The organism is Paramagnetospirillum sp. (assembly GCF_058402745.1).
Window position 1 is genome coordinate 228,756 of the sequence record NZ_JBZVFI010000019.1, and the last position, 57,671, is coordinate 286,426.

36 protein-coding genes and 1 pseudogene (2 of these 37 cut by a window edge) are annotated in these 57,671 nt (G+C 67.9%); 4 read left to right on the plus strand and 33 right to left on the minus strand.

Annotated elements, in window-relative coordinates:
- On the plus strand, positions 1-611 hold the 3' portion of the coding sequence (locus ACV4UZ_RS20455; RefSeq protein ID WP_491599533.1) for an ISL3 family transposase. 634 nt of this gene lie to the left of the window's left edge; only the last 611 of its 1,245 coding nucleotides appear in the window; its start codon lies beyond the left edge, outside the window; it ends in the stop codon at positions 609-611.
- Here the strand turns inward: ACV4UZ_RS20455 and ACV4UZ_RS20460 are convergent.
- The 26 genes and pseudogenes from ACV4UZ_RS20460 to ACV4UZ_RS20585 all read right to left on the minus strand — a co-directional run bounded on the left by ACV4UZ_RS20460 (position 566) and on the right by ACV4UZ_RS20585 (position 45,372).
- Complete coding sequence (locus ACV4UZ_RS20460; RefSeq protein ID WP_491602631.1) at positions 566-1,285, minus strand: Ig-like domain-containing protein; 720 nt, start codon at positions 1,283-1,285, stop codon at positions 566-568. The genes ACV4UZ_RS20455 and ACV4UZ_RS20460 overlap by 46 nt on opposite strands.
- Before the next feature lie 84 nt (positions 1,286-1,369).
- Positions 1,370-1,504, minus strand: a pseudogene (locus ACV4UZ_RS20465) (calcium-binding protein); the annotation flags it as partial.
- Positions 1,473-2,648, minus strand: a complete 1,176-nt coding sequence (locus ACV4UZ_RS20470; RefSeq protein WP_491602632.1) for a cadherin-like domain-containing protein — start codon at positions 2,646-2,648, stop codon at positions 1,473-1,475. The gene ACV4UZ_RS20470 and the pseudogene ACV4UZ_RS20465, both read right to left, overlap by 32 nt.
- Entirely contained in the window at positions 2,602-7,566 is a 4,965-nt protein-coding gene (locus ACV4UZ_RS20475; RefSeq protein WP_491602633.1) for an SPM autocatalytic domain-containing protein, read from the minus strand. Before ACV4UZ_RS20475 ends, ACV4UZ_RS20470 begins: the two co-directional genes overlap by 47 nt.
- 1 nt (position 7,567) lies before the next feature.
- Complete coding sequence (locus ACV4UZ_RS20480; RefSeq protein ID WP_491602634.1) at positions 7,568-7,978, minus strand: hypothetical protein; 411 nt, start codon at positions 7,976-7,978, stop codon at positions 7,568-7,570.
- A gap of 152 nt (positions 7,979-8,130) precedes the next feature.
- On the minus strand, positions 8,131-10,512 hold the full coding sequence (locus ACV4UZ_RS20485) for a transglycosylase domain-containing protein (protein WP_491602635.1): 2,382 nt from the start codon (positions 10,510-10,512) through the stop codon (positions 8,131-8,133).
- The gene (locus ACV4UZ_RS20490; protein WP_491602636.1) at positions 10,509-16,295 is read right to left on the minus strand and encodes an alpha-2-macroglobulin family protein; all 5,787 of its coding nucleotides are present in this window, start codon (positions 16,293-16,295) and stop codon (positions 10,509-10,511) included. The genes ACV4UZ_RS20485 and ACV4UZ_RS20490 overlap by 4 nt, the downstream gene beginning before the upstream one ends.
- Positions 16,292-21,553: a hypothetical protein gene (locus tag ACV4UZ_RS20495; protein WP_491602637.1), complete on the minus strand. Its 5,262-nt coding sequence runs from the start codon at positions 21,551-21,553 to the stop codon at positions 16,292-16,294. The genes ACV4UZ_RS20490 and ACV4UZ_RS20495 overlap by 4 nt, the downstream gene beginning before the upstream one ends.
- 167 nt (positions 21,554-21,720) lie before the next feature.
- Positions 21,721-22,830: a response regulator gene (locus tag ACV4UZ_RS20500; RefSeq protein WP_491602638.1), complete on the minus strand. Its 1,110-nt coding sequence runs from the start codon at positions 22,828-22,830 to the stop codon at positions 21,721-21,723.
- Between the two features lie 2 nt (positions 22,831-22,832).
- Positions 22,833-23,987, minus strand: a complete 1,155-nt coding sequence (locus ACV4UZ_RS20505; protein ID WP_491602639.1) for a response regulator — start codon at positions 23,985-23,987, stop codon at positions 22,833-22,835.
- The gene (locus tag ACV4UZ_RS20510) at positions 23,987-28,747 is read right to left on the minus strand and encodes a response regulator (protein WP_491602640.1); all 4,761 of its coding nucleotides are present in this window, start codon (positions 28,745-28,747) and stop codon (positions 23,987-23,989) included. Before ACV4UZ_RS20510 ends, ACV4UZ_RS20505 begins: the two co-directional genes overlap by 1 nt.
- A 353-nt stretch (positions 28,748-29,100) precedes the next feature.
- Positions 29,101-29,784, minus strand: a complete 684-nt coding sequence (locus tag ACV4UZ_RS20515) for a response regulator (protein WP_491602641.1) — start codon at positions 29,782-29,784, stop codon at positions 29,101-29,103.
- 2 nt (positions 29,785-29,786) lie between these two features.
- Entirely contained in the window at positions 29,787-32,477 is a 2,691-nt protein-coding gene (locus tag ACV4UZ_RS20520) for a DUF4118 domain-containing protein (protein ID WP_491602642.1), read from the minus strand.
- Positions 32,478-32,487: 10 nt separating this feature from the next.
- Positions 32,488-33,066 carry a potassium-transporting ATPase subunit KdpC gene (kdpC, locus tag ACV4UZ_RS20525; RefSeq protein ID WP_491602715.1) on the minus strand — a complete coding sequence of 193 codons (579 nt, stop codon included), beginning with the start codon at positions 33,064-33,066 and terminating at the stop codon, positions 32,488-32,490.
- A 12-nt stretch (positions 33,067-33,078) separates the two neighbouring features.
- A complete protein-coding gene (gene kdpB, locus ACV4UZ_RS20530) occupies positions 33,079-35,112 on the minus strand; it encodes a potassium-transporting ATPase subunit KdpB (protein ID WP_491602643.1) in 2,034 nt (677 codons plus the stop codon).
- 11 nt (positions 35,113-35,123) lie between these two features.
- The gene (gene kdpA / locus ACV4UZ_RS20535; RefSeq protein ID WP_491602644.1) at positions 35,124-36,794 is read right to left on the minus strand and encodes a potassium-transporting ATPase subunit KdpA; all 1,671 of its coding nucleotides are present in this window, start codon (positions 36,792-36,794) and stop codon (positions 35,124-35,126) included.
- A gap of 10 nt (positions 36,795-36,804) precedes the next feature.
- Positions 36,805-36,906, minus strand: a complete 102-nt coding sequence (kdpF, locus tag ACV4UZ_RS20540; protein WP_491602645.1) for a K(+)-transporting ATPase subunit F — start codon at positions 36,904-36,906, stop codon at positions 36,805-36,807.
- A gap of 235 nt (positions 36,907-37,141) precedes the next feature.
- Positions 37,142-37,825 (minus strand): TonB family protein, encoded by a 684-nt coding sequence (locus tag ACV4UZ_RS20545; RefSeq protein WP_491602646.1) that lies wholly within the window; start codon positions 37,823-37,825, stop codon positions 37,142-37,144.
- Between the two features lie 5 nt (positions 37,826-37,830).
- Positions 37,831-38,247: a TonB system transport protein ExbD gene (exbD, locus tag ACV4UZ_RS20550; RefSeq protein WP_491602647.1), complete on the minus strand. Its 417-nt coding sequence runs from the start codon at positions 38,245-38,247 to the stop codon at positions 37,831-37,833.
- Positions 38,238-39,425: a multidrug effflux MFS transporter gene (locus tag ACV4UZ_RS20555; protein WP_491602648.1), complete on the minus strand. Its 1,188-nt coding sequence runs from the start codon at positions 39,423-39,425 to the stop codon at positions 38,238-38,240. The genes exbD and ACV4UZ_RS20555 overlap by 10 nt, the downstream gene beginning before the upstream one ends.
- Positions 39,422-40,117, minus strand: a complete 696-nt coding sequence (exbB, locus tag ACV4UZ_RS20560; protein WP_491602649.1) for a tonB-system energizer ExbB — start codon at positions 40,115-40,117, stop codon at positions 39,422-39,424. The genes ACV4UZ_RS20555 and exbB overlap by 4 nt, the downstream gene beginning before the upstream one ends.
- On the minus strand, positions 40,114-40,401 hold the full coding sequence (locus ACV4UZ_RS20565; RefSeq protein ID WP_491602650.1) for a DUF2218 domain-containing protein: 288 nt from the start codon (positions 40,399-40,401) through the stop codon (positions 40,114-40,116). The genes exbB and ACV4UZ_RS20565 overlap by 4 nt, the downstream gene beginning before the upstream one ends.
- On the minus strand, positions 40,398-41,198 hold the full coding sequence (locus ACV4UZ_RS20570; protein WP_491602651.1) for an ABC transporter ATP-binding protein: 801 nt from the start codon (positions 41,196-41,198) through the stop codon (positions 40,398-40,400). Before ACV4UZ_RS20570 ends, ACV4UZ_RS20565 begins: the two co-directional genes overlap by 4 nt.
- Positions 41,195-42,250: a FecCD family ABC transporter permease gene (locus tag ACV4UZ_RS20575; RefSeq protein ID WP_491602652.1), complete on the minus strand. Its 1,056-nt coding sequence runs from the start codon at positions 42,248-42,250 to the stop codon at positions 41,195-41,197. The genes ACV4UZ_RS20570 and ACV4UZ_RS20575 overlap by 4 nt, the downstream gene beginning before the upstream one ends.
- Positions 42,247-43,323 (minus strand): TroA family protein, encoded by a 1,077-nt coding sequence (locus ACV4UZ_RS20580; RefSeq protein ID WP_491602653.1) that lies wholly within the window; start codon positions 43,321-43,323, stop codon positions 42,247-42,249. Before ACV4UZ_RS20580 ends, ACV4UZ_RS20575 begins: the two co-directional genes overlap by 4 nt.
- A gap of 54 nt (positions 43,324-43,377) precedes the next feature.
- Positions 43,378-45,372 carry a TonB-dependent receptor domain-containing protein gene (locus tag ACV4UZ_RS20585; RefSeq protein WP_491602654.1) on the minus strand — a complete coding sequence of 665 codons (1,995 nt, stop codon included), beginning with the start codon at positions 45,370-45,372 and terminating at the stop codon, positions 43,378-43,380.
- A 259-nt stretch (positions 45,373-45,631) separates the two neighbouring features.
- Here ACV4UZ_RS20585 and ACV4UZ_RS20590 point away from each other — a divergent pair, with 259 nt between their 5' ends.
- Positions 45,632-46,621, plus strand: a complete 990-nt coding sequence (locus tag ACV4UZ_RS20590; protein ID WP_491602655.1) for a helix-turn-helix transcriptional regulator — start codon at positions 45,632-45,634, stop codon at positions 46,619-46,621.
- A 35-nt stretch (positions 46,622-46,656) separates the two neighbouring features.
- Here the strand turns inward: ACV4UZ_RS20590 and ACV4UZ_RS20595 are convergent, their stop codons facing one another.
- Positions 46,657-46,968, minus strand: coding sequence for a DUF6156 family protein (locus tag ACV4UZ_RS20595; protein ID WP_491602656.1), 312 nt, complete (start codon positions 46,966-46,968; stop codon positions 46,657-46,659).
- A gap of 32 nt (positions 46,969-47,000) precedes the next feature.
- On the opposite strand from ACV4UZ_RS20595, the gene ACV4UZ_RS20600 reads away from it, so the two are divergent.
- Complete coding sequence (locus tag ACV4UZ_RS20600; RefSeq protein WP_491602657.1) at positions 47,001-48,236, plus strand: BaiN/RdsA family NAD(P)/FAD-dependent oxidoreductase; 1,236 nt, start codon at positions 47,001-47,003, stop codon at positions 48,234-48,236.
- 101 nt (positions 48,237-48,337) lie between these two features.
- Positions 48,338-49,912, plus strand: coding sequence for a glycosyltransferase family 39 protein (locus ACV4UZ_RS20605; protein WP_491602658.1), 1,575 nt, complete (start codon positions 48,338-48,340; stop codon positions 49,910-49,912).
- Between the two features lie 22 nt (positions 49,913-49,934).
- Here ACV4UZ_RS20605 and ACV4UZ_RS20610 read toward each other — a convergent pair whose 3' ends face one another.
- The 6 genes in view from ACV4UZ_RS20610 to ACV4UZ_RS20635 are tightly spaced (at most 59 nt apart) and all read right to left on the minus strand, a layout consistent with a single transcriptional unit that may run on beyond the window.
- Complete coding sequence (locus ACV4UZ_RS20610; RefSeq protein WP_491602659.1) at positions 49,935-51,785, minus strand: ATP-binding protein; 1,851 nt, start codon at positions 51,783-51,785, stop codon at positions 49,935-49,937.
- Positions 51,786-51,844: 59 nt separating this feature from the next.
- Positions 51,845-52,681, minus strand: coding sequence for a phosphate/phosphite/phosphonate ABC transporter substrate-binding protein (locus ACV4UZ_RS20615; RefSeq protein WP_491602660.1), 837 nt, complete (start codon positions 52,679-52,681; stop codon positions 51,845-51,847).
- 25 nt (positions 52,682-52,706) lie between these two features.
- Entirely contained in the window at positions 52,707-53,873 is a 1,167-nt protein-coding gene (locus tag ACV4UZ_RS20620) for an HD domain-containing phosphohydrolase (protein WP_491602661.1), read from the minus strand.
- Complete coding sequence (locus tag ACV4UZ_RS20625) at positions 53,870-55,102, minus strand: HDOD domain-containing protein (RefSeq protein ID WP_491602662.1); 1,233 nt, start codon at positions 55,100-55,102, stop codon at positions 53,870-53,872. The genes ACV4UZ_RS20620 and ACV4UZ_RS20625 overlap by 4 nt, the downstream gene beginning before the upstream one ends.
- A gap of 1 nt (position 55,103) precedes the next feature.
- Positions 55,104-57,353 carry a CHASE domain-containing protein gene (locus ACV4UZ_RS20630; RefSeq protein WP_491602663.1) on the minus strand — a complete coding sequence of 750 codons (2,250 nt, stop codon included), beginning with the start codon at positions 57,351-57,353 and terminating at the stop codon, positions 55,104-55,106.
- Between the two features lie 49 nt (positions 57,354-57,402).
- On the minus strand, positions 57,403-57,671 hold the final stretch of the coding sequence (locus ACV4UZ_RS20635; protein ID WP_491602664.1) for a DNA-binding response regulator. 721 nt of this gene lie beyond the right edge of the window; only the last 269 of its 990 coding nucleotides appear in the window; its start codon lies off the right edge, out of view — the gene reads right to left on this strand; the stop codon is at positions 57,403-57,405.

Below are 57,671 nucleotides of genomic sequence, written 5' to 3' on the forward strand. Positions count from 1 at the left end.
GCCGCGTCGTCGAGGTGGTCTGCGACATGAGCCCCGCCTTCATCGCCGCCATCGGGGAAACCTTCCCCAACGCCGCCGTCACCGTGGACTGGTTCCATGTGGTCCAGTTGTTCACCAAGGCCCTCGACGAGGTCCGACGCGCCGAAGCCAGGAGCAACAAGCTGCCCAAGGCGCTGCGCTGGGCCATCCTGAAGAAGGCCGACGGCAAGATGACCGAGGCACAGGCAGAGGCTCTGGCCGAACTGGAAGCCTCCGACCTGTTGACCGCCATCGCATGGCGGCTCAAGGAGAAACTCCGCTGGGTGCGCAAGGCCGACACCGTCCAGGCTGCCCGCTGGCGGATCACCAACTTTCTGCGCCATGCACTCGAGGTGATCGGCGACAACACCATCCTCGATCCCGTCCGCAAGGCGTTGGGAACCGTCGAGCACCACCGCCAACGCATCCTCGAACGCTGGACATCAACCCACAGCAACGCCCGACTGGAGGGCTTCAACGGCCTCTTCCAGGCGGCACGCGCTCGCGCCAGGGGCTACCGCAATACCACAACCTTCGCGACCATGATCTACCTGATCGCCGCCCCACTCGGGGATCTCTTCAAATCCATTTGAGGCGTCGAAGAACCAATAAGATTATCTCCATCTATATCAACATCGTTCCGAGTTAAATCACCGCTTGACAGCGAAATAGCAGTATCTTCATCTATGATGAACTGATCCGCATTCACCGTGGGAGCATCGTTGACGTCGGCCACCGCCACCGACACGGTTCCGACCCCTTGCTTGCCGTAGGTGTTGGTGACCGTGTAGGTGAAGCGATCGGTCCCCGAGAAATCCGTCACCGGGGTATAGGTGATGGTTCCACCCGACAGGCTCAGGCTGCCATGCCCTGCCTGACCGAGGGAGGAGAAGGAAATGGTCTGCCCGGCCAGATCGTAGTCGTTGCCCAGCAGATCGGCGACAGAGATCTCAACACTCTGCTCCTCGGTTGTCGCCGCAGAATCTCCGACGGCGATAACGCCGCCGGTCAGATCGACGGTGCCGTCATCGAAGGCCAGGGTCTCGATCCCAGAAACCTGATCGACCTCGCTCCCGTTCAGGCGCGAGACCAGATAGCCGTCGCCGATCGAGGAAATTCGCCAATCCCGGCTGTTGCCCGCCAAAACGGCGAGGTCCGTACCGGCGCCACCGGTAATCAGGTCGTTGCCGGTTCCTCCTTCGAAGGTATCGTTGCCGGTCGAGCCGGTGAGGGTGTCGTCGAACGCGGAGCCGATCAGCCGCTCCACATTGACCAGATTGTCTCCCCCGGCGCCCCCGCCCAGGCCGATGGTTACCCCAGCCGTGGAGGCGGCATAGGTGACCGTATCGATTCCCGCCCCACCGTCGATCGTGTCTCCCCCGCCATCAGCGATGATCAGATCGTCGCCGTCCCCCCCTCGCAGGATGTCGGCACCCGCACCACCGTTCAGCGCGTCATTGCCGGCTCCGCCGTCCAGGGTAGCTATCGCCCGAAGCGTAGCCGTTAACGCCGCTCACGTCGGTAATGATGCCGGACTGGCCGGGAGTGCTGACCAGGACGTTATCGCCCGGCGTCGTCCAATATTGGTCGCGTTCACTCCAGAAGGCAGCATCTCCATCCGGTGCCAATGCGGCGATGTTGGCGACGTAACGATTGGAGGTTTCCGCCGAGTAGTTGGTGTCGTAACCCTGTGCTCCCTCGTTTCCGCCAGTTTCGGCAACTGGCGTGCCGAGGCCGCCACGGCCATAAGTAACGGCATTAGCCAGCGCAGAGAGGATGGCGGACTTGTTCACTCGACTAGGAAACCCCTCCTGCACGGCATACGTGCCGATGAAGTTGATGACATCAGCCCCAGCCTGCCATGCATAATCCAAACTCCGAGGCGTTAGGTCAGGTCGGGACCAGCCATCTTTGCCGTTGGCCGACACGAACACCTTCGCCCCATATGCAACACCAACCGCTCCCCACCCATTTCTTGCCGCCACCATGAATGATGTCGTGCAGGTTGAGTGACCTGCAGACGTAGGCAGGCGAATATTGGGATCCGAATCCCCTTCCAAGAAGTCCCAGTCGCGTGTCGTGTCGTAATTGGGTGCGATGTCGGGGTTGGTATATTCGAGCTGCCCCTCGATATTGCTGATGATCACATGGCCACCGATGTAATCATCCCATACTGGCGTCACATTCAGATCCATGCCCGGCATGGCGCCCTGCTGGCCGGTGTTGAACAGATTGAATTGCGACGGAAACAACGGGTCCGTGGGCAGATCGTGGGGTTTGTAGGGATCGACCTCGATACGGGCGGTGGCGGTCGAGGCCTTGCCGCTGCTGTCGATGATTGTGTAATCGAACGACGCAATGCCGACGAAGCCCACATCGGGAGTGAAGGTGACTTTCTGGCCGTAATAGTCGAAAGCCACCTTGCCGCCGATGGCGCGGTCCACCGCCTTGACGAAGATGGATTGCCCGTCCAGATCCCAATCGTTGATCGTCAAGTTTTTGGCCGCGACCGTGAACGGCGTCTCGCGGTAGGCGCGCATGCGGTCATCGGTCGCCACCGGCTGCGTACTGCCGCTGGCGATATCAAGAAGCTGGTCGGAGAACTGGAGCTTCTCCACCTCGGTGGTCATGGTCACCCGACAGGGTGTCCGCCCCGATGCCGCCCGACAGCAGGTCATTGCCGGCCCCGCCATCCACGGCGACCGAGCCGACGCCGCTGGTGGTGATCTGATCGGCGCCAGAGCCGCCGACAGCGAACTCCACATGGGCGAGCCCAAGGTCCATGGAAACGCCCCGAGTATCGACGACCCGCACCGTGTCCGCCCCATCGCCGCCGTCGAGGGCGGCCAGGGCATCGTCGGCATCCACCACCAGTACGTCGTCGCCACTGCCACCCGACAGAGTATCGCGTCCCGCTCCGCCGATCAGTTGATCGTTGCCGGCGCCGCCCTTGAGCCAGTCGCCACCGGTTCCGCCGTCCAGCCGATCAGTCCCCGCACCGCCATCCACGGTGTCGTTGCCGTCACCCCCCAGGAGGGTATCTGCCCCGCCGCCGCCCAACAGGGTGTCGTTGCCGGCTCCGGCGTTGATGGTCACCGCGCCGCTGCCGGAGGTGGAGAAGCTATCGTCGCCAATGCCCCCCAGGGCCATCTCCACATGGGAGGCGCCGAGGTCGAGACGGATTCCGCCTGTCCCTTCCACGATGACAAGGTCGTTGCCGGCGCCGCCGTCCACATTCTCCTGACGGTCGGCGGCGTCGATACGCAGGGTGTCGTTACCCGCCCCCGCCTTCAGGGTGTCGCTGCCGGCCCCGCCGGACAGGTCATCATTGCCGGCTCCGCCCTCGATCAGGTCATTGCCGCCGCCGCCGCTGATGGTGACCGAGCCGGTCCTGCCGGTGAAAAGGTGGTCGGCACCGTCATTGCCCCGGGCCACCTCGATCCGGGCCGCACCCAGATCGAGACTCATGCCTTCGCCGGTGGCCACCACCAGGGTGTCGCGCCCCGTACCGCCGTCGATGCTGGTATCGGCGGCATCGGCAAAGAGGGTGTCATTCCCACCGCCGCCCAGGATACGATCCGCGCCCTGGCCGCCCTTCAGCACGTCATTGCCGCCGCCGCCGATCAGCAGATCGTTGCCGGCTCCGCCCGCCAGGGTCACCGCGCCGCTACCGGTGGTCAGCAGCAGATCGTCCTTGGACGTGCCGAAGCCCGCCGAGGCCCCCAGCTCCCCGGCATCGAGCAGGCGCATGGCGGTGCCTTCGACCAATGCGGCCCCGGTATGGCCCTGCTCGTCGCGCAGGAGGGAGATGTTGGGCCGGCGCTCAGTCTCCGCCCAGCCGGGCTCCGCCACCGCCAGATCCACATCACCCGCCAGCAGGGTGCCGCCGTCTGCCTTGGTGAGACGGGTGGTGGCGAGAATAGTGTTGCCGCTGCCGTCGGTGCCGCCGCCATTGTTTCCCAGAAGGCCGATGGACAGGATTCCCAGTTCGGCCAGGGTCTTGAATTCTCCCGCATCGGTACGGCCGTTCTGGTTGACGTCCTGCCACACCCCGAACAGGCCGAAGCCGCTATCCTGGGCATCGAGAACGCCATCATGATTGCCGTCGAAGCCGGCACGCAGGCCCTCCAGATCGGTAGCCCCGGCCTGTCCGGCATAGCGGGCGAAGACGATCTCGTCGGCCTGGGTGATCTTGCCGTCACCGCCCTGGTCGATGGCCAGCAGGTCGTCATTGGGTCCGGCCCAGGCGGTATTCTCCCTGAAGCCGTCGCCGTCCATGTCGAACAGCACGCCGGACTCATCCAGCCCCACCAACTCGATGCGATTGTCACCTGAAAGATCTACGACGATTGGCTTTGTATTATGAACGCGCAGCCCTGATGCGACATAAGTATGCAGTCCATCCACGGTAAGGTTGTGGACGCGGATACGCCGAAAGCCGCCCGTTCCCGACGCCAGACGCACCGGGCGGCCATCGGCTGCCAGCACCGCCTCGCCGGGGGCAAGCTGGGACAGCGATTTGAACCCACCCCCGGCGCTCAAGACCCGGTGTCCCGCACTGGCGGTGAAGGCCGTGCCGTCCTCGGTCAGGAAGTCTTCCACCTCCACGCCGTCATGGGTGAAGGTCCGGGTCACGGCACGCGGCTCCAGCGCCCCCGAGCCGTCGAAGGCCATCACCATATCGCCAATGACAACAGTGGCGATGGGCTTGTGCGAGCCATCGGCCATCAACACAGGCGTGGCGGCGGCGAAGCACTTGGGAGCATGGGCGGGAGCGGTATAGGTCTCCTCCTCGAAGGCCTTGAACAGGTCATTCACATCGATCTGGGGAATGTTCCCCGAACCGATGGTGATGGTGACGGGGTCGCCCTCGGCATTGGTCCAGCCCGGCCCGATATCGGGCGGATCGTATGAAGGGTCGCCACCCGGCTCCACCGGGGTTGGATCGGGATGGTCGCCGCCAAAGCCGAGGAAATCACCGCCGCTGCCGCCGCCGAACACGTCGCCGCCGGTTCCAGTCTCCCCGCCAGTCCCATTGCCGCCGCTGTCGTCCTCGTTATCCGGCTCATCCTCATCATCCGGGTCGGGATCCGGCAGAGGGGCCTGATCGCCGCCGAAAGGGGTGTCCTGGTTGATTGGCTGTGGCACTCCTCCCGGCGGGACGTAGACGGAACGCCCGTCCTTGTACTCCCGAACTTCGCCGCCGTTGATGCGGGTAAATGTAAACTCCCCATCGCCGTCACGCCTGGTGCCAGTCACCAACCCATTGGGATGATAGCTGGTCTTCTCGCCGGTACGCTTGCCATCGGCGCCGAGCCAAAAGCGGGTCTCGACGCCGTTGACGATCTCCACCTCCGACGCCTTGTTGCCCCTGGCGCTGTAGATCACCCCCGTACCGTCGCCGTTCATCACCTGGCGCTCACCCTCGGCGAAGACGATCACCGTGCCGCCGGTCGGCGCCCCGGTCGCCGGATTGAGCTGGGTATAGATGGTGCCCACCGAGCCATCGGCTGTGGTCCGGCCATAGGCGATGGTGGCGGTCTTGGTGCCCGAGGAATCATACGTTGCACCGGTGCGGTCGGCGTAGCTCACCTCGCGCGAGTTGTCGGGATTGACGAACTCCTTGGTCCCGGTCGGCGTCCCGTCGGTGTTGAGGTAGGTGTAGAGCGTGCCGACGTCGCTGTAGGCGATGGTCGCGGTCTGCTGGCCATCGGAATCGTAGGCTGCGCCGGTACCGTCCTCGAAATGAGTCTCGAGGGCATTGCGCGACAGATCAAAGGTGATGCTGTCGTTGCCCAGTTGTGCGGTCAGTTGGTTTCCGGTCCGGGTCGGAACGAGCAACTGCTGCCCCACCCGCAGTTTGGTGTCCATCTCCGGTGTCAGGCCATTGACCCGCCGCAGATCTTCCACCGTGATCGGATTGCCGTTGGCGTTCTCCATGGCGACGATGTCCGACAGCGTGCCGCCCGCCTTGAGGGAGACGGTGTGATCCGAACCGATTTCAAGGAAGGACGTGGACGGAGCCCGGAGCGGGTCGGAGGGACCAATCTCGGGAGGGGGCGTAATCGCCGCCATAGGCACACCTGCACCGCTTTCCGTTCCTTGCGACGTGGTGGTGGACCATTGAAAGCCGTCAGCCCGACAGGAATAAGTTCCCCCCGTAAGCTCTTGCCCGGTAAACTGGTTAAACAGCTTGTAGTCAACGCTACCTGCGCCGAAATTTCCCTCAACTCGTCCTTGTTCATCCGTGCAGTAGATCTTTCCGATTCCTGTCATCTCATTGAAATCGATGACGTACTTCCCACCACTCTGGGTCATCCCAAACAGGCGAAGCATGCCGGACGGAATATCCGTGGGCGCCTTGGTGGTGGCGACCGCGACGCCCAAACCATAGGCACTATCGAACAGGCCGCCCTGGCTTGGCCCCAGATAACGAGCGCCACTGGAAACGGCGACGCCAAGCTTACACAGACCCCATCCCCCTGGGGCAGCGAGAACCATGGAAATCGCCTCCACGGTCGTGGGGCTGAAATCGCCGCCCACCAGCTGGTTGAGGGCAACTCCGGGAGCCATGGTGTAACCACAGGCGAGTGCGGTGAAGAATCTGGCCCCTGCCTCGATGTCATTGACAGGTTCGTCCAGCCCCCTGGTGAACATGCTGCCGTACAAGGCCAGTTGGTCGATGTTCATGGTGACGCGTGGAGCAAGAGTCCGGGCGTTGAAATCGCCATTCAGGCTGGCCATCCCGTCCCAGCCGCTCTCGACCAGGCGATGCAGGTAGGTAAAGACATTGTCGGTTCTTCCCGTCGAATTGAAATCGACCGGGAGGTAGAAGATCGAACTGGCCCCGCCGAGATAACGACCGCCGGTCTGGCTCACCGCTTCGGTGGAACTGCCGTCAGTTGTTCTGGTCGCGGTGATGTCCACGGCGATCCCGGAATACAGCGGTGAACTGGGATCATAGGTGGGATCGTAGGTCTTGATGGCACTTTCGGCGCCCGGCGCCACCCGCAGCACCATGCCCATCTGGTTGGTAGCGAGGTTTTTCAGGTCCGCATATTTGTCTCCAAAATTGGTGCGATCCTGAATGATGTCGTGAACGATGAACTGCCCCTGGGCGCCACCCTTGCTGTCGCCCGCCACCACCAGAGACGCGCCGCCCGCCAACGCGTCGTTCAGTGCCTGATAGACCCGGTCCTTGATGGTCCGTCCCTGGTTATCCACCGCCGCCGAATGCCATTGCGACAGGCCGAAACTCTCCACATTGCTTTGCCAGCCCTTCACATCGGAAATGCCGTTGGTGCCCATAGCCACCAGCATCACCTGGTTAGTGGCAGCGTTCTTGTAGACCACGAACTTGCCACCGGCCGCAGCCTCCTCCAGCGACGCCGTGATGGCCCATCCCGGCGGGGTCGCCCAAGGCTGTGCCCGTCCCTGTCCACCGTTGTCGATGGGCTGCAGGGCATACCCCGGCTGGGTGTGGCCGTAGGTCTGGTCCATAGCGGTCCATGCCGCACGGATTGTTGCTTCGTTCAGGACCTCGGCCATGTCAGGCTCCCTTGCACAAATTGATGATGGTCACCGGCTTCTTGGTGTCGGGAAGCCAGTTGGCGTAGCGGCGAAAGGCGATCTTGCAGCCGTCCGGCGACAGGATCAGACCACCCACCTGCTCCTTGGTCCGCAGGAATTCGAATCGTTCCGGCCGTGGCCAGAACCGCTGGAGACGGTCGCCGTTCAGCAGAAACAGGCCGGTACGGCCCTTGCCCGGATCGGTCGCCTCTATGACGATGCCGACCCTTGTAGGGATCAGTTCATGGAATCCCTTGATCCCATACTCCCGGATCACATAGGGGTAGGGTACTTCCTCGATACTGCCGTCCCGCGACAGCAACCGATAAGGCGTCAGGTCGTAGGGACGTTTTCCCCAAATCTGTGGCCCTGCCAGACGGCGATGCGACATCACGCGGCCATTGCAAGCGGCCTCAGGCAAGGTGGAGCGATAAGAGGCGGGATCGCGGGCATGCGGGGCTCGGAGCCTCGCCGAAGCGCTCCCCCCCTCGCCCATTGCATGTCGTCGGACCGCACCTATTCAGGCCTTGCCTGCTCAAGTCCCTATTCCACCGAAATAGTCACTGGGGCCGAGGTCTGGGTGCCATCACGGGTTGCTACCTGAAAAACATGGGTGCCGGCGCTGAGCGGCCAGTGAACCGGATCATGAGCCCCCGCCTCCCGCCAAGGCTTGCCGTCCACTAGCCACACCACCGTGGTGACGCCGCGTCCGACCGTGGCGCGGAGATTGAGCATATCGGCCTCGGGTGGCGTTTCGGGATTACGCGCCATGCGCAAGCCGTCGCGTGGCGCGATGACCCGCAGGCTTGCACCGGCATGAGACGCCCCAGCAATTCCCGGCCGCGCGACCGTCGGTGTATGGATCCGGGGCCGGTCCAGGGGGCTGATCTCCGTTGGCGGGGAAGGCAGCGCATTGGCGTTGCCCCAGGCGGCGTGCTCGGGCGGGAAGGCGGCAAAGGTGCGTTCCGCCACGTACTCCCCGGGCGTCCATGGCGCCGCCAGCAGGCCGTTGCGTAAGTCCACCTTCAGGAGCTGGAAGACGTCATCCTCCTCGGGGGGATGGCCGTCGGCGAACCACTCCACCAGAGTCTGGGCACACCGCCCCGCCGAGCGCAGCCCGGTCCGGGCACACAACTCCACCGGACGGTAATTGGCTGGGGGCGGGAAAGCCCGCGCGGCCATGGTCTCGGGCCGCCCCTCCCTCATGCCGAGGAGAATATCCTGGGCCAGTCGCGCCGAGGACTGGGCGCCAGTCATGGCCTGCATCGTGGTGCCTCGCGCCCGCCCGGTCCATACGCCCACCATGGTTTCGGCGGTCCAGGCCACGGCCCAGGCATCGCGGTAGCCCTGGGATGTCCCCGTCTTGATGGCGATGGGAATTCCGGCCTCGCTGGCACCCAACCGGGGAAAGGTCGGTAGCCGTGCCGCCGGATCGGACAGGAACTGGGTAATCTGCCGCGCCGTCGCCGCCGCCAGCACCTGGCCCGGCGGAGAAATCTCCTGGCCGCGCCACCACGACAGATCCATCAGCCTTCCGTCATCGGCGATGGCGCCATAGGCTCGGACCAGACGTTCCAGGGTGGTGGGCATGGCACCGACCGCCAGCACCAGCCCGAACCGCGACGCAGCCTGGGCATTGTCGTGCAGCCCCAATGAGGAGAGAAACAGATAGGTCTCGTCCAGCCCCACCTGACGTAGCACCGATACCGCCGGCACGTTGCGCGAATTGGCCAGGGCCTGGCGGGGCAGCATGGGACCGAGATAATCGTGGTCGGAATTATCGATGCCCCACTGGGTCTCGGGCAGATCGGCCAAAATGGTGTTGGCGGCGATCCGCTTCCGATCAAGCGCCAGGGCGTAGAGGAACGGCTTCAACGTGCTGCCCGGCGAGCGGCTGACGGCGGTGAAATCGATGGCGCCGCCCTGAGGGGAAAAATACGCATCCGAGCCCAGCCAGGCGAGAACCTCGCGGCTGGCGCGATCGACCACCACCACCGCCACCTGCTCGGCCCCCCTGGCCCGCCAGTCGGGCATGACACGCTCGGCGGCCTCACGCACCCGGCGCTGGGTGGCCAGATCCAGGGTGGTGAACACCAGGGGCGGCACCGGGGCTTGGGCGGTGGCCAGGGCGCGCTGCAACCGCAGCACGGGATGAATCATCTCGGCCGGGCGACGGCCACGGCGGGGAATGACCAGATGCTCGATCTGGCTCTCGGCCAAGGCGAATTCCTCCGCCTCCATCAAGCCGGCCCGGTGCAGATGGGCCAGAATCCGGTGGCCGCGCCGCACCGCCCGTGACTTGCCCTCGGGAGTGAAGGGATTCATCCGCCCGGGGGCCTGGGGGATGGCCGACAGGAAGGCGATCTCGGCCCAGGACAGGTCGTCCACCGGCTTGTCCAGATACCAGCGGGCGGCATGGGCGATGCCGTGACTGCCGTTGCCGAAGGGCACCAGCCGCAAATATTGCCGCAAGACCTCGTCATGTCCGTGACGAGCCACCATGACCACGGCGGTGGCCGCCTCCAGCACCTTGCGCGGCAGGGTGCGCGGTCCCGGCGCCTGCATGCGCGCCACCTGCATGGCGATGGTCGACGCCCCCGATCGGCCCACCCCCCTCAGACGCTCGGCCGCGGCCCGGACCAGGGCGATGGGGTCCACCCCCGGGTGCGTAGCGAAACGATGGTCCTCGATGGCGATGATGGCCGCCGCCACCCTCTCTGGAATGCGCTCCACCGGCCAATAGCCATACCCGGTCCCGTCGCGGCCACCCGACTGAGCCAGAAAAGCGCCGTGACGATCCAGCAGGATACGGGTCATGGCCGGCGATTTGAGGTCGGCCCGCGGCCACAGAACCGCCAGGGCCAGGGCCAGGGCCAGAACCAGCCCGGTCGCGTGTCCCAGGACGAGGCGGCGGCCCCTGGTCATGGCCGGGCGATCACCACCAGCGCTCCGTTGCCATTGCCGTTGACCGTGTCGTCGTACATGGCGCGCGCCGCCGCCGCCGGCTGGATGAAGCGGCCGGGCACGGCAGCACGGCTGCGCAGGCGGAAGTGGTAGGTTCCCTTGGGCAACTCGTCATAGAAATAGCTGATCTTGTCGTCCAGGAAAGCCATGTAGGACGGCGGCCGGGTCACCGCCTCCGACGGCTTGGCCTCTGGCGGGGCGGTCGCCAGCGTGGGATTGAGAGGCTCCATGCCGGCGGCCAGGGGAAGCGCCACGGCGATATGGACCCGATCGGCGGAATTGACCACGGTGACGTGATCCTCGATCAACTCTCCCACCTCCAGGGAGAGGATGGTGGAGGGGCTGTCGAGGGAGATCCGTCGGGCCAGCCCGCCGTCGGGCGACACTTTCCACACTTCACGATCCACGGCGAAACCATGGGCGACGGCGGCCTGGGCGCTGCCGTCGGCCTCGGGGAGATAGCTGGTCCGCACCCAGACCGCCAGGGGGTCCGGGGATGGTGCCGCCAGGCTGATGGCCGCCTCGCCCGCCGGCAGGCTCTGGCGCACCGCCGGAACCGTATCGGACAGGGTCAGCTGCCGCCGTTCAGCTCCGATGGCGATAGTGGCTATCCGGTCGCCTCCTCTTTTTCCCTCCGCCTTGATCCAGTCGGCCAGGGCCAGCAGGGCTTCGGCATTGGCATTGGTGCTGCCCCAGCCGTCGCCCTTGCCCAGGGACAGCAGGGCATCGGCCAGCATGCGGTTGCGCGGCTCGGCGGGTTGCGCGGCGATGGACGCCCGCAATATCTGAGCCAGGGTCCGGGTTTCCGACGGCAAAATCAGCGGACTCAGGCCTCCCGCCTCCTGCAAGCCGCCATACATATCCCGGCCCTTGTCCAGCTTGATCACCACATTGGACCACAGGCGCTTTTGCATCTCGCCCAGGGTCGTGGCCGGAGTGGCGGGCGACTTGGCCAGGGCCCACGCCACCTGGGCCAGGGCCTCGGCGCGCAGATCGGGAGCCTTGCGGGCCAGTTCGGCGGCATAGGTGCTATCCCCCTGCCCCGCTCCGGTCAGGGCCGCCAGAGCCCAGGAGCGCTCCGACCAGGACTGTCCATCGACGAAATCGCGATAATCGGAGCGTAGCGACTGCTTCAGCGCCACCGTCAACTTGTCGAGCAAGGGTTGATCCACCGACAATCCCGCCGCCTTGGCCTCGGTCATGAACTGTACCGCCCAGGCGGTGACCGCCACATAACCGCGCCCGCCCGGCCAATAGGACACCAGGCCGTTCTCGGCCACGGATTGGGCAACCCATTCCTGGGTCGCTCGTACGGTGGCGGTGATCCGCTCCTCCGAGCCATCGGGCCCCAGCAGCGCGCCGCCGAACTGGCGTGACCCGATGCTGGCGCGGGCCAGACTGAGCCGCTGTTCGGTGCAGCCGAAGGGATAGAGGCGCAGATAGTCCAGACCACCGGCCAGCGCCACCATTTCCTTACCGGCCACCACCACGTCGCGTTCCAGCGTTCCCGGCCTCGCCGCCTCGGTCAGCGCCGGCACCACCACCGCCGCCTCGCCGCCAAGTACGGCGATGGTGCGTTCCGCCACTCTTTCACGGTCGGGCAAGACCGGCAGGCTGACCTGGAAAGCATCCTTGGCGCCATCGGAGGCGCGGTCCACGCCCATGGTCACGTCCACGCTGCCGCCGGCTCCCACCGGAACCGTCACCGGAAAGTCCAGGCGCTGGGATACATTGGGCTGCCACTCGAAGCCGCGTTCGTCCGAGCCGGACAGGTCAAGCCCCGCCAGCTTGACCTTGGCCCGCCCGGGGCCGCCGCCCCCGTCCACCACCCGGCCGATTGCCGATAACTGGAAGCTGTCGCCGGGCCGCACGAAGCGCGGCAGCGCCGGCTGCACCAGAACCGGCAGGCGGACCTGCATGTCGCCGGTGCCGAAGCCGAACCGGGAGGTGCCGCTCACCGCCTTGGCCCGCAGCTTGAAGTTGGTGAGCGAATCGGGCAGGCGCACGGTGACGGTCACGGTGCCACTGGGTCCCACCTTGAGGGACGGCTCGTAATAGGGAACCGGCGTGAAGTTCTTGCGCACGGTGGCGCGCAGCAGGGGCGAGCCGTCGTCACCCTCGTCGCCGCCCGGCTCTTCCTGCAAGGGCAGCAGGCCGAACACCGAATTGCGGGTATCGCGCAATCTGGTCTTGCTGTCGCGCGGGACGATGAACTGGGGCAGCGGGTCGAGCCTGGCCTCCTTGGCCAGGGCCAGCACCGCCTGATCGACCATCCACAAGGTGACCTCGCCGGCCAGGGGCTGGCCCAAATCGTCGGCCAGCTTCACCGTCAAATCCACGTCCTGGCCGGGCTGGGCCTTGCGGGGCGCGGAAATCTCCACCTTGACGAGATTCTTGACGGGCGTGACCGTGACCCATTGGGTGGCCGCCACCGTTGCCGGCTTGCGCAAATCGGCATGGTGTCCGACCTGATCGTCGTCGCCCTTCAGGCGCCCGCGCATCAGCACGAAATGCACCGGCAGCCGCGGCATGTATTCCGGCTTGATGGGCAGCAACAGGGTGCCGTAGCCATTCTTGACCGTCACCCATTCATAGCGATTGTGGCCGTCGGGCTCCTCGATCACCGCCAGGGCCTGGCCGTTCTGGAAGGGGCTTTGCAGCACCAGCTTGGCGGTTTCGCCCGGCGCATAGGCGGTCTTGTCGGACGATGCCGAGAACACCTCGGCCGGTGGACGCGACCAGGTGGCCGGGCGCTCGCCGCCGGCGAACATGTCCACCTTGACCGTCTGCAGGCGCCCCAGCTTGTCCTGGGATTCCACCTCGACCACATAGACCCCGGCCCCATTGATGGGAAAGGGAACCTTGAACGGCTCGGCGACGCTGTTCACGGTGGTTTCCGCCACCTTGTCCTCGACCACCTCGGTTACGTATTTGGCCGATCCCTGCGTGAAGTCGGTGGCCTGGAGAATGGAATTCCACTGCCGCTTCAGCAGCCGAACCGTGACCTTCTGGCCGGTGATGGGCTTGCCCTGGCCGTCCTCGACCACCACCAGGGGCTCGAGCCGATCGGTCTTCTCGATGAAGCGCGGCAGCTTCAATCCCAGAACGAAGGGCGGCAGGGCCAGCACCTCCTGGGTATTGGTGACGCTCTGGTCGTCGTCGCCCACCACGGTGGCCTCGATGATGTACTTCCTGGGCTGGGCGGTGGCCTCGATGGTGGGATCAAGGGTCAGACGGGCGGCGCCCTGGGGGTCGGTCTTGCCGTCGCGCTCGAGGACGGGGCTGGAGCGGAAGGGCTGATTGCCGGAAAAGCGCTGGTCGGCCGAGAACAGGAAACCCGGCCGCGCCTTGGGCGTCCAGGCGAAGGGCACCTGGGTCACCCGCCAGCGCAGCGGCCTTTCGGCCACCACGCCACCGGCATAATACTCGCTGGTCAGGCCGACGGGGAACGGCGCGTCGAGGCCGACGGACAGGGGCGCGTGCAATTGCACCTCGAAGCGCGGCAGCCGATAGGCCTCCTTCTTGAACTTGGCCACATGGCAGGTACTGCCACCCGACTCGGCGACCGCATCATCGTCCTCGGACTCATCATGGGATACCGAGGCCCCCTTATAGTCCACGCGGACCTTGTAGATGCCGGTGGCGGCCGTCTTGGCATCGAATTTGTGGTAGAAACTGCCGAATTCGTTGATATCCAGCGGATAGCGCCATTCGGCCCCGTCCGGGGCGCGCACGACCAGAGTGCCGGGCTTGGCCGACAGGTCCAATTTGCCGTCCTGGCTCTTGCGCACATACCCCTTGATGTGGACCGCCTCGTCGGGGCGATAGATCGGCCGTTCGGTGAAAATATGGCACAAATCCCTGGGCGGGTCCTTGCGATCCGCCAGCGCCTGCGTCGTCCAGCCCAGCCAGTTTTCGTAATACGAGGATTCGCGCCACCCCCCCTCGGCATAGAAGCGAGGCGGACGAGCGGGGTCGAGGACCAGGGTATCGCCATCCTTGGCGACGATGATGCGGCGGATGGAATCGTTGACGGTGCCGGGCGCCTCCCAGGATACGCTGCCGTCCGGACCGGTGGTCAGCCTGGCCGGCAGGTGGTCATTGCCCTGCATTCCCCGGCCCTCCAGGCGGATGGAGGCTCCCTCCACCGGCTGACCCGTGGCCAGCGAGGTCACGGCAAAGCGGACCCGATCGACCTCGTCCACGGCGGTCAGGCTGAGATCGGTGACCTGCAGGCGCATCCACACCCGGCTGCTCTTGCTTTCCAGACGGCGGATACCGACCAGATAGTGACCCGGCTTGCCGGCCCCGGCGATGCGCTCCAGATGGGGGCGCAGATTGAGGCCGAAGCTGGTGGTCGCCTTGCCCTTGCCGCCCGGAATCTGCACCAGTTCCGAGATGGAGGGCGAGCCGAAGGCGCGGATATGCTCGGCGATGGTCTGCTCGGATACGGAATAGCTGGCGGTCCAGGGTTTGGGCTCCTCACCCGGGGCCGGTGGGCGCTGGGTCTCATCGACCAGCAGGTTCTCACGCGGGAAGGGCCACAGCGAACGGTCCAGCGGGTCGATGGGATGGATGCGCAGATCCAGCCGCTCGACGCCGCGCGTCTTCACCGGCACCATCTGCGGCCCGAATCGTTCCGCGATTCCCTCGCCCGCCATGAACTTGATGAATCCGGGCTTGGCGGGAAACGACAGGTACAGCTGGTTGGCGGCCGCCAGATGCAACGGCCGTCCCTTGGCGTCGGACAGGGCCGACGGTTCCAGCCGAACCTGGTACAGCGTATCGGCCTCGAAGCGTCCCCGGACCACCAGCGCGTTATTCACGGCCTCGAAGCGCAGATCATCCACCTGGGGCGAGAGGCGCACCAGATTACGGCCTTCGATCGGGCCAACGGGTTTGAGATTGCCCGAGAAGGTCAGATGCACCGAGCGTTCGTCGGCGGGACATTGCAAGGCGCGCTCCTTGGCATAGGACACGCCTTCGGGCAGCGAGGGATAGCCGGTGTCGCGGCAGCCGAAGCGGGTGACATGGAACGGTTCGGCGGTCGAAAAGGCGATGCGTTGCTCCTCGCGGCCCGCCATCTGATCCGGGGCCAGCCGGATATGGACCACCACCTTGGAGCCCAGGCCGATGGGATGGCGCAGATTGAGCACATAGACGGCAGGATCGGCAGGGCGCAGCCGCTCCACCACCTTGACGTCGAAATCGGCGGCATCAAGGGTTCGGGCAAGCTCGCCGCCGACCCCCGGCAGGGGCAGTATCTCCATGGTCACCAGCCGAGCCAGGATTTCAGGCGCGATTGGCTCGCGGAACGACAAGGTAATGGCCTCGATGGGATCGAGCCCCACCGCCCCCTCTTTTGGGATGCTCTCCGTCGCCCCCGACATCAGGGTGACCAGTTCGGTCTTGCGTCCCTGCACCGTCCAGGCAAAACGCCCCATGGGCGGCCAAGCCACCGTCGGGCGGAATTGCAAGGTGCGGGCATCCATCCAGGTGAAGGCGCCGGGATGGGGTGGGACCAGGGAGACAATACGCTGTGGATTGTCTTCCGCCCCGCCTTTGGCCGGGCCGGTATCGGCATCGAAGAACAGCGTGACCGGGTCCCAACTGCGCAGGAAATGCTCGGGCACGACCTGGGCGCCACTGGGTCGGCGAAGCTGATCGGCGGCTAAACCCGGCTCTGCCAGGATGGCGACCAGAAGGGTCAGGGCGGCGAGGACGCGGCGATGAATGAGGGTCATGGCTTGGAGCTCTCTTCCTCGGTGCCCATCAGGGACCAATAGGTCCGCTTCACATCCTCGGGCGGGCCGCTATCGGGCCTCGCCAATCCCACCACCGCCGGCTGAACCTCCACCGGCATGGCATCGCCACGATTCTCCACCAGCAGGAAGTAGCGGCCGGCGGGCAAGTCCTTCATGACCACATTGCCTTCGGCCAGAACGCCGCCCTGGCCGTCCAGCACACGCGCCTTCGCCGAATCCGACGAGCCCTTGATGCCGATCCCCACCGGTCCGGCCCGGGCCAGGTCGAAGGAAAACAGGCGGGCATCGCCCGGCGCCAGTTGCAGCCTTGGCCCCAATCCCTCGCCAAGGGACAGGGGCTCGCTGCGGGCCAGCCGCATCGATCCGGCCAAGGCAGCGCCGTGCAGCGGGCGAAAGGCCAGAACCGAGGCCCCCTCGGGCATGAAGACGTGCAGTCCGGTTCCCTGGGACGGCGCCACCACTTGGGGCGCGGCGCCGGGACGGCGCAGCCCGGTCATCACCGGCTCGGTACCGCGCAGATGCAACAGGGCGGGAGCGGTGTTGTCGAAGCGCCAGGACATCTCGTCTCCGGCCAAGGCGATGGTTCCCGGCACGCCTGGCGCCGCCACGGCCCCGGTGGCCCGAGGCCACGCCTCGGCGTCCGAACCATCCAGCCACAGGACCAGCAATCCGGGCCGGTGGCGCACTTCCACCACGGCATCATCCTCGACGGCGATCCGCGTGCCGGACCGCACCATCCCGTCCTTCTGGATCAGCCGGACGGTCTCGGCCTGCCCCGACACCTGCAGCACCACCCCCTTGCCACGCAGGGCGGGGGGAAGCTCCAATTCCAGTCGCAGCGTCCCGGCATTGGGCAGCCACCGCTTGACCAGCCCGCCCGGCTTCAGGCGATCTTCGCCATTCCCGGCCTGGGATATCTGCAATCCGTAAAACCCGACCTCGCCGCCGGCATTGAGCAACATCAGGCGATCGGCCGAACTGTCCACCGTCACGGCCTGCCCATGCTCTGCCGACCACAATATCCGCACCACCTGCCCGTTCTCGATCAGCCCGGCCGCGACCTGGGGCGGCAGGGTCAGGTCCAGACGCTTGCGCCCGACCGGCAATGAGATGTCACGCCCAGCACCCCCGGTCAGCCGCCCGTCGGCCAGCCCCCAGTCGAGCCGGTCCTTGGAAAGGTTGGTGAAGGAGACGTGCCGCAGCGTCAGCGGCAACGCCGTGGCCTCGGCGTCCGCCCGCCACAGACGGACCGTGCTCTCCTTGATGGCGGCAGGATCAGCCAGAACCGCCACCATCGCCCCATCGGCGAAACCGCCGGTCCGGGCATCATGGGCCGCGCCCACCTTTCCCACCGCCACACCGGGCGGCCCCACACGCGATTGGGCCAGAATGAGCAGCGGCACCTCCGCCTTGCCATCCAGCGGCCAGGCGGCGTTATCACCCTCTTCCAGGGTCAGGGTCAGCGGCGCGGCTCCATCGGGAACGATTCTCCGCGCCGTCACCGGGCGGCTGGCGCCGCCCTCATCGAGCAGCCACAGGCGCTGCCCCCCCGCCATCACCACATCACCGCCGGCGCGCAAGGTGTTGCGGTCGGGGGCCGAGGCCCATCTCAGCTCGGGAAACCGCTGATCAAACCGGAACAGGCCCGGCCGGTCCAACCGGATTTCCGCCGCCGTGACCGGTGGGTCCATGTCGCCCACCCGAGCCAGGACAAGACCACCGGCCAGAGATCGCTCGGATCCCGTCGCGGGAGACACCGACCGCATGGCGACAGTGATCGGGGCGGAGGTATGATCGAGCGACCAAACCCTCAGCCGATACGAGGCCTTCGCCTCGCCGTCATGGGGCAGAGCCAGCAGGGCGCGGCGCCCCGAGCTGCTGCCCACGCTCAGCCAGCGACCGTCCTGGTCCCGACGCTCCAGCATCAGGCCGGCACTGTCGCGCGAACGGGCCTGAGCCAGCATCAGGCCGTCACCAGCCCCCATCTCCAACGGCAGGAGGTGAACCACGTTGCCCACCACATCCCGCTGGCCGGAGGCGGTCAGTGGAGGGTCCTCCACTTCGGCCCGGGCTTCCAGCTTGACCGTGGTTTCGGCCGAGGAGGATGCCACCGGCTCCACCGACAGGACGTAGAAGCCGGGCGCCAGACGGGCGGCGATATTGAAGTTCCAGTCATCGGGACGGTCGTCGGAACGGCCGACCTCGCGGCCGCCGGCATCGCGCAGCACGGCCCGCACGTCCTGGTCGCCGAACGAGGACAGCTCAACCATCTGCTCGCGGCCGATACTGATGGGGATCACGGCGGGAGCACGAACCGCCACCTGCCGTCCCTCGGTCAGGTGCCTTATCTCGGACGAGACAGTGTAATCGACGCGGTTGTTGGGACGGATGGTGCGGATTCTCAGGCGGTAATCCCCTGCCGCCAGCGGCCCGGCGAACGGCCGGCGGTGATTGAAGGCGGCCACCGCCCCGCCGCCTTCGCGCTCCAGATCCGCTTCCATGAAATCGCTGAGAACCAGCCGCAGGTCGGAGTCGGCCGGCAGTGTGAAGGTCCAAAGATCACCCAGCCGGTCTTCACCCTGGGCCGGCTCCTCCCAGCGGTTGGCCGCCGATCCGCCCAGCGGCAGGACATGGGGGCCATGACCGGCCAGGACCGGCGGCTCGGTCACCGGCTGAAACAGGCTGACCACCCGCGACGGCAATGCTTGGGGCAGGACCACCACGCGATAGCGCCCGGGGGCCAGAACCCGCTCCAAATCGCCGGTCTGGTCCGGTGTGGTCAGCGGCCAGCCCTCGGAATCCTCCAGCCGGATACCGGGGCTGGCGCCCAGCGTCATGACCCGCAGCCGATAGCGGCCGGGTTCGGTAACCTCCACCTCGTATTGCAGTGCCTCCCCGGATTCGAGGCTGGCCCTGGCGGGCACACCCAACGTCAGATCGCCGCCTAGGCGCAACGGGCTGGTGACCAGCGAGACCCCAAGATGGCCGGCGGTGGCTCCCTGGGGCGCAACGGTCAGCTGGTAGCGGCCCTCGCGCAGATAGCGTTGCAGCAAGAAATTGCGGCCGATGCCATTGCCGGCGGCCGTGGCCAGCGAGGGCTGCACCTGGGTACGGAGATTGCCCTGCGTCCCCAGCAGGCCCGAGCTCTCGACCCGATAGAGGGCCGGCCGATCCACCTGGACGGTGAAGGTGGCCGATTGACGCGCCGCAAGATCGAGAAACCGCGGCTTGCCCGCCTCGAGCACGGGGAAGGACGGCACCTTGGCCAGCAATTGGGTGGTGGCTGGCGGCAAGTCCGGTGGCGCGGCCTCCGTCTGCGGTACAGAGAGGCGCAGCGAGGCCCGCACCGGCACCGGCGTCGGATTGGAGAAAGTCACGGACTGTGTCCCCGCACCGACCTCAAGCCGATCGGCGGGGACTCCGCCGCCTGACGACAGCATCAATCGCCGTCCATCCTCGCCGCGCGCTTCGAGGAGACCCGCCTTCTGAACCGACAGGGGCAGGGTCAGAATCTGGCCCGCCCCCAGGGTCAGGGGAAGTTCCTCGGCGCCATCCAGGGGCAGTTTGCGGACCAGCGCTCCATTGCCAGGATGCACCGACTGGCTGAGCGTCAGCCGATAGGTCCTGGCGCCATCCATGCGCACCGGCGCGAAGCTGGCGCCGGTCACCGGTGCCGCCACCTCCGGCGCCTCGACGGCCTTGTCGCCCTTCACGCTCAGATCCAGAATGCCGCGCTGCTCGGGCCTTGGCGTGATGGTGACCACATGAAGGCCGCGCTCCAGGCTCCAGGCCCCGCCGCCGATGGTCGAGCCCCGGACCGCCATGTCCGGTGAACGGACAAAGGGGGTGACGGCGATTTCCGCCTCGATCCCGCCGCCGGCCACGGTATAGCGCCCTGGCTCGGTCACATCCAGGAACAGCGTGACGGTGTCGAGCAGGTTGAAACGCCGCTTCCAGGTGCTGTCCGGGCTCAGGCGCAGCGCGGAACTGGCCACCACCCGCTCGCGGCCGTCAGGGTGGAGTTCGGTCAGGATGGCGCCTAAATCGGCATCGTCCTCGCCGCTTCCCGGACGCAAGGCCGTCACCAGATAGTCGCCCGATCCATTGAAGGTGTAGCTCCGGCTGCTGGGATGGTGCTGCAGCACATAGGACTCGCCGGGAGCGCGCTCCACCGTCACCAGATGCTGGGCGGCGGTGTCCGTGACCCTGAGTTCCGCCACGGACCCGCGCATGGTCTTGTCCAGGGAGACACGGTCACCGGGCTGGGTCTGCCCATCGCCATAGCGAACCACCTCGAGTGCCGCCCGGCCCGATTCCGGCAGTTCCAGACGGAAGTAATTGGCTTGCCTGGGCACCAGCCAGCGGTCGAAGCCGAACGGGCCGGCGACCAGCTGCCGACGCGAGGCCTCGGGCAGGGATGGAATGCCCCAGCGCAGATGCAAAGGCTCGTCGGCGGCCCCATCGCTCCAGACGGTTCCTGGACCACCATAGGTGACCACGAGATAGAGTCCCGGATTGAGGTCCGCCACCAATCGGCGCAGCGCCAGGGGTCGCCCCGGCACCGGTTCAACCGTCTCGGCCACCGGCTCCGCGGCCACCAGCCAGGTGCCGTCCTTCCACAGACGCAGGTCGGCCAGATGGCGCCCGGCGGCCTCCAGGAACACCGAACGCCGCGCGGGAACGTCCAGCCAGTAGGAACGCTGCTGAAGATCGCCCAACCGGGTCGAGACGGTTTGCAGTTCCACCAGCCGGGGGAGGGTGGCGCCGTTCTCCTCCTCGTACGGCTTGACCTGCAATTCGGCCGGGGCCTCGACCTTTTGCGGCGAGGTCAAGATCGCCTTGTGGTCGCCCGGGCCCAGAAACAGATCTACACGGCCATCGCGCTTACCGGCGACGCCGTCCGCGGCGCCGGGACCGGCCATGCGGTCTACAAGTTGCACCGCTGTGCCATGGGGACTGACGGCGGACACGGCATAGCGGCCGAAGCGCTCCACCGTGAAGACACGCTCGGAAGCCATCAGGCCCGGTGAAGGCGGCTGCGCCGCCACCACCTCGCCGTCTCGCATACTGACGGGCGGAAGCAGCCCGGCCTCGGGCGCCGCCACCGGCTGAGACTCCGCCACCAATGGCTGTGACGGGGTCGGCAGGTTGACATAGGCGGTGGCGACAGCGGCGGCACAAACAAAGGCCAGCAACGCAACAGCTGATGGCATGCCGCAAATTACCTTTTTGCCCATGCCATTCCCCAATTCGCCGGTCTGGCGAATGCTACACCGCTCCCTGATGAATGCCAATCACCCGATGGAGCGCCCCCCATCTCGACGCAGGGGACGATTTGCTGTTGATCTCCTTCGACGGACTGCAGAAAACGGGCGTTTACTCGGAGGAATGGCGTCGTATCCCGTCAGGAGGGATCGGCGTATTGCCTGGCGATGGCGAGGAACTCCTCGTTGATCCCCACGAAGGCGTCCACAACGTCGGGGTCGAAGTGGCGGCCCTTGCCCTTGATGATCTCCCCCACCGCCACCTGGTGGGATTGGGCGTTCTTGTAGACCCGGCGGTTGATCAGGGCGTCATAGACGTCGGCCACCGCCATCAGGCGCGCCGAAACGGGGATGTCGTCACCCGACAGTCCCTCGGGGTATCCGTCGCCGTCCCACCGCTCGTGGTGCGACAGGGTGATCTCCTTGGCGATGGTCAGGAATTCCAGGCTGGTGCCCAGCCACCGCTCCGCATGCTCGATGGCGTTGCGGCCCAGGGCGGCGTGGGTCTTCATGATCTCGAATTCCTCGGCCGTCAGGCTGCCCGGCTTCAACAGGATGCGGTCGGGGATGCCGACCTTGCCGATGTCGTGCAGCGGCGCCGATTTGAACAGCAGGGTGATGGTCGTCTCGTCCAGGTACCAGGAAAAACGCGGGTGCTCCTGCAGGCTGGTGGCCAGGGCGCTCATGTAGAACTGCGTCCGGCGGATATGGTTGCCGGTCATCAGGTCGCGCGTCTCGGCCAGGGACGCCATGGCCAGGATGGTGACGTCCTTGATCGCCGTCACCTCCTTGGTCCGCTTGGCCACCTCGCGCTTCAGGAAACCGTTCTTGTCGCGCAGGAAGTCGGCGGTGTTCTTCAGCCGCAGATGGGCCTTGACCCGGGCGAGCACGATGGACGGGCTGAACGGCTTGGCGATGTAGTCCACGGCACCGAGGTCGAAACCCCGCTTCTCCTCGGCCATCCGGCTCTTGCCGGTCAGGAAGATCACCGGAATGTCCGAAGTCCGGGGATTGGCCTTGAGCTGGCGGCAGACCTCGTAGCCGTCGATATCGGGCATCATGACGTCGAGCAGGATGAGGTCGGGCGGATCGTTGCCGGCCACGATGGACAGGCCCTTCTCGCCACTGGCGGCCACCTTGACGCGGTAATGCTCCTTGAGCAGTTCGCTCAGCAGCGACACTTCCTCGGGCCTGTCGTCGATGACCAGCACCGTCGGCCGTTCGATCAGGGGGAGCGAGGCGAGAGACATCGTCAGGCACCATTGCCGGAAATGGAGACCAGGGTTTCCTTGCGCTTCATGTCCTCGTCGGAATCGGCGTGCCGGAGGGCGATGGCGCGGAATTCGTCCTGAATTTCCAGAAAGGCATCGACCATATCGGGATCGAAGTGCTTTCCCCGCCCCTCGACGATGATGGCCACGGCCTCTTCATGCGGCATGGCCCGCTTGTACACCCGGCGACTGATCAGCGCGTCATAGACGTCGGCCACCGCCATCAGCCGGGCCGACAGGGGAATGGCGTCGCCGGACAGCCCGCCGGGATAGCCGCTGCCGTCCCACTTCTCCTGGTGGCAGAAGGCGATCTCCTTGGCCACGGTCAGGAACTCGACCTTGGTGCCCAGCGTGTGCTCGGCATGCTCGATGGCTTCCCGTCCCAGGGTGGTGTGGGTCTTCATGATCTCGAACTCCTCCGGCTGGAAGCGCCCGGGCTTGAGCAGGATGCGGTCGGGAATGCCAACCTTGCCGATGTCGTGCAGCGGCGCCGACTTGAACAGCATCTCGATGGTGCCCTCGTCGAGATGGGCGGCGAAGCGGGGGTGCGAACGGAGCCTGGTGGCCAGCGCCTTGACGTAGAACTGGGTCCGGCGAATGTGGTTGCCGGTCTCCAGGTCGCGGGTTTCGGCCAGCGAGGCCATGGCCAGGATGGTGACGTCCTGAATGGCCATCACCTCCCGGGTCTGCTTGGCCACCTCCTGCTCCAGGAAGTCGTTCTTGTCGCGCAGGAAATCGGCCGCCGCCTTGAGCTTCAGGTGGGTCTTCACCCGGGCCAGCACGATGGGAGGGCTGATGGGCTTGGTGATGTAGTCCACCGCGCCGAGGTCGAGCCCCTGCCGCTCGGAATCCACCTCGGTCTTGGCGGTGAGGAAGATCACCGGAATATGCTGGCTTCGGGGATCGGCCTTGAGGCGACGGCAGACCTCGTAGCCGTCCAGGCCCGGCATCATGATGTCCAGCAGGATCAGGTCGGGGGGATTGTCGGCGGCGGCGATCTTCAGGGCCTTCTCGCCGCCGCTCGCCACTTTGACCCGGTACTCGTCCTTGAGCAGGCTGCTCAGCACCGCCAGATTGTCGGGCGTGTCATCCACCGCGAGGATGGTGGCCCGTTCGATCATGTCCTGGGGTTCCATCACGCTTCCTCTTGTCGGCTCGGGTTTCTCGCCACGGCCTCGACCAGGGCGGCCAGGGCGGACTCGAAATCGAACGCCTTGACCGCCGACCATATCCGGGGGAACTCGGCGGGAAAAGCGGCGCTCAGCAATCCCGCATTTTCTTCCAGAACATCGTCGGCCTCGGCGTCGTCATCCGCAAGCAACTTCCGCATCCGCTCGCACACGGCGGTCAGGATCGCTGAATCGACCGCGACGGGGGCAGGCGCCTCCTCGGCCGGCAGGGCGGATTCCAGGGCGGCGACCAGGGTGGCCAGGGGACCTTCCAGCGCCGCCAGTCCTTCGTCCGCCACCGGTCGCGGAGCGCCTTCGGCGATGGCGGCCTCCAATCCGGCCGCCAGATCCTGGATCTGGTCGGCGCCGATCATGCCGGCCAGTCCCTTGGTGGTGTGGGCGATGCGTTCCGCCGTTTCCCGGTCGCCGGCGTCGAGCGCCGCCCGAATGTCGGCAGAGACCGTCCGGCGGCCGGCGGCGAACTTGCGGAGCGACGAGAGGTAGAGGCGCGTCTTGCCCTGCACCCGACGCAGGCCGGCCTTGGCATCCAGCCCCGGTATCGCCGGGATGTCGCCTGCCTCCGCCCCTCCGTACGCAGCGGCCGGTGCCGGAATCCCGGCGGCGGCGGCCTGCCGCGGCCTGATCCAGCGGAGCAAGGCCGCCCACAACTGGTCGGGATCGATGGGCTTGGTGATGAAGTCATTCATCCCCACTTCCAGACAGCGGTCCCGGTCCCTCTGCATGGCGTTGGCGGTCATGGCGATGATGGGCAGATCCTCGAATCCTCCCATGGCGCGGATTTCCCTGGTCGCCGAGACGCCGTCCATGACCGGCATCTGCATATCCATCAGGACGGCGTCGTAGGGCTTCTCCCGGACCCGGATCATGGCCACGGCGCCGTTGTCGGCCACATCGACCACGAATCCGGCGTCCCGCAGCAGCTCCGTCGCCACGTCCTGGTTGAGGTCGTTGTCCTCCACCAGCAGGATGCGGGCGCCGGCGATGGCGGGCAACGCCTCCTGGAGCGACGAGGGCCGCGTGTCGAAGGGGCTCTCGGTGACGTCTCCGCCGAACAGCCGCATGATGGTATCGAACAGGATCGAGGCACTGACCGGCTTGATGAGGACGTCCTCGATGCCGGCCTCGGCGATCTGGTTCAGGACCTCCTCCCGGCCATAGGCGGTGACCATCAGCAGATGGGGAGACGGTTCCAGGCCCAGCGCCGCCACCTGACGCGCCGTCTCGATGCCGTCCATTCCCGGCATGCGCCAGTCGAGCATCACCACCTCGTAGGGCGCTCCGGCGATGGCGGCGCGCTTGACCTCCTCCACCGCCTCCTCCCCCGATGCCCGGGTCGTCACCTGGAAGGTCATGCCGGTCAGCATCTCGCCGAGAACGGCGCGCGCGCTGGCGTTGTCGTCCACCACCAGGACACGTCGGCCGCGCAGGTCCGGCGAGGGCAACAGCCGGCGCCGGCGCGCCGCGCCGATCCCCATGCGGACGGTGAACCAGAAGGTGCTGCCCTTGCCGAACTCGCTTTCGACGCCGACCTCGCCGTCCATCAATTCGGCCAGACGCTTGGAGATGGCGAGACCCAGGCCGGTGCCGCCGAATTTGCGCGTGGTCGAGGTGTCGGCCTGCTCGAAGCTCTGGAACAGGCGGCCGGCCTGTTCCCCGGTAAGGCCGATTCCGGTGTCGCGAACGGCGAAATACAGCAGAACCTCCGTCTCCGTCCGCTCCTTCACCCGGGCGATGATGTCGATTTCCCCCCTCTCGGTGAACTTCACGGCGTTGTTGGCGTAGTTCAGGAGAATCTGCCCAAGGCGCAGGGAATCGCCCACCAGGTTGCGCGGCACCTCGGACGGGACGTCGAACACCAGTTCCAGGCTCTTGGCGTTGGTCTTCTCGGTCAGCAGGCCGGCAATGTTGTCGAGCAGCCTGTCCAGTTCGAAATCGGCCCGCTCGATGGAGAGCTTGCCCGCCTCGATCTTGGAGAAGTCGAGAATGTCGTTGATGATCCCCAGGAGATGCTGGCCGGCGGTCTGGATCTTGCCGACATAGTCGCGCTGGCGCGGCGTCAGCTCCGTCTTCAGCGCCAGATGGCTCATGCCGATGATGGCGTTCATGGGGGTGCGGATTTCGTGGCTCATGTTTGCCAGGAAGTCCGACTTCATGCGGGTGGCGTCCTCAGCCATCATCTTGCCCTGACGCAGGGCGCCTTCGGCCGCCTTGACGGCGGACACGTCCTGGAAGAAGCCGGCCCAGGTGGAAACGACGTCATCGCCGGCGAAGGGCCGCGCATCCATCCGAATCCACCGTTCCGGCTCCTGGGGGCCGTCGAGGCGGAAGGTCACCGACAACGGCTGGCGGCCATGGACGGCCTCCTGCACCGCGCGTTCCACCGCGTCGCGATCCTCCTCGAGCGCCACTCCGTACAGCCATCCCGCATTGGCGAGAATCTGATCGGCGCCGATGCCGAGGACACCGCGCACCTGCTTTCCCATATAGGTGAACCAGAACTGGCCGTCGCGGCTTTGCATCTCGAACACGGCGACCGGCAGGGAATTGGTCAGGGCGCGCAGGCGTTCCTCCGCCTGCTGGAGACGCGCCTCCCATTCGCGCCGCTCGGTGATGTCGTCGCAGATCCACACCGAACCCTTGCCGGGATTGGCGGGATCGATGGCCCGGCCAGACGTCCGGCCCCAGAACGTCGAACCGTTCTTGCGGCGGTATTGCCAGTCGCCCTGGAACGTCTCGCCCCGGGCCAGCACGGGATAGGCCTCCTGGCCCATGCGGTCGAAAGCGTCGGGGTCGGCGAAGATCAGGGCGGTGCTCTCCCCCTCCAGTTCTCCCGTCCCATACCCCATCAGCTCGGCCAGCCGGCGGTTGAGACGAACGATGCGGCGGTCGCGCAGCACGGCGATCCCCAGGCCCGCCGACTGGAAGATGGCCGATTGCTCCTCGACCGCGGCGGTCATGGCGGCCAGGGCCTCCTCGCGCTCGGTGACGTCCAGCCAATAGCCGTTCCAGACCTTGGTGCCGTCGGCCAGCCGCGACGCGATCGCCCTGGTCTCCACCCACCGGGCCTCGCCCTGGCGGTTCATGACCCGGTAGAGCAGATTGGTCGAAAGGCCGTTGATCAGGGCGTCCTCCTGGGTCCGCCTCGCTTCCTCCACATCGTCGGGATGAATGCGCCAGAACCGCAGGTCGGGATCGTCCATCAGTTCCTCGGGCGAGTACCCCCAGATTTCCTCGGCCTTGACGCTGATGAAGCGGAAACTCTGCTCGCCATCCGGCGCCGCCTCGAAACGGAAGGCGGCGCAGGGCAGGGAATCCGCCATGTCGTGCATCAGCTGGCGCGACCATTCGGCGGTCAGGCGCGCCCGTTCCAGTTCCTCCGTCCGCTCCAGGACCCGGGCCTCCAGGGTGGCGTTGGCTTCGGCGAGGCGGGAGGTCGAGGACAGCAGCGCCTCGCGCATGGCCTCCTGGGCCGCGGCCAGTTCGGAGATTTCCGTCAGGCCGGAGACGATGCCGACCGGCCGGACCAGATCCATGTGACCGATTCGGGCGCTTTCGCGCACCAGTTCCTCGAGAGGCGCGGCGAAGCGGCGGGCCATGGGAAGGATCACCGCCGCCGCCATTCCCAGCGCCCCCAGGATCAGGGCGACCAGCAACAGCATCTGCTCGCGGCCGGCCGGCACGAAATCGCCGCGTGGCGCCACCACCGCCAGCCACAGCGACTGGGTGCCGATGGACAGGCGATGGAAATAGGAGAACCAGGTTTCGCCGCCGACCGTCGTCGACAGGACGGCGCCGTCCGGCCGCCCGCTGGCGTCCCAGAGGCCCCAGCCGGCGGCCTCGGCCGGCAGGTTCTGCTCGGCCAGCGGCCGGAGGACCGCCTTCTTGATTTCCTCGTCGTCCTTGAACCGCTCGGAGCGCGGCACCCCGATCAGCCGGCCCTGGTCGTCAAGCAGCATCCCCACTCCATGGGGACCGGCGCTGACCTGCCGGGTGAAGTGGGAAAGGTCGAGAAGCTTGACGTCGTGGGCGATGACGAAGCGGCTGCCGTCGGCGGCGGTCCAGCGGCTGGCCGCCGTGACTCCCGGTTCCCTGGTGGTGAAGAAGATGTAGGGCGCGGTCCAGAAGACGCCGTCGTCGCGCTCCATGGCCATGGCCCCCTTGAACCAGGGACGGGTGCGGGCGTCGTAGTCCCGCTCCAGCTCCTCGGTCTTCTCGATCACCCGGCTGGCGCTCCAGGTGATCCAGACCGTCTTCTTGCCCCAGCGGTCCGGGTCGCTCAGGCGGTTGACCCACTTGCCCTCCGGCGTCAGCAGCAGAAGAATCTCGCGCCCCGTGTCCTGGGCGAAGATCACCGAGGATATCTCCGGGTGATTGTCGATAATGGGAAAGAAGAACTCGTTGAACCGATGCAGCTGATCGAGGTCCAGGCTGCCGTTCATGCCCCAGTGGCGACTGGTGTTGAGGGTGATCTCCACGGTGGCCAGCAGCCGGTGGACACGCCCCTCCAGCTCGCCTGCGGTCTGCCGCATCTGGCTGTCCGCCAGCCGGTCGATCACGGGAACGACGATCAGGAAATAGGTGGAAAGGGCGAGCGCGCCCACCACCATGACCACGATGAAGATGGCCCGCGTCAGCAGGCTGTGGCGGATACTGCGCCTCCCTCCCAACCAGGCCGGTCTCGGCCCTTTTCCCGCCCCGTCGGTCATCCAGCTCTCCCCTCTCCGCCGGGTTCCTCTCCAAAGGAGAATCTATAGGTCAAAGCATCGGCGGGGAAATACGGAAATACCCCCGGGACAACTTGCTTTTCCGGACACCCCGCAGATCCTTCCCTTCCCTTCCCTTCCCTTCCCTTCCCTTCCCTTCCCTTCCCTTCCGGTCGCCTCCCGAGAATAGGAGGCGCCACGCTCCGTCCAAGATCATCCCATACACGCCCGGCGTCGGCGGAGTAGACGCGGAAGCGCTGCCGCTCCCCCCGGCCTTGAGCCGGGGTCGGGAGAGCAACCTCGTGCGTCATCGTCGGTGAGTCCGGGACGACGGGAGAATGAGCTTCGACGGCCTTCTACGGATCGAGTTTCAGCCGGTACCCGACACCGGGATCGGTGACGATCAGCTTCGGCTGGGCGGGATCGTCCTCCAGCTTCTGGCGCAGCTGGTTGACGTAGACCCGCAGGTAGGCGGTGTCCTCCAGGTGGGCGGGGCCCCAGACCTCCTTGAGGATCAGCCGGTGGGTCAGCACGTGGTCCGGCCGGCGGGCGAGGAAGGCCAGCAGGTCCCATTCCTTGCGCGACAGATGCACTTCGGCCCCCTCCCGGGTCACCACCAGCCGGTCGAGATCGATCCTGAGCGGGCCGGCCTCCACCACCTGGGCGCCGTCGCGGGAAGTCCGGGACCGCAGCACGGCGCGGACCCGGGCCATCAGCTCGGCGACGCCGAACGGCTTGGTGACGTAGTCGTTGGCGCCGCGGTCCAGGGCCTCGACCTTGTCCAGTTCCTGGGCGCGCACCGACAGCACGACGATGGGAACGTCGGAGTCCTGGCGCACGGCGGAGATGATCTCCTGCCCGTCCATGTCGGGCAGTCCGAGGTCGAGGATCAGCAGATCGGGAGCGCGGGCGCGGAAGGCGGCCAGGCCGGCGGCGCCGGATTCCGCCTCCCCCACCTCGTAGCCGTTGGCGGCCAGCGAGATGCGCAGGAATTTGCGGATCTGCGGTTCGTCGTCGATGACCAGGATGCGGCCGGGCATGCTCACCCCTCCTCCGCCGCCACGCCCGGAGCGGGGGGCAGCGGCAGGCGGATGATGATCGCGGTACCCGCCCCGTGCAAGCCGGCTTCCGCCCGGATGGTGCCGCCATGGGCCTCGACGATGCCCCGGCAGATGGCCAGCCCCAGCCCGGTACCGGCCGGCTGGCTGTCGGTCTGGCCGACCCGGTAGAACATGTCGAACACCTTCTCGCGGTCGGCCTCGGGAATGCCCGGCCCCTGGTCCGCCACCTCGAGGGCGACGTGGTCGGCGGCCTTGCGCGCCCAGACCTTGATGGTGGTGCCGGGCGGCGAGTACTTGCAGGCATTGTCCAGCAGGTTGAAGAACACCTGGCCCATCAGCACGGCATCGACGCAGAGCAGCGGCATGCCGGGCTCGATGTCGACCTTGACGGTGTGCTGGTGGGACAGCCTGCGGGCGCGCTCCACCGCGCCGCCCACGATATCGGACAGGTCGGCCCAGTCGATGCGGGGCTTGAGCGTGCCGCTGCCCAGCCGGGTCATGTCCAGCAGGTTCTGGACGAAACGGTTGAGGCGCTCGGCCTCGTCCTGGACGGTCTGGGCCAGGTCGCGGCGGTCGGCGGATTCCAGGATGTCGTCGTAGCTGATCAGGCTGCTGGCCGCCCCCATGATCGACACCAGCGGCGTGCGCAGGTCGTGGGACAGCGACGACAGCAGCGCCGAGCGCAGGCGCTCGCGCTCGGTCGCCACCCGCGCCGTCTCGATGTCGGACACCAGGGTGGTGCGCTCGATGGCCACCGCCGCCTGGTCGGCCAGGGTTTCCAGCAGACGCATCTGGGCCGGGCTGGGCAGGTCGGCGTCCTCGCTCATCTGCACGCCCAGGACCCCGACGGCGCTGCGCCCGGTGCGGAGCGGCAGGAACAGCCACAGGGCGGCGGGCAGGGTCGCCGATCCCCGCCCCGCCACCTTGCCGTGGGTCCAGGCCCAGTCGGCGGCGGCCGCCGACTTGTCGTCCAACTGGTCCTCGGGCGGATAGCCGGCCATCACGGACAGCCGTCCCTCGGCCGGCATCAGGACCAGCGAGCGGCCCCGGATGGTGTCGGCCACGTGATGGACCACCGCCCACAGCACGTCGTCCAGGGTGGCCGCCGCCGTCACCTTGCGGCCGAAATCGTAGAGGTTGACCGTGCGCCGGGCGCTTTCCCGGCTGGCCTGGACCTGGGCGCGCAGCCGGCTGGCCATGCCCGAGACGATGAAGGCCGCGATCAGAAAGAAGGCCAGGGTCAGCAGGTTCTGCACGTCCGAGACGGCGAAGGTGAAGCGCGGCTCGGTGAAGAAGAAGTTGAAGGCGAGGAAGCTCGCCACCGAGGCCAGGATGGAGGGTTGCAGGCCGAACCGCATGGCCACCACCAGCACCGCCAGCAGATAGGCCACCGAGATGCTGGCCGCCGGCAGCCACGGATCGATGGCGAAGCCCAGGCCGGTGGCGGCCCCGGTCGCCGCCAGGGCCAGCGCGAGGCCTTGCCAGTCCCGGGGCTCGGACGGTGGCGGAGGCATCCTCGGCGCCTTGCGCGGTGTCTCCGAATCGTCGCCGACCACCAGGATGTTGAACGCGCCGCCCCGCGCCACCAGCCGGTCGGTGACCGTGGCGGCAAGACGGTCGGCCAGCCGCAGCCGCCGGGGCCGCCCGACCACGATCTGGGTGGCGTTGCGCTCGGCGGCGCAGGCCAGGATGGCGGCGACCACGTCCTCGCCCTGCAGGTGGGCCGTCTCGCCCCCCAGCTGGGCGGCCAGGCGCATGGCGGCGGCCAGGCGGTCCTTGTCGGCCTCGGGCAGGGTCAGGGCGTGCGAGGTCTCCACCGTCACCGCCACCCAGGCGGCGCCCCGGCGATCGGCGGCACGCTTGGCGACGCGGACCAGCCGGTCGGAATCCGCCCGCTCGTCGATGCAGACCATGATGCGCTCGCGCGCCGGCCAGGGACCGGCGATGGCGTTGGAGCGCATGTAATCCACCATCTGGGCGTCCACCCGCTCGGCGGCGTGGCGCAGCGCCATTTCGCGCAGCGCGGTCAGGTTGCCGGGCGAGAAGAAGTGATCGACGGCGCGGCGCGCCTGCTCCGGGACGTAGACCTTGCCCTCGTTCAGACGCTTGATCAGGTCGGCGGGCGGCAGGTCGATCAGCTCGATCTCGTCGGCGCCGGCCAGCACGCCATCGGGCAGGGTCTCGCGCACCTTGACCCCGGAAATCCGCTCGACCACGTCGTTCAGGCTTTCCAGATGCTGGATGTTCAGCGTGGCATAGACGCTGATCCCGGCCGCCAGGATTTCCTCGACGTCCTGCCAGCGCTTGAGATGGCGCGAGCCCGGCACGTTGGTATGGGCCAGCTCGTCCACCAGGGCGATGGTCGGGCGCCGGGCCAGCACCGCATCCAGGTCCATCTCGCGGAACGTGCGGCCCCGGTAGTCCACCTGCCGGGGCGGCAAAGCCTCCAGCCCGACGGTCAGGGCCTCGGTTTCGCGGCGGCCGTGGGTTTCGACCACCCCGGCAACCAGGTCGATGCCTTCCCTCGCCCGCTCGTGGGCGGCGGACAGCATGGCATAGGTCTTCCCCACCCCGGGCGCGGCGCCGAGGAAGATCTTCAGACGCCCCCGCCCCTCCCGCTTGGCCTGGGCGAGAAGGGCGTCGGGCGACGGGCGTTGCTCGTCGCTGGTCATGGAGCCATGTTCACCTTATCGGCCACGTCTCGTCGAGGGCCAGATTGAGGCCCAGGACGTTGACCCGGGGCTCGCCCAGCACGCCCAGCTCGCGCCCCTCGGTGAAGCGCTCCACCAGCTTGCGGATTTCGTCCTGGGAGACGTGGCGGGCATTGGCCACCCTCTTTACCTGCCAGTGGACCGCCGCCGGGCTGAGATGGGGGTCCAGGCCGGACCCGGAAGCGGTCAGCAGATCGGCGGGAATGGGGGCCGACTGACCGGGATGGGCCTCGGCCAGGGCCGCCCGGCGCCCCTCCACCGCCTCGGCCAGCCCCCTGGAGCTGGGAGCCAGGTTGCTGGCGCCGGAACCGGCGGCGTCGTAGGGCCTGGGCGCCGCCGAGGGGCGGCCCCAGAAATAGCCGGCCGAGGTGAAGTCCTGGCCGATCAGCGCCGAGCCCACCACCCGGCCGTCCCTCTCGATCAGGCTGCCGCCCGCCTGCCAGGGAAAGACGAGACGGGCCACGGCGGTTACCGCGCCGGGATAGGCGAAGCCGGTCACGGCGGTCAGCAGGACCAGCAGCAGCAACGAGGCACGAAGATCCTTCCACATCATCGAACTCCTTCAGACGAGGCCGAGGGCGCCAAGGCCCAGATCGATCAGCTTGATTCCGGCGAAAGGCACCACCAGCCCGCCCAGGCCGTAGACCAGCAGGTTGCGGCGCAGCAGGGTCTCGGCGTCGGCCGGGCGGTAATGCACGCCCCGGAGCGCCAGCGGAATCAGCGCGACGATGATCAGGGCGTTGAAGACGATGGCCGACAGGATGGCGCTTTGCGGGCTGGCCAGTCCCATGACGTTCAAGGCCTGCAACTGGGGATAGGAGGCCAGGAACAGCGCCGGGATGATGGCGAAGTACTTGGCCACGTCGTTGGCGATGGAGAAGGTGGTCAGCGCGCCGCGGCTCATCAGCAGCTGCTTGCCGATCATGACGATCTCGATCAGCTTGGTGGGATCGCTTTCCAGATCCACCATGTTGCCGGCCTCGCGCGCCGCCTGGGTGCCGGTGTTCATGGCGACCCCCACGTCGGCCTGGGCCAAGGCGGGGGCGTCGTTGGAGCCGTCGCCGCACATGGCGACCAGCCGCCCGCCCCGCTGGTAGTCGCGGATCAGCTCCAGCTTGCGCTCGGGCGTCGCCTCAGCCAGGAAGTCGTCCACCCCGGCCTCGGCGGCGATGGCGGCGGCGGTCAGCGGGTTGTCGCCGGTGATCATCACCGTGCGGATGCCCATGTCCCGCAGGGTGAGGAAGCGTTCGCGGATGCCGGGCTTGACGATGTCCTTCAGGTGGATGACACCCAGGGCCCGGCCGTTCCTGGCCACCACCAGCGGCGTGCCGCCGGCCTTGGCCACCTTCTCGACCAGCGGCATCAGGTCGCGCGGAACGGCATCGGCCACGTGGCGGAGGATGGCGTCGGAGGCGCCCTTGCGGATACAGGCGCCGTCCATGTCCACCCCGCTCATGCGGGTCTGGGCGGAAAAGGGGACGAAGGTCATGCCGGCGACGGGATCGGCGAAGCCGAAGCGGGTCCGGGCCAGGGTGACGACGGACTTGCCCTCGGGCGTCTCGTCGGGCAGCGACGAGAGAAAGGCCGCTTCCGCCAGTTCGCGCTCCGCCACGCCGGGCAGGGCCAGGAACTCCGCCGCCTGACGGGCGCCCAGCGTGATGGTGCCGGTCTTGTCCAGCAGCAGCACGTCGATGTCGCCCGCCGCCTCGACCGCCCGGCCCGACTTGGCGATGACGTTGAACTTCACCAGCCGGTCCATGCCGGCGATGCCGATGGCCGACAGCAGGCCGCCGATGGTGGTGGGGATCAGGGTGATGAACAGGGCGATCAGGAACACCATGGGAATCGAGGTCCCCGACCACGAGGCCCAGGCCGGCAGGCTGGCCACCACCACCAGGAAGATCAGGGTCATGCCCACCAGCAGGATGGAGAGCGCGATCTCGTTGGGGGTCTTCTGCCGCTTGGCCCCTTCCACCAGACTGATCATGCGGTCGAGGAAGGATTCGCCCGGATTGGCGGTGATGCGCACCACGATGCGGTCGGACACCACCCGGGTGCCCCCGGTCACCGCCGAACGGTCGCCGCCCGATTCGCGGATGACCGGGGCGGATTCGCCGGTGATGGCGCTTTCGTCCACGGTGGCGATCCCCGCCTCGACGTCGCCGTCGCCGGGAATGACGTCGCCCGCCTCGCAGATCACCAGATCGCCGGCCTTGAGGCTGGCGGCGGAAACCTCGATGGGACCGTTCCCCGACAGGTCGGCCACCTTGCGGGCCATGGTCTCGGATTTGGTGCGCCGAAGGCTGGCCGCCTGGGCCTTGCCGCGCCCCTCGGCGATGGCCTCGGCGAAATTGGCGAACAGCACGGTGAACCACAGCCAGGCGGTGATCTGGATCATCACCCCCGCCTGCCCGCCGCCCTCGGCCACATGGCGCAGGGTCAGGGCGGTGGCGGCGAGCGACACCAGGGCGGTGGTGAACATGACGGGATTGCGCACCAGCTGGCGCGGGTCCAGCTTGGCGACGGCGTCCCGGCCCGCCCGGGCCAGGATGGGGCCATCGAACAGGGACAGGGCTTGCGGACGATGGATGCTCATGGGAATCGCCTCTAGAACAGGGTGCCGGCGGCCAGGGCCAGATGCTCGACCACCGGGCCGAGCGCCAGGACGGGAAAGTAGGTCAGCCCGCCCACCACCAGGATGACGCCGACCAGCAGGGCGACGAACAGCCGGCCATGGGTGGGAAAGGTGCCAGCGGACGGGGCCACGGACTTCTTGGCGGCCAGCCCGCCGGCGATGGCCAGAACCGGAACGATGACGACGAAGCGGCCGATCATCATCGCCACCGCCAGGACGGCGTTGTAGAACAGGGTGTTGCCCGACAGGCCGCCGAAGGCGGAACCGTTGTTGTTGCCGGCCGAGGCGAAGGCGTACAGCACCTCGGACAGGCCGTGCGGCCCGGCGGCGGCGATACCCGCCTGCCCGGCCGGCAGGGCGATGGCCAGCCCGCCCAGGCCCAGCACCGCCACGGGGGCGGCCAGGATGGCGATCACCGCCAGCTTGACCTCGCGGGCCTCGATCTTCTTGCCCAGGTATTCCGGCGTGCGGCCGACCATCAGGCCGGCGATGAACACCGTCAGCAGGGCGAAGACCAGGATGCCGTAGAGGCCCGAGCCGACGCCGCCCACCACCACCTCGCCCAGCAGCATGTTGACCATGGGGATCATGCCGGCCAGCGGCAGCAGGGAATCGTGCATGGCGTTGACCGCGCCGCACGAGGTGGCGGTGGTGACGGTGGCGAACAGCACCGAGGCGGCGATGCCCAGGCGGACCTCCTTGCCCTCCATGTTGGCCATGCCGCCCAGGGCCGGGTTGCCCTGGGCCTCGGCCCACCAGGCGGCCCCCAGCCCGGCCAGGAACAGCACCGCCATGGCGGCCAGCAGCGCCCTTCCCTGGCGGCGGTCGCCGGTCATGCGGCCGAAGGCGTCGGTCAGGCCGCAGCCGATGGCGAAGATGGCCAGCATGTGAATCAGGTTCACCAGGCCGTCGGGGGTCTCGTAGGGATGGGCGGCGTTGGCGTTGAAGAAGCCGCCGCCATTGGTGCCCAGATGCTTGATCATCATCTGGCTGGCCACCGGCCCCTGGGCGATGGCCTGGGCGGCGCCCTCCAGGGTGGTGGCCGCCACCGGGGCGCCGAAATTCTGCGGCACGCCCTGGCCCACCAGCACGAGGGCGCCCACCAGGCAGAGGGGGAGCAGCAATCCGAGGGTGATGCGGGCGACGTCCACGTGGAAATTGCCCACCGTGCGGGCGGAGTGGCGGGCGAAGCCGCGCATCAGCGCCGCCGCCACCGCGATGCCCGCCGCCGCCGACAGGAAGTTTTGGACGGCCAGCCCGGCCATCTGGGACAGGTGGCTCATGGTGCCTTCACCGCCGTAATTCTGCCAGTTGGTGTTGGTGGCGAAACTGATGGCGGTGTTGAAGGCGAGGTCGGACGGCACCGGCCCCTGGCCGGCGGGATTGAACGGCAGCAGGTGCTGCAGCCGCAGCAACGCGTAGAGGCCGAGCACCCCCAGCAGATGGAAGATCAGCAGCGAGACGGCATAGGCCGCCCAACCCTGCTCCCGCCCGGCATCCACGCCGACCAGACGGAACAGGGCGGCCTCGCGGGGGCCGGGAGCGGCCTGGAACAGCCAGGCCATGTAGCGCCCGAGAACCGGCGTGATCGCCAGCACGAGGGAGGCAAGCAGCAGTACTTGCAGAACGCCGTGGGCATCCATGGAAGGTCACCTAGAACTTGTCGGGACGGGTCAGCACGTAGGCCAGATAGCCGGCCAGCACGAGGACCATTGCCGCGCCGGTCACCAGGCCGAGCAGGTCGTTGCCGTGCATGGCGGTCACCCTCACATGCGTCCGCAGGCCCGCACCAGCAGGTGCAGGACGCCGAACATGGACAAGACGGCGAGAACGAGAAGGGCTTCGAGCATGGCGGCCTCCCGGCCGATGGTGGTCTGGTGGAACCACCATCGCCCGGAACGGCATCAAGATTCGATATGGAGTTCAGGAGGGGCGTTTACGGAACGCTTATCCTCGGAGCGGGGGGCGGTCGAACCTTCCGCCGATCGGTTCAGCGCAGGAAGAACTGGACCGGCACCACCAGATCGATACGCCAGCCGGCCACTTCAGGAGGAGGAGGCGGAAGCGGCTGGGCGCGTCCGGGAAGGCCGAGCGCTTCCTCGTCCAGGCTGGGGTGACCCGAACTGCGGTGCAGACGCTGGGCCACCACCATGCCGTGGCGGTCGATGGAGAATGCCACATGGGCGACGCCCTGCTGGCGGCGCAGCTGCGCCGCGGCCGGATACCGCTTATGCCGTTCCAGATGGGCGAGCAGAAGCCCCTGCCAGGTGGGCATGGCGCCCGGCGACGGGATGGCGTTCCCCGGGGCCGGGGCTGCGGCCGTATCGCCAGGCGGCGCGGCGGAGGCCCCGGCGGGAGGCGGCTCCGGGTGGACTTCGCCGGAAAGGGGCGCCTCGGGCCGGGCCGCCACGGCGGGCGCGGCCTTCCTGCGTTCGGGGGGCCGGGCCCGTGGTTCGGGCCGGACCGGCTTGGCCTGGAGCTCTTCCCGGGGCTTTTCCGGCGGCGCCTCGGCAGCCGGAGCCATCCGGGCCGGAGCCAGCTCGACCATCATCGCCCCGGCCGGCGGAGCGGGCGCCGGCGGAGCGCCGGCCCCGGCCAGGACGGCCCCCACCACTCCGGCATGGCCGGCCACGACCAGAGCCAGGGCGATACCCCAGCGCGCGCGCTCCCCCACCGCCCTCATCCGGCGGCGAGCCCGACCAGCGCCACCTTGAGGTAGCCGGCATCCCGCAGGGCATCCATCACCCCCATCAGGTCGCCATAGGGGATCGCCCTGTCGGCCCTCAGATAGACGCGCGCCTCCTTGTCGCCGCCGCTGGCGGCGTCCAGCGCCTGCCCCAGCCCGCCGCGCGGGACGAAATCGTCGCCCAGCGCCAGGGAGAGATCGGCCTTCACAGAAAGGATCAGCGGCTTGTCCGGCTTGGGCGCCGGTCCGGCGGTGGAGGCCGGCAGGTCCACCTTGACGTCCACGGTGGCCAGGGGCGCCGCCACCATGAAAATGATCAGCAGCACCAGAATCACGTCGATGAACGGCGTGACGTTGATTTCGTGGGTCTCGGACAGCTCGTCGCCGCCGTGATCAAGCTTCACCGACATGGGCGCACCAGAATGTGGAAGGACAGAAAGGCGAAGGCCGCCGCGCCGCCGACGGTCAGGCACATGGCGGCGGGGCTGCCGTCGTGCAGGTGGCCGACCACGGCGGTGGCCGCCGCCGCCAGGGCGAACTGCACAGTCCCGAACACCGCCGAGGCGGTCCCCGCCTGGCCGGGAAACAGCCCCAGATGGCCCGCCACCACGTTGCCGCCCACCAGGCCGGTGCAGCCCACGAAGGTAACCAGCGCCGCCACCAGCAGGGGCAGGCCGCCCAGGCCGGTGGCGCCGACCGCGGCCACCGCGCCTCCGGCCGCCGCCGCCGCCGCCAGGCCCACGGACAGCATGCGCCGGTGGCCGTGCCTCGCCACCATCCAGCCATTGAGCAGCGATCCGCCGACGATCCCGACCACCCCCAGGCCGAACAGATAGCCGAACAGGGACGGCGCCACGCCGTGATAGGTGATGTAGGCGAAAGGCGCTCCGCTCACATAGGCGATCATGCCGCCATGGACGCTTCCGCCGGCCAGCAGCAATCCCAGCGAATCGTGACGCCGCAGCATGGCGGCCATAGCTCCGGCCAGTTTCCCCGCCCCCTGGGCCTCGCGCCCCGGCGGTGCCGTCTCGGGCAGATGGAACCAGTAGGCGGCCAGGGCCGAGCCGCCGAACAGCGCCTGGGCGGCGAAGATGGCCCTCCACCCGGCCCAGTCCAGAATCCAGCCGCCCAGAATGGGAGCGGCCAGCGGCACCAGGGCGATGACCGGGGCCATCAGCGACATGACCCTGGCGGCCTGATCGGTCTCGAACAGGTCGCGGACCACCGCGCGGGCGATCACCAGGGCCGAACCGCCGCCCAGGGCCTGAAGCAGGCGCCACGCCGTCAGTTGCCCGATATCCGGCGCCAGGGCACAGCCCAGGCTGGCCGCCACGTAGAGCAGGATTCCCACCGCCAGGACCGGCCGGCGGCCGAAGCGGTCGGACAGGGGGCCGTAGACCGGCATGCCCAGCGCGAAGCCGAGGAAGAACGTGCCCACCGTCGCCTGCACGGCGTCGGGAGTGGCACCGAGCTGTCCGGCGATGGTGGGCATGGCCGGCAGGTAGATGGCGATGGAGGCCGGCGCGAAGGCGGCCAGGGCCGCGAGCACGGCGATTGTGGAGGCCTGGCCGGCGACCGGGGCGTTCATTCCGCCGCCTTCAGCCGGGGCCGAGCGGCACGGTCCAGATCGCGGCCGACCAGATTCAACACCTCGGCGGCACAATCGCCCAGGATCGCCTTGACCCCGGAGATGGACCGGGCGAAGGCGTTGTAGACCACCACCGCCGGAATGGCCGCCACCAGCCCGACGGCGGTGGCCAGCAGCGCCTCGGCGATGCCCGGCGCCACCACCGCCAGATTGGTGGTCTGGCTCCGCGAGATGCCGATGAAGGCGTTCATGATGCCCCAGACGGTGCCGAACAGCCCGACGAAGGGCGCCGTCGAGCCGATGGTTGCCAGAAGCCCGGTTCCCCGCGCCATGCGCCGGCCGGCCGCCGCCTCGATGCGCTCCAGGCGGGAAGCCACCCGCTCCTTCATGCCCTCGCCCGGCACGTCGGCCGACAGGCGCGTCTCGGCGGCGGCGGCGGCGACCAGCGCCGCCACCGGCCCGGCGGCTCCGGCGAGGCCGGCCACCGCGTCGGCCAATCCCCGGCAGCCCCCCAGGACCGCAAGCCCCCGACGGGCCCGCCGGCGTTCGGTGCGCAATTCCCACCCCTTGGCCAGCAGCACCGTCCAGGTGACCACCGAGGCCAGCGCCAGACCCACCATCACCGCCCTGACCACCCAATCGGCGGCCAGGAACATCCCCCAGGGGGACAGGTCGTGGGGCAGCGGGTTCACGAGCCCGGCTCCCAGGACAGGCTCAGATCCTCGCGCCAGCCGAAGCGGCACAGATGGTCGCCCACCACCGCCTTGACCCGGTCCAGCGCCGTGGCGTCGTCCGCCTCGCAGCACAGCGAAAGCAGCCCGTCCCCGGCTTCGAGATGGCAGATTCCCCAGGGAAAGGCGGCCCGCCCCCGGGCAACGTCGTATTCCACCGGAATCTTGTGGGCGAAATGCTTGCACAGCAGCACGAGGTAGCGGCTGGCGTTGGCGGTCCCCACACTGGCATGGGCGCGGATCATGGATGGAGGGCTCCCTCTCTCGAAGTGGCGCGGTCGGCGAGAACCACGGGAAAGCCCAGCGAGCATCGCTCGACACGGGCGTCGATACCGTAAGCCCGGCCCAGGATGGCCGGAGTCAGGATGTCGGCCGGCGGTCCGGCGGCGATCAGCCCGCCACCTCCCAGCACCGCCACCCGATCGCAAAAGCGCAGGGCCAGGTTGATGTCGTGGATGGCCACCAGGACGATGGCGCCCGCGGCGGCGGCGATGCCGCGAACGGTGTCGAGCACCGCCAGTTGCCAGCGCAGATCGAGGGCGCTGGTGGGTTCGTCCAGCAACATCAGGCGGGGGCGGCGCACCAGGACCTGGGCCAGCCCGATCATCTGGCGCTGCCCACCCGACAGCCGATCCAGACGGGACAGGGCCAAGCCCCGCAGCCCAAGGGTGGAGAACACCGCCTCGACCCGCCCCTCCGCCTCGATCCGCCCGAGATCGGGCCGGATGGCGCGCAGGGCGCTGAGCACCGCCTCGTAGGCCAGAATCGAGCTGCCCTGGGGCAGCGCCTGCGGCAGATAGGCCACGTCGCGCATCCGGTCGCAGGCGGACCGGGCCAGCAGGTCCCGGCCGTCGAGGATCGCGTGGCCCCTGGCCGGCAGCAGCCCGGCCAGGGCCTTCAACAGGGTCGACTTGCCCGCGCCGTTGGACCCCAGCAGGGCCACCACCGCCCCCGGCGGCAGCGGCGGCAGATCGAGCCCGTCCAGCACCATCCGCCGGCCATAGCCGGTCCCGAGACCGGCAAGCGACAGACCCGCCGTCATCGCCCCCGCCCCTTGCCCAGGATCAGGGCCATGAACAGCGGAATGCCCACCAGGGCGGTGACGATGCCCACCGGCAGGACGGCGCCGGCCACCAGCATCTTGCTGGCGATGGAGGCCAGCGACAGCACCAGCGCCCCGGCCAGGGCGGCGCCGGGCAGGAAGAAGCGGTGATCCTCGCCCAGCGCCAGCCGCGCCATGTGGGGGCCGACCAGTCCGATGAAGCCGATGGCCCCGACGAAGGCCACCGCCGCCGCCGCCAGCAGGCTGACCCGGAACAGCACCACCAGGCGCAGCCGCTCCACCGGGATGCCGAAGCTGCGGGCCTGCTCCTCGCCGGCCCGCAATGCCGTCATGGACCAGGCGTGGCGCAGGGCCAGCGGAAGGCAGACGGCGAGCACCACGGCGACCACCGCCACCTTGTCCCAGCTGGCGCGGCCCAGGCTGCCCATGGTCCAGAACACGATCTGCTGAATGGCATCGGCGCTGGCCACGTACTGCACCAGCCAGAGCAGGGCGTTCATGACGAAGACCATGGCGATGCCGAACAGCACCACCGTCTCGGGACTGGCGCCGCGCCAGCGGGACAGCAGATGGATCAGGGCGGTGGACCCCATGGCCAGCGCGAAGGCGGAAATGGGGATCAGGTAGGTCCGCGCGATGCCGGGCAGGCTGAAATCCAGCACGATGGCCAGGGCGGCCCCCAGGGTGGCGGCGTTGGTCACCCCCAGGGTAAAGGGGCTGGCGAGCGGATTGTTGAGCACCGTCTGCATCTCGGCCCCGGCCAGGGCCAGGGCGGCTCCCACCACCACCGCCATTACCGCCTGGGGGGTCCGGATCTGCCACAGGATGACCGCTTCCGACCGGCCGAGGCCGGCGGGATCGATCATCCCCTCGATCACCCGCAGGACGGAAAGCTGGGACGGCCCGGTCGCCAGATCGACGAGCAGCGACAGGGCCAGGGCGGCCGCCAGGGTCGCGACCACCACCCAGCGCCAGAGGACGAAGCGGGCGTAGGAGGCGGCCAGCGGCACCGCCGGAACCACGGCGGTCATGGCGCGTCCGCCCAATAGGTGCCGTCCAGCGGCACCGGCGAGAAGCGGGCCGTCAGGTCCCGGTGGGTAGCCGCCGGGTCGAGATCGGCGAACAGCTCGGGATGGAACCACTTGGCCAGTACCTGGAAGGCCACCACGTTGAACGGCGAATGGAAGAAATGGTGCCACAGGGCATGCGCCCGGCCGGCCCGGACCGCGTCCAGTTCGGCGATGGTGGCATGCACCAGGCTGCGCCCCAGGCTGGCCCGCGCCTGCTCGGGCGCGACGCCCGGTCCCATCTGGATGCGCCGTGGCGCGGTCGGGGGCGTGTGGGCGTTGCCGATGGCCGTGCCGACATAGAGGTCGGGCTGATGGGTCAGCAGGTATTCCGGGCTGACCGTCCCCACCTTGCCGGCAATCAGGCCGGAAGCCAGATTGCGGCCGCCCGCCCGCTCGATGATGCCGCCGAACAGGGAATCGCCGATGCTGGCGCAGCAATCCTCCTGCAACCCCACCCGGTTCTCGACGAACACCAGGGGCCGCCGGGTCACGCCGGCCAGCCGCCCGCTCACCCGCGCCAGCGCCGCCCCATAGGCTTCGGTGAAGGCCTCGGCCTCGGCCTCGCGGCCCAGCACCGCTCCCAGCAGGGCTACGCTTTTCGACGTGTTGGCAAGGGGATCGAGGAAGAAATCGACAAAGACCACCACCGTCCCCGCCGCCTCCAGTTGGGCGATCAGTTCGGCGGCACCCGGTCCGGGACCGTGGCCGGCCAGCCCGAAGATTGCCAGATCGGCCTTCAGGGCGATGGCCGCCTCGGGGCTGAAGCTGTCGGGCGAGGCCTTGCCGACCAGGGGAATTGCGGCCAATCGCGGAAAGGCCGCCAGCCATTGCGCGTATCCGGGCGGATCGAGCAGCGGATAGTCGCCCATGGTCCCCGCCACCCGCCCCACCGGATCGGCGCGGTCCAGAATGGCGAGGGCCGGCAGGAACCGGCCCTCGCCCAGGATGATCCGCTCGACCCTGTCGGGAACCCGAACGGCCCTGCCGGCCAGGTCCCGCACCTCGCGGGCGGTGGCGGCCGGACTTCCAACCACTAGGATTAGAAACAGTGCGAGGCAGGGAATGAGCAGGTGTCGCGCCATGGCCGCCTAGAACCTCAGGGTGGAAACCAGATTGAACGAGCGTCCCTCCGCCAGGACCGGGGTCACCGCCGGCGAGGTCTGGAGCGACGCCGAACCGCGATCGACGTAGCGCCGGTCGAGAAGGTTGTTGGCCTCTGCCCGCAGGCTCCAGAGAGCGACGGCGTCAAGCGGCGTCCATTCCGTGAACAGATCCACGGTGTGGTAGCTTTTCAGGGGCTGGAAGCCACCCTCGGTCAACGAGGAATCATGGATGTCCGCCGCCCATTCCAACGAGCCCCCCACCGTCACGCCGACCGGCTGGAAGGTGTAATGGCCGCCCAGATTGACGATGTGCCCGACCGGGACGCCGGAATTGTAGTCGTTGGGGCGGGCCATGCGGCTGGCGTACTTGATGTCGGTATAGGTGTACTTGCCGAACACGCCGGCATCGGCCCAATCGTATTTGGACGAGAAATCGAACCCGCGGGTCATCAGCGCGGCGCCGTTGCGGCGCACCCGGGCGCTGTCGTCGGTGGTCAGCGGATTGAGGATCACGCTGCGGAACAGCGCGCCTTCGATGCCCAGCCCGTCCTGGGCGTAGCGCAATCCCACCCGGCCGTTATGGGCCCGCACCGCTTCCAGGTCATCTCTGTAGCGGTAGCGGGCCACATGGAACAGACCGGTCTCGGGAAGCTCCAGGCCACCCCAAACGTAGTTGTAGCCGCCGAACAGCGACAGAGCGCCGGTCAGGGCGTACTCGCCCGAAAGATTGGGGCTGACGCCCGTGTCGTTGAATTCCTTGTCATCGACCGAATCGTATTGCTGGTAATCGACGCGCAGGCCGGTCGAGACCTTCAGCCGATCGAGCGGGCTGAAGCGCGCCTGGAGGAAGGCGCCGTAATTGCGCCGTTCCTCGTCGGAATCGCCGATGGTGGCGCTGTAGGACCCCACATGGGTCTTGTCGTCGCGCAGGTCGAAGCCGGCGGTCAGCTTGCCGCCGCCAACCGTGAAGGTGTTCTGGGCAAGCACGTTGAAGGTGTTGATGGAGGCGTTCATGACGCCGGAGGTGGCGCTGGCCACCGGCGGGCGGTGCAGGGTGGTCCGGGTGAAGTTCAGGCCGAGCTTGGGATCGAAGCTGTCGGAAGGCTTGGTGGTGGTATAAGTCGTCCCCAGGGCCAGACGGGCCGAGCGGGTGGGATTCATCAGATTCGCGTTGTTGACCGTCGACATGTTCGGACGGTAGCGGCGCACGGCGTCGTCCTCGGCGAACTCGCCCGACAGCATCAGGCGGTGGCCGGCGGGGGCTTCGTAGCCCAGCTTGGCGAGGCCGCTCACCAGATTGTCCTTGGTTCCGGTCTCGTCCCGACCGTCGCCGTTGACATAGTTGTCGCCACCGACCCGGGAACCGATACCCAGGATTTCGAAGCCGTCCTTGACGGCATAGCCGGCACCGGTGGTGCGCAGCGCTTCGGAATTGGTGTTGTAGCCCAGGATGGCGGTGCCCCCCACGTCCCGGCCGGGCAACAGCATGTCGCGGGCATCCTTGGTCTCCATGCGGACGGCACCGGCGATGGCGCCGGGGCCAGCATCGGCGGGCGCCACGCCGGCATCCACCGACGCCTTCTTCAGGAAATAGGGGTCCAGGGTCATGGTGCCGTTGTGGTGCCAGATGTTGCTCGGCTGGGCGGCGCCATCCACGGTGACGTTGAGCTTGCCCTGCTCGACGCCGTGGACGTAGAGCTTCTGCGACGCCGCCTGGCCTCCGCCGACCCGCACCGCCGGCTGGTTGTCGAACAGGCCGCGCAGATCCTTGGGCTGGCGTTGGTCGATCTGATCCTGTCCAACCACCGGACCGGTCAGGATGTCCTTGTCCTTCTCGGCCTTGCCCTCGACCGACACGGGGCCAAGCTCGATGGCGCCCGCCGTCGCCTCCTGGGCCGAGGCCCCCCCCGCCGAGGCCAGAATGGTCGTCGCCACCAGCGCCGCCCGCAGGCCCGACACACGCCCGTCGTTGCAGTTCATTCCTCGATCCTTTCCTGTCCGACCGATCTCCGGCCTTGCGCGATCCATCCGGTCGGCATCCCGCTCTCCTGACATGGGCGGGCGCCGCATGTTATAGCAATTGCGACGCATTTGCAGTTACACATTGCGCCACGTGATGGTTTGGAGTTTAGTGGCAAGCGAAATCACCCGCTTTTGACCGCCGATCAGAATCGTTTGCACGGCAGTCAAAGCCGCATGGATTTCGGGGGATTTCGCGCCACGACTGGGAGTGCAGCCGATGACCGATACCGACAGCCCCGCCACCGGAGTGGTGGAGTGCCGCCAGATCGCCGAGACCTGCCGCGATTCCGGCCAGGAGCTCACCGTCCTCGCCCCGGTGGTCCGCCCCGGCGACAAGGTGCTGCGCGGGTCGTTCCGCCTGGAGCGTCTGCGCTCGGGTCTCGGCCTGCACGCCACCGACGCCACCGACCTGTTCGACCTGACCACCCAGGTGGTGCGCGAACCGGGACTGACGGTCAGCATCTTCCTGGCCGGCACCGCCGACATTTCCCTCGGCGGAGCCGGATTCCGGCTGGGGCGGGCGGACGGGGCGTCGTGCCACGCCTTCGCGCTGGCCTGCGCCGAGCCCGACCTCTTCATCCGGCGGGGTATTCGCGGTGGACGGGTCCGCAAGGTCGGCATCACCGTGCCGCCGGAATGGCTGGACAGCCTGCCCGATTCGGGCGGCCAGGCCATTCGCCGCTTCGCCCGCCGCCATGGCGCCACCGAGACCTGGGAGCCCAGCGCCGCCCACCGCCAGCTGGCGGAACAGATCCTGGCACCGTCACCCTATTGCCCGCTGCTCGGCAGCCTGCACCGCGAGACCCATGCCCTGGCCATCGCCACCGACGCGCTGGCCGCCCTGGCCGGGCTGCCCGAGCGGAGCCACGGTAGCCTGGGAGCCCGCGACCGTGCCCGGTTGCGGGCGGTCAGGGAGTATCTGGAAAGCGACGTCACCGCCGACATTCACCTGGACACCCTGGCCCGGCACGCCGGAATGAGCGTCAGCGGCCTACAACGCCTGTTTCGGGCCGCCCACGGAATGTCGGTCTTCGAGTATGTGCGCCTGCAGCGCCTGGATCAGGCGCGCCGCCGGCTGGAAACCGACCGCATCAGCGTCACCGAGGCGGCCTTCGAGGCGGGATACGGCAGCCCCGCCAACTTCGCCACCGCGTTCAAGCGGCAGTTCGGGGTGTCCCCCAGCCGGGTCGGCGGCAGGAAGGCCTGACGCCGCTCCCTCTCCCCGCCCCTTCCGGTCTCCGGTCAGCGGGAGCCCGAGGACGGATGGCGGCCGATCTCGTCGAACTCCATCACGGTGAGATCCTCGTCCATGAGAATTTCGGCGCGGCGCAAGGTCCCGTCGTCGTGGTACTGATAGCGATGGCTGATCTGCACTTCGCCGTATACAAGGGTGTCGCACCCCACCAGGCGGTCGGCGGCGTCGAACCACGCCTTGATATAGGTGTTGCGGTGGCGAAGATCGCCGTCTTCCAGCGGATTGACCAGCCGAAGCGGCAGTCCGACACCGGAATAGGACAGAAAATGACGGCAAACGGCATGATCGGGCACGGACATCCTGCGCTTCCCCCACGATTCCGCCGGCCATCATGGGGAAATTCGACGGCCGCGGCAAGAAGGGCGGCGGAATGACCGCCGTGGTGGTGGGCGCCGGTCCCGCCGGATTGATGGCGGCCGAGGTGATGGCGGGGCACGGTATTGCCGTCCGGGTGTTCGATTCCATGCCGTCGCCGGGACGCAAATTCCTGCTGGCCGGCAAGGGCGGCCTCAATCTGACCCATTCCGAGCCGCCCGACCGCTTCGTCACCCGCTATGGCGCCGCCGCCGGCTTCATGGCGCCGCTGCTGGCCGAGTTCGGGCCGGAGCAGTTGCGCGCCTGGGCCGAGGGGCTGGGCATCGCCACCTTCGTGGGATCGTCGGGCCGGGTGTTTCCCGCCCAGATGAAGGCGGCGCCGCTGCTGCGCGCCTGGGTCCGCCGCCTGCGCGGACTGGGCGTCACCCTGCATCCCCGCCGCCGCTGGCTGGGCTGGAACACGGACGGCCGCCTGCGCTTCGCCGGACCCGACGGCGAGGAGACCGTCGATGCCCGAATCTGCGTGCTGGCCCTGGGCGGCGGTTCCTGGCCGCATCTGGGCTCGGATGGCGGCTGGGTGCCGATCCTGGCCGAGCGGGGCGTGGAAATCACCCCGCTCCGCCCCGCCAATTGCGGCTTCGACCTGGATTGGAGCCCCACCTTCGCCGAACGCTTCGCCGGCGGCCGCACCGGCACGGTGGAACTGTCCTTCGCCGGGCAAAGGCGGCGGGGCGAGATCACCCTGACCGCCACCGGCATCGAGGGCGGCGCGGTCTACGGCCTGGCGGCGGCATTGCGCGACAGCCTGGCGGCATCGGGCGAAGCGGTGCCGCACGTCGATCTGATGCCCGACTGGAGTGCCGGACGGGTGGCGGCGGCCCTGGCCCGCCCGCGCGGCTCGCGGTCGCTGTCCACCTTCCTGAAGAAGGCCCTGCCCCTGTCGCCCACCGCCCTGGCCCTGCTGCGCGAGGTCGCCCCCGACGCCGAGCCCCCGGCCCTGGCCGAGGTGGTCAAGGCCCTGCCCCTGCGACTGCGCCGCCCCCGGCCCCTGGCCGAGGCCATCTCCACCGCCGGCGGCATCGCCCTGGGGCAAGTGGACGAAGACCTGATGCTCAAGCGCCTGCCGGGGACCTTCGCGGCCGGCGAGATGCTGGACTGGGAGGCCCCCACCGGCGGCTACCTGCTCACCGGCTGCTTCGCCAGCGGCCATCGGGCCGGCCGGGCGGCGGCAAGGCTTTGTAACGCCTTGTAACGGATTCGCCGATTTTGCTTCTGCCTCGTCTCACGACTGAGGTAGGGTGGGGCCAATCCTGTAGGGGTGTTCCCAATCCTAGGTCGTCAGCAGCGCAATTGATGGGTCTGTCGCTCGACATCGCCAGATCGGAACGCAAGCTCGTCATCGGGGTGAAAACCCTGCTGGCCTTGTCGATCTGCCTTTACGCCCTGACCTGGGTCGGTCTGCCGCTGGCGGTCAACACCACTCTTAATCGCGACACCATCCAGATCGTCTACTGGGGAATGGAGTGGCAGGCGGGCTACTTCAAGCATCCGCCGCTGATCAGTTGGATGACCGAGGTCGCCATCGCCCTGTTCGGCGCCTCGGACGGCGTGGTCTACGGCCTGGGCGTGGCGGTGATGCTGGCCTCGTTCGCCTGCATCCACCGGCTGGCCCGCCGCTATATGGACTCCACCGGCGCGGCCCTGGCGGTGGCGACCCTGCCGGTGCTGGGCTATTACAGCTATGTCGTCCCCCATTTCAACCACAACATCCTGCTCAACCTGCCCTGGTGCGCCGGCATCTGGCTGGCCTATCTCGCCATCGAGGAACGGCGCAACTGGGCCTGGCCGCTGCTGGGACTGACCCTCGGCCTGGGGATTCTGACCAAGTACACCATCCTGATCCTGCCCCTGCTGCTGCTGGTTCACGTGGTGGTGACGCCCGACCACCGCTGGGTGCTGCGTTCGCCGCGCGCCTGGATGGCGGTGGGGCTGTGCCTGGCCGTCGCCGCCCCCCATGCCCACTGGGTGCTGACCCACGATCTCGGGCCGCTGCGCTATCTGTCCAGCGGCGCCGGCCTGAGCAACGAAAGCTTCCTCGAGCGCCATCTGGTCAACCCGCTGATGGCGCTGCTGATCATGGCCGGAATGTGCGCCTCGCTGCTGCTGGCCCTGGTGGGCGGCCTGGGGCTGCCCAGGCTGCAGCGGCGCCAGCTGTGCCGCCGGGACCGCTTCCTGCTGATGATGGGCCTCGGCCCCTCGGGGCTGGTGATCCTGCTGTCGGCCGTCACCGGCGGCGCCATGCGGGTGGAATGGGCCTCCACCTTCTTCCTGCCCCTGCCGCTGCTGCTGCTGCGCCTGTTCTATCCCACGCCCACGCCATGGCGGATCAACCGGCTGCTGGCCTGGGTCAGCGGCCTGATGGTGGCCATGGCCGCCACCTACGTGCTGATCTTCACCGGCATCATCGAAGACATGGACGAGGGCAAGTGGTCGCGTTTCCCGGCCAAGCCGCTGGAGCTCGCCGCCTCCGACGGCTGGAGCCAGGTCTGTCACGGCCCGGTGCCGGTGATCATCGCCGACGCCTGGCTGGGCGGCACCGCGTCGTTCCGGCTGCCCGAGCGTCCCCGGGTCTACAGCGAGGCGGATTCCAGGATGGCTCCCTGGCTGTCCGACGCCGACATCCGCCGCACCGGTGCCCTGATCCTGTGGGACCAGGCCCTGGACGGCCGCTATCGCGACATCGACCACCAGGACGCCCCCCGGCCGGGCGAGCCTCTCGACTGGTTCCCGGGCCTTCCCGCCCTGGAAGCCCGCTTCGGCCCCATCACGCCGCTGCCCGACGTCATGCTCGATTATCCCGGCCCGATCCCTCAGGCCGCGGTCCGCCTGGGGCGGGCGGTGATTCCGCCGGCCGAACCCTGCCGCTAACCCTTTCACTCGGCGGCGCCGGTCACGCCACGGGGATGCGGACGGTGAAGACCGCTCCTTCGCCCGGCTTTCCGCCCACCACGATCTGGCCGCCATGCTTGTTGACGACCACGTCGTAGCAGATGGCCAATCCCTGGCCGGTACCCTTGCCCACCTCCTTGGTGGTGAAGAACGGATCGAAGATGTGGTTGGCGATGTCCTCGGATATGCCGGTTCCAGTGTCCGAAATCCGGATCTCGGCCCAGTCGCCGCACAGGGCCGTCTCGGCGATGATGGTTCCCGGCTGCGGCTTGCCCGATTCCTCGATGGCGTGAGCCGCATTGACGATCAGGTTCAGGAAGACCTGATTCATCTCGCCGGGATGGCAGTTGACCAGCGGCAGGGCCGGGTCGAATCGGGTTTCCATCCGCGCGACGTGCTTCCAGGTGTTGCGGCAGACCACCAGGGTGCTGTCCAGGGCGCGGTTGATGTCGGCCGCCGTCTTCTGCGACGTGCCGGGATGGGAGAATTCCTTCATGGACAGGACGATGCGCGCCACCTGCGCCACGCCCTCCAGGGATTGCTTCACCGCCGGCAGGGTTTCCTCCATGAGGAAGTCGAGACCGGCCGCGTCGTAATGCCGGAGGAAATCCTCCGCCCGCGCCCGCTCCGCCAGGTCCCGCGCCTCCGCCAGAAGGGGAAACACCGTCTCGGCGGCCGACTGGATGAAGGCGAGATTGTCGCCCACGTACTGGATGGGGGTGTTGATCTCGTGGGCGATGCCCGCCGCCAGCTGGCCGACGCTGGCCATGCGCGACGCCTGCAGCGCCTCGACCTGGGCCTGTTTCAGAGCCTCGGTCCGCTCTTCCACCAGGCGCTCCAGCTGAGCGTGCTGGTTGGCCAGCTCCAGCTGGGCCTGACGGGCGCGCTCCTCGGCCCGGGCCTCGCGGGTCACGTCGGCGCCGATGCCGCGATAGCCGATGAAGACGCTGTCCTGGTCGTAGAAGGGCATGCCGCTGATGCGCACGATCTTCTCGTCCTTGCCGTCCGCCGGACCGATATGGAACATCAGGTCGCGGAAGGGCCGATGGTTGGCCAGATCGTCGGCATGGGCCCGCGCCAGTTCATCATCGAAATCGGACAGGCCCACGTCGAAATAGGTGTAGCCGAGAATGGCCGACGGCTTGACCCCCAGGATGGCGCCGATGCGGTCGGAGACGAAGGTCAGGCGGTAATCGGTGTCGGTCTCCCAGAACCAGTCCGACGCCGATTCGGCCAGGTCGCGGAAGCGCCCCTCGCTTTCCAGCAGGGCGGCCTCTCGGTTTGCCACCGAGTTGCGCATGCTCTCGAAGGCGAGGACCAGATTGCCCACCTCGTCCGCCGAGGGTGGCGGCAGGACGACGTCGTAGCGCCCCTTGGACAGCAGATCGCTGGCCTCGGCCAGCCGCCGCAACGGCGACACCACCGTCCGGGACTGCAGCGCCACCACCGCCACGGTACCCAGGATCAGGATCAGGACGACGGCCAGTTCCAGTTCGTAGACCACCGACAGGGCCGAGGCGACGAGGATGTCCTGGTCGACCTCGATGCCCAGCACCCCCAGCGGCCGGCCGGCGGCACGGACCGGGGCGGAAAGGCGCAGGTCGGCGCCCGCCTGATGTTCCGGCCGCGCCAGGGGATACAGGCGAACCCCGGCCGGACTGGTCAGGGTCAGGGACCGCCACCAGGGATGCTGTTCGCTGGCCTCGGCCATGGTCTCGTGGACCTTGGCGAGGTCGCCGGCCTGGACATCGGGAACGATCGCCAGGGCCAGCAGGTCGAGAGCGCGCTGCTCGCCGGCGATCCGCTCGGCGGCCAGCGTCTTCTTCAGCGTGTCGAACGCGACGAAGTGCATGGCGGCCAGAACGCAAACCGCGAGCAACAGCAAAGGGACGAGAAGTTTGGCGCGGATGCTCATTGCTCGACGTAGAACGCCTCCAGCCCGAGGTTGCGCAACGGGTCGTAATCACTGTCCAGGGCGGCGCCGATGATCCTGATGGGAATTTCTTCCAGCAGGGCGTCGCCCCGGGCCGTCGCCCCCAGGGCGATCAGGGCCTGCTGGACCTTGGCCGCCATCTCCGCCGGAACGCGGGGATGGGCCGCCAGGGGATGCGGGGTGTAGCGTTCGGTTTCGTAGATGACGGTCAGCCCGTCACGCAATTCGGGCTTTTGCTGGTCGAAGGTCGCGCGGATTCCCCCGGCGGCATCGGCCAGGCCGAGAACCACGTTGAGATAGGCGGAATCGTGGGACTTGACGTAGACCTCGGTGATCCTGATCCCCAGCTTGCGCGAGAACTCGGCGCGGGGGATCAGGGCGGCTCCCATGGCGTTGGGAGCGGGAAACGCCACCTTGCGGCCGTCGAGCATCCGCGCGTCGGTCAATCCGGAATCCTTGCGCACCACCACGATGCCCGAGAGCTTGTCCCCCACGTCGCGGACCAGCGCCTCATAGCCCTGGCGCCGGTGGGCGACCACGTAGTGATAGGGATTCATGTAGGCGAAGTCGTACGAGCCGCCATGCAATCCCTTCTCGAAGACCGGGATGCTGGTCTCGGTCACCAGGGTGAAACGCGCTCCGGTGGCCGATTGCAGATGATCGACGATGGGCCGCCAGACCGCCTCGATCCGCCGGAGGTCGAATTGCGGCACCACCGCCAGCGTGTAGCCGGCCGGCTCGGCCGCCCCCGCCGGTCCGCTCCATGCGAGCAGGGCCACCGCGCCCAATGCCACCTTGAAGGCTGTTCGTCCCATACCGCGCACTCCTCTTGTCATCGGGTCACAGGCGACCGGCACGACGGATTCTGACGGGCTCGCGAAACTTGTACATTTTGTGAAGGTTCTGCAGACGGACGAACAGGGCGTCCGTGATGGTCTGGCCGGCGGCCAGCACCAGCTTGCCGGTCTCCAGTTCGAGCCGGGTCTCGAGGAAGTCTCCCGGCCGCAACCCGCTGCTGGGCACGTCCAGTCTGGTGAACGCCGCCTCATCGACGATCATCGCCGTCATGCCGCGCGCGGCGGCGGTCAGCACGGCGGGATCGAAGCGACCAGGCATCTTTTCCAGGGCGGAAAAGGCGGCGCGCGTCAGCTCGCCCGAGCCGAGATCGTCGAGAGCCAGCAGAACGTGCAGGATGCGGGCGTTCAGCGGAATATCCTGCCCCGTCTTGCCGTCCTGGGGCAACCCCTTGCCGTTGAACCACTTCTCCTGATAGGCGATGGCGTCGGCCACCTGGGCCATGCGCGGGATCTTGCGCACCAGGGCGGCTCCGGTCTCGGGCACCCGGGAGAGCATCTCCTCCTCCACCGGGGCCAGGCGCTGGCCCGACCGGCTGCGGGCGAGAACCTCCGACGGCACCGAGATCTCGCCGATCCTGGCCAGGGACGCGGCCAGTTCCAGTTCCCAGGGGGAGTCGATGCCCATGGACGCCGCAAGCTGCAGGGACCAGCCGCGCAGGCGCAGGGACCGCTGGAAGCTCTCGGGCGCCACCATGGACAGGACGTCGTTCATCAGGGCGACGCTGCCCGACAGGGTTCCTTCCAGCAGAACCCTCTCGCCGGTGATCAGTCGGTACTGGCGGATGCCGGCCAGAATGCCCTCGGTCAGGGTGGCCATGGAACAGGGCTTGTTGAAGAACCGGAAGATCTGCCCGGTATTGATGGCCTCCACCGCCGTCTTCTGGTCGGCATTGCCGGTCAGCATGATGCGCGAGGTGTCGGGGGAAACCTCCTGGAAGCGCCGCAGCACCTCGACGCCGTCCATGCCCGGCATGCGCATGTCGCAGACCACGACGGCGAAGGGGCCGTCGTTCCGCGCCTTGCCCAGCGCCTCGATGCCACCCTCGGCGGTGACGATGTTGAGCTTCTGCCCCAGCAGCCGCCGGATGCCGGCCAGCAGGTTGGTGTCGTCATCGACCACCAGGATCTTGTCGTTGACCTCGGGCATCATGAATCCTCCTGACGAATGCTCTCAGCCATCCCCGCCCAGGCGCCGATTCGGGAAACGGCGCCGATCCGCTCGAGAAAGGCCATGTCGAGACCCTCGGTCCAGGCGGCCATCGCCTCGACACCGGCGGGAACCGGCTTGATCAGATGCTGGGCGGCATGAACGGCCGCGAGAGGGGACAATTCCAGGGAGGAATGGTACTCGCAGCGGCTCGGCTCGTGGTGGTAGAGCACCGCCTCCACCACCGGATCGGTGAAACCCCACAGCCCCAGCAGAACGCCGCCAAGTTCGGCGTGCGACGCCCCCAGGGCGCTCCGCTCCGCCGCGATGATGCCGCCACCCGAGCGGTCGAGCCCCCGGCGCACCTCGGCCATGGCGTCGGGCCAGTTGGCGAACAGCAGCAGCGAGCCCACATGGGCCAGCATGCCGGCGCATTGGGTCTGATCCAGCGCCGCCTGCCCCAGCCCGTTGGCTTCGGCGATCTTGCGCGCGTAGGCGCCGATCTGCAGGCTGCGCCGCTCCAGCCTCAGCAATATGTCGCAGTCGATGCCGCCGCACCGGAACGCCTCGAAGATGCCCGCCATCACCGTCAGGGCGCGGAGCATCTCGAAGCCCAGCATCTTGACCGCCTGCAGCACGTCGGTGATGGCCGACGGAATGTAGAAGAACCCCGAATTGGTCAGCTTCAGCAGATTGACCGTCAGCCCCACGTCGGAGGAAATGATCCGCGCCGCCTCGGAAGCCGAACCGTTGGGCGACTGCAGCTCGGCGAACAGCGCGGTCAGCGCCTTGGGCAGGGCCGGAATGGAGGTGGCGCCGGCCACCAGGGCCAGCAGGGCCGGACTCCGCAGGGTCCGGCGGACGCTGAGGGCGCGGCGGACGGCCTCCACCAGGACCCGGGGCTGGCACGGCTTGACGTAGTATTGGTGGGCGGGACCGACGGTGCGGAAAATGGCCTCGCGCTCGGAAAAGCCCGACAGCACGATACGGGCGGTCTCGGGCTGCAGCGTCCTCACCCGGTCGAGCAGAGCGGCCCCGTCCATTCCGGGCATCCGCATGTCGGTGACCACCACGTCGATGGGCTGGGTCTCCAGAATGGCCAGGGCCTCCAGTCCGCCCACGGCGAACAGCATGGTCCATTCGCCGCGCTGGCCATGGAGGCTGCGGCGCAGGCCGTCGAGAACGCCTCGCTCGTCGTCGACGAACAGAATGGTGGGGTTGGCCGTATCCATCTCAGGCTCCCTGTGTCTGGGCGAGCGGAAGCCGGATGCGGAAGCAGGCTCCGGACCCCGCCTCGGATTCCACGGAAATCTGGCCGCCGTGACGATGGATGATCGCCCGGCTGATGGCCAGCCCCTGCCCGGTGCCTTGTCCCGGCGCCTTGGTGGTGAAGAACATCTCGAAGATCTGCCTCAGATTGGCGGCGGATATGCCGATGCCGGTATCGGCGACGGTCAGTTCCACCTCGTCGCCCAGCCGGCGGGTCCGCACCCTTATGCGGCCGGGAGCGTTCCCTCCCTTCTCGGCGATGGCCTGGGCGGCGTTGACGATCAGATTGACCAGCACCTGATTGATCTCCCCCTCGACGGCGGACACTTTCGGGAGATCCGGATCCAGGTCGGCCTCCATCTCCGCCACGTACTTCCACTGGTTGCGGGTGACGGTGGCCACCACGTCGATCATATGATTGAGATCGACGGGATGGGCGCTTTTGGAGCTCGGATACGAGAATTCCTTGATGGCCTGCACGATCTTGGCGATCTGGGCGGTGCCGTCGAGAGCCTGCGCCGCCGCCGCCGGCAACTCGGCCGCCAGGAAGTCGAGATCGACGGCCTCGGCCCGCTCGGCGACGGCTTGCCAGCCGCCGTCATCCCGCGCGCCGGCGCGCGCCGCCCGGGCAAGGTCGAGAAGCCCGGCCAGGCCTTCCTTCATGAAGGTGATGTTGTCGCCCACATACTGGGTCGGGGTATTGATCTCGTGGGCGATGCCGCCGGCCAGGGTGCCCAGGGCCTCGAACCGATCGGATTCGGCGATGCGCTCGATCATGGCCGCCCGCTCCTCCTCGGCCGCCTTGCGCGCCGTGATGTCCTGCAAGGTGATGAAGCTCCGCCCCTCTTCCGCCGAGTCTCCGGCCAGGGCATGAAGGACCTTCGATCCGCCACCGGCATCGACACGGAACTCGAGATCCACGGCCTGACCGGCCGCATGGAGGAAGGTGTCGCGAACTCTCTCGCGGTCATCGGGATGAATGCCCTCAATCAGGGATTCCAGCGGACCGCCGGTCCGTCCCGGCGGCAGCCCAAGCATTTCGGCCGCCCCCTCGCCGGTCATGAAGGCACCGTGCTCGATATCCAGTTCCACGCTGGCCAGCCTGGCGATGCGCTGGGCCTCGGCCAGGCGACGCTTGGCCCGGCCGACCTCTCGGGCGAAGGCCGTGGCCCTCTCGGCCTGGCTGATCCGCCCCTTCAGGAGGGCCAGGTAGAAGGCCGTGAACAGCAGGGCGACCGCCAGCAGGGCATACGAGGCCGCCGGACGGCTGGCCGCCACGAAGGCGGCGCTGGGCGTGGCGACCAGCAGCCAGGAGCGGCCGGCCATGACGAAGGATTCCGACACGTGCGGTCCGGCCGCGAGGTCTTCGGGTGTACGGGTATCGGGTTTGGGAAACAGGCGCCGCTCACCTTCGGCGGCGCTCATGTCGAACAGGTGGATGTCCACCAGCGGCAGGGCCACGCTTACCGCCTCGCTGTCCGACGAGGCGGAGATCAGGTCGCCCAGCCGGAACACCCCGGAGACGTAACCGGTCAGGGAGCGCCGGTTGGACTCGACGTCGCCCGGTCCGGTTCCGCCGAAGACCGGCGCGAGAACCAGCACGCCGTACTGACTGCCGTGGTCCTGGACCAGGGTGATTCGGCCGGTCGCCTGGGGAGCGCCCTTGTCGCGGCCCTGCTCCAGCGCCTGACGCCGGATGGGCTGGGAGGCCAGGTCGAATCCCAGCGCCGGCCGGTTGGAGGCCATGGGCTCCATGTAATAGATGGGGATGTACTCGGCGCGCTCGGCGGCCGGCTGCAAGCCCCCTCCGGCGTTCCGCTCGGTGAAGGTGAAGTTCTCCAGGCCGTCCCGCCGCGCCTGGTCCTCATAGGCGGCCCGCTGGGCATGGAGGACCCGCGGGTCCCAGGAATAGCCCTGAATGAAGCCGTGATCCCTGAGGGTCCGATCCACCAAGCGCCGGAAATCCTCCCGGCTGGTGGCCCCGGACGGAGCCACGGTGAAATGTCCGACCAGCAGGTTCACGCTGCCCAGAGCAATGGCGATGTTGGCGCGTATGGCGATGATCCGCTGTTCGGCCAGCTCGCGGAACCGGCTTTCCGATGTGTCGCGCTCCAGCAGATGGACGATTCCGAACAGCGCCAGCGACGCAAGGCCCCCCATGATCGACACGGGAAGCAGCTGCCGAATGATCTTTACGGACAGGGATGTCGCCATGGCCACGCTCCTAGGTAAGGCTACTCACCTACCTTGGCCATAGTCCATCTTATTTATGACCGGCGACACTCCCATTTGGGAGGGTCACCGGCAGGCTCATGATCAGGCGGAGCAAGTCCGATTGCCGTGCCCTTCCCGTCTTGGCAAATATCTGCTTCAGGTACCCTCGCGCCGTCCCGATGGTGATGCCCCCCTCCGAGGCGGCGTCATCGAGGGACAAGCCGCGTGCCAGGGCATGGGCAAGTCGGGCCTCGGCCAGGGTGAGCCCCAGCAGGCTCATCACCTCGTTGACGTTGGGAATGGGATGATTCTCGGGGT

Coding starts and splice junctions, on each gene's coding strand:
- ACV4UZ_RS20470 (WP_491602632.1), bottom strand. CDS start 2,648: ATGACCACCGAGGTGGAGAAGCTCCAGTTCTCCGACCAGCTTCTTGAT.
- ACV4UZ_RS20475 (WP_491602633.1), bottom strand. CDS start 7,566: ATGGCCGAGGTCCTGAACGAAGCAACAATCCGTGCGGCATGGACCGCT.
- ACV4UZ_RS20480 (WP_491602634.1), bottom strand. CDS start 7,978: ATGTCGCATCGCCGTCTGGCAGGGCCACAGATTTGGGGAAAACGTCCC.
- ACV4UZ_RS20485 (WP_491602635.1), bottom strand. CDS start 10,512: ATGACCAGGGGCCGCCGCCTCGTCCTGGGACACGCGACCGGGCTGGTT.
- ACV4UZ_RS20490 (WP_491602636.1), bottom strand. CDS start 16,295: ATGACCCTCATTCATCGCCGCGTCCTCGCCGCCCTGACCCTTCTGGTC.
- ACV4UZ_RS20495 (WP_491602637.1), bottom strand. CDS start 21,553: ATGGGCAAAAAGGTAATTTGCGGCATGCCATCAGCTGTTGCGTTGCTG.
- ACV4UZ_RS20500 (WP_491602638.1), bottom strand. CDS start 22,830: ATGTCTCTCGCCTCGCTCCCCCTGATCGAACGGCCGACGGTGCTGGTC.
- ACV4UZ_RS20505 (WP_491602639.1), bottom strand. CDS start 23,987: ATGGAACCCCAGGACATGATCGAACGGGCCACCATCCTCGCGGTGGAT.
- ACV4UZ_RS20510 (WP_491602640.1), bottom strand. CDS start 28,747: ATGACCGACGGGGCGGGAAAAGGGCCGAGACCGGCCTGGTTGGGAGGG.
- ACV4UZ_RS20515 (WP_491602641.1), bottom strand. CDS start 29,784: ATGCCCGGCCGCATCCTGGTCATCGACGACGAACCGCAGATCCGCAAA.
- ACV4UZ_RS20520 (WP_491602642.1), bottom strand. CDS start 32,477: ATGACCAGCGACGAGCAACGCCCGTCGCCCGACGCCCTTCTCGCCCAG.
- kdpC (WP_491602715.1), bottom strand. CDS start 33,066: ATGTGGAAGGATCTTCGTGCCTCGTTGCTGCTGCTGGTCCTGCTGACC.
- kdpB (WP_491602643.1), bottom strand. CDS start 35,112: ATGAGCATCCATCGTCCGCAAGCCCTGTCCCTGTTCGATGGCCCCATC.
- kdpA (WP_491602644.1), bottom strand. CDS start 36,794: ATGGATGCCCACGGCGTTCTGCAAGTACTGCTGCTTGCCTCCCTCGTG.
- kdpF (WP_491602645.1), bottom strand. CDS start 36,906: ATGCACGGCAACGACCTGCTCGGCCTGGTGACCGGCGCGGCAATGGTC.
- exbD (WP_491602647.1), bottom strand. CDS start 38,247: ATGTCGGTGAAGCTTGATCACGGCGGCGACGAGCTGTCCGAGACCCAC.
- ACV4UZ_RS20555 (WP_491602648.1), bottom strand. CDS start 39,425: ATGAACGCCCCGGTCGCCGGCCAGGCCTCCACAATCGCCGTGCTCGCG.
- ACV4UZ_RS20565 (WP_491602650.1), bottom strand. CDS start 40,401: ATGATCCGCGCCCATGCCAGTGTGGGGACCGCCAACGCCAGCCGCTAC.
- ACV4UZ_RS20570 (WP_491602651.1), bottom strand. CDS start 41,198: ATGACGGCGGGTCTGTCGCTTGCCGGTCTCGGGACCGGCTATGGCCGG.
- ACV4UZ_RS20575 (WP_491602652.1), bottom strand. CDS start 42,250: ATGACCGCCGTGGTTCCGGCGGTGCCGCTGGCCGCCTCCTACGCCCGC.
- ACV4UZ_RS20585 (WP_491602654.1), bottom strand. CDS start 45,372: ATGAACTGCAACGACGGGCGTGTGTCGGGCCTGCGGGCGGCGCTGGTG.
- ACV4UZ_RS20590 (WP_491602655.1), top strand. CDS start 45,632: ATGACCGATACCGACAGCCCCGCCACCGGAGTGGTGGAGTGCCGCCAG.
- ACV4UZ_RS20595 (WP_491602656.1), bottom strand. CDS start 46,968: ATGTCCGTGCCCGATCATGCCGTTTGCCGTCATTTTCTGTCCTATTCC.
- ACV4UZ_RS20600 (WP_491602657.1), top strand. CDS start 47,001: ATGGGGAAATTCGACGGCCGCGGCAAGAAGGGCGGCGGAATGACCGCC.
- ACV4UZ_RS20605 (WP_491602658.1), top strand. CDS start 48,338: ATGGGTCTGTCGCTCGACATCGCCAGATCGGAACGCAAGCTCGTCATC.
- ACV4UZ_RS20610 (WP_491602659.1), bottom strand. CDS start 51,785: ATGCACTTCGTCGCGTTCGACACGCTGAAGAAGACGCTGGCCGCCGAG.
- ACV4UZ_RS20615 (WP_491602660.1), bottom strand. CDS start 52,681: ATGGGACGAACAGCCTTCAAGGTGGCATTGGGCGCGGTGGCCCTGCTC.
- ACV4UZ_RS20620 (WP_491602661.1), bottom strand. CDS start 53,873: ATGATGCCCGAGGTCAACGACAAGATCCTGGTGGTCGATGACGACACC.
- ACV4UZ_RS20625 (WP_491602662.1), bottom strand. CDS start 55,102: ATGGATACGGCCAACCCCACCATTCTGTTCGTCGACGACGAGCGAGGC.
- ACV4UZ_RS20630 (WP_491602663.1), bottom strand. CDS start 57,353: ATGGCGACATCCCTGTCCGTAAAGATCATTCGGCAGCTGCTTCCCGTG.